Raw genomic sequence first — 47500 nt, forward strand, 5'->3', positions numbered from 1 at the left:
GCCGTAACTATAACGGTCCTAAGGTAGCGAAATTCCTTGTCGGGTAAGTTCCGACCCGCACGAAAGGTGTAACGATTTGGGCACTGTCTCAACCAGAGACTCGGTGAAATTATAGTACCTGTGAAGATGCAGGTTACCCGCGACAGGACGGAAAGACCCCGTGGAGCTTTACTGTAGCCTGATATTGAATTTTGGTACAGTTTGTACAGGATAGGCGGGAGCCATTGAAACCGGAGCGCTAGCTTCGGTGGAGGCGCTGGTGGGATACCGCCCTGACTGTATTGAAATTCTAACCTACGGGTCTTATCGACCCGGGAGACAGTGTCAGGTGGGCAGTTTGACTGGGGCGGTCGCCTCCTAAAGTGTAACGGAGGCGCCCAAAGGTTCCCTCAGAATGGTTGGAAATCATTCGTAGAGTGCAAAGGCATAAGGGAGCTTGACTGCGAGACCTACAAGTCGAGCAGGGACGAAAGTCGGGCTTAGTGATCCGGTGGTTCCGCATGGAAGGGCCATCGCTCAACGGATAAAAGCTACCCCGGGGATAACAGGCTTATCTCCCCCAAGAGTCCACATCGACGGGGAGGTTTGGCACCTCGATGTCGGCTCATCGCATCCTGGGGCTGTAGTCGGTCCCAAGGGTTGGGCTGTTCGCCCATTAAAGCGGTACGCGAGCTGGGTTCAGAACGTCGTGAGACAGTTCGGTCCCTATCCGTCGTGGGCGTAGGAAATTTGAGAGGAGCTGTCCTTAGTACGAGAGGACCGGGATGGACGCACCGCTGGTGTACCAGTTGTTCTGCCAAGGGCATAGCTGGGTAGCTATGTGCGGAAGGGATAAGTGCTGAAAGCATCTAAGCATGAAGCCCCCCTCAAGATGAGATTTCCCATAGCGTAAGCTAGTAAGATCCCTGAAAGATGATCAGGTTGATAGGTTCGAGGTGGAAGCATGGTGACATGTGGAGCTGACGAATACTAATAGATCGAGGACTTAACCATATAATATGTAGCAAATGTTATCTAGTTTTGAAGGAATATGCCTTCATAGTTTGGTGATGATGGCAGAGAGGTCACACCCGTTCCCATACCGAACACGGAAGTTAAGCTCTCTAGCGCCGATGGTAGTTGGGACCTTGTCCCTGTGAGAGTAGGACGTCGCCAAGCAACTAAAAACACAAGTCATTTGACTTGTGTTTTTTTGTATTGTTAAAAAGAATGGGAAAGAAGTAATGGAAATACAAACACGTTGCCCAAGAGTTAATCATATTATATAAAAGATGGGTGTATATTTTTCTGTAAATTGTTAAGGATTAGAAGTATAAAATAGGTTCACTTAAATAGGGAGGGAAGATTATGACATTACAAAGTGAAGTTTGTATTGTTTGTGAGACAAAAAGAAAAGAAGGTATATATGTTTATAATAATTTAATATGCCATGAATGTGAAAAGGATATGGTGAATACAGAGACAGATGATCCGAAATATATATATTATTTAAAGCAGCTTCGAAAATTAGAAGTATCATATTTTTAAATAGGCATATGCCTATTATTTTTTTTGTTCTGTATAATAGATAGAGAATGAATAATAAGGAAGAGATGTAGATGAATCAAAATCGTATGCCTTTATATGAGGCGTTAATAGAGTTTAAAGAAAGAGGGCCGTTATCCTTTCATGTTCCTGGTCATAAGAATGGTTTAAACTTCCCTCAGGAGGCAATAAGAGAGTTTAAAGGTATTCTATCTATTGATGTAACTGAATTAGCAGGACTAGATGATTTGCATAGTCCGTTTGAATGTATAGATGAGGCACAACAATTATTGGCTGAAGTTTATAATACAAAGAGAAGTTATTTTTTAATTAATGGTTCAACAGTCGGGAACTTAGCAATGATTTTGTCTTGTTGCGGGGAACATGATATTGTTCTTGTACAAAGAAATTGTCATAAATCAATTATTAATGGTTTAAAACTTGCGGGAGCAAATCCCATTTTTTTAGATCCATGGATTGATGAAGCTTACAACGTACCAGTGGGAGTTCGTAATGAAATTATTAAGAACGCAATTAGAAAGTATCCAAATGCGAAAGCACTTATTTTAACGCATCCTAATTATTATGGTATGGGGATGGATTTAGAGGCAAGCATCGCTTTTGCACATGCACATAAAATCCCTGTTTTGGTAGATGAGGCACATGGGGCACATCTATGTTTGGGAGAACCATTTCCGAAGTCAGCATTAACATATGGTGCAGATATTGTAGTTCATTCTGCACATAAAACATTACCCGCAATGACAATGGGTTCCTATTTACATATAAATAGTCATTTAGTAGACGAAGATAAGGTTACTACTTATTTAAGTATGCTACAATCTAGTAGTCCATCGTATCCAATTATGGCTTCCTTGGATATAGCACGCTTTACAATGGCGCGTATAAAAGAAGAAGGTCACAGTGAAATTGTTGAGTTTTTACGAAGATTTAAGGAACAATTACGTTCTATTCCCCAAATCGCCATTTTAGAATATCCGTTGCAAGATGAGTTAAAGGTCACCGTACAAACTCGTTGTCAGTTATCAGGGTACGAATTACAGTCTGTATTTGAAAAGGTCGGTATATATACAGAGATGGCTGATCCGTACAATGTCCTATTTATTTTACCCTTACAAGTAAATGAGGGATATATGAAGGTTATAGAGATGATCCGAGTAGCATTGCAACATTATGAGGTGAAAGACAAGAGGGAATCTATTCGTTATACTTATAATGGTGAATTCTCTCTTTTACCGTATACGTATAAACAACTAGACGGATATGAAACAAAGATAGTATCTATAGAAGATGCTGTTGGAATGATAGCGGCGGAAATGGTGATTCCGTATCCACCTGGAATTCCATTAATTATGTATGGAGAGAGAATTACTTCAGAGCATAAAGAGCAAATTATGTATTTAGAAAGAGCAGGAGCTCGTTTTCAAGGTAATACGAAATATATGAAAGTGTATGATATAGAAAGTAGGTTTTAGGATGAAGGGATTATTTGTAACAATTGAGGGCCCAGAAGGTTCAGGTAAAACAACGTTAATTAAAAGCTTATTGCCATATTTTGAACAAAAAGCACAAAAGGTAATGGCGACAAGGGAACCAGGCGGTATTGCAATTTCTGAGGACATTAGGACGATTTTACATAAACAAGAATATACGATGATGGAAGCACGTACAGAAGCGCTTCTTTATGCTGCTGCGCGCAGACAACATTTAGTAGAAAAAGTTATGCCAGCACTTAATGAGAACTACCTCGTGTTATGTGATCGTTTTATAGATAGCTCTTTAGCATACCAAGGCTATGCAAGAGGATTGGGTATGGATAAGGTATTTGAAATAAATCGTTTCGCAACAGAGGACTGTATGCCTAGTTTAACAATTTATCTAGACATTGAGCCTGAGGTTGGTTTGGCTCGGATTGAAAAAGATGCAGGACGTGAAGTAAATCGACTAGATATGGAAGATATCTCTTTCCATAAACGTGTGCGCGAAGGGTATTTACAAGTTGTAGAACGTTTCTCGGATCGTATTGTATTGGTAAATGCTGATCAACCGATGGAAAAACTTATAGAAGAAGTTGTTCAGATTATAGAAGATAAATTGTTATAATAGAAGGAAAGAATGAAATAAGTGAGGTATGCATTATGACGAAGACGTGGGAGCAGCTTTCTGCTATACAACCCATCGGTGTAAAAATGTTGATGAATAGCATTGCAAAAGAGCGTATATCCCACGCTTACTTGTTAGAGGGAGGGAAAGGGACAGGAAAGTTTGCGACAGCAATTCAAATGGCAAAGAGTTTCCTCTGTTCTGAGCGGAATGGAGTAGAGCCCTGCCATGTATGTACAAACTGTAAGCGAATTGATTCAGGTAACCACCCTAACTTACATATTGTAAAACCAGACGGATTATCTATTAAGAAGCAGCAAATTCATGATTTACAAGAAGAGTTTTCCAAAACAGGATTAGAGGCAAATAAAAAAATATATATTATTGAGCACGCAGATCGTATGACAGCAAATGCGGCAAATACACTTTTGAAATTTTTAGAAGAACCAAGTAGTGATACAACTGCTATTTTACTTACTGAACAAAGTCATCAAATTTTAAATACGATTTTATCTCGCTGCCAAGTTGTTACGTTTAGACCGTTACCTACGGAATCTTTAATTAGAAGATTACAGGATGAAGGGATTACAGCATCTTTATCGACACTTGCTGCTCAACTTACAAATAGTTTTGATGAAGCTTTAGCTTTATGTAGTGATGAATGGTTTGCACAAGCACGAGCTTTAGTGATAAAATTATGTGAAGCGCTCGAAAAAGATAAAACCTCTATTTTTTTTGTACAAGAAAAATGGGGAAAACACTTTGGAGAGAAAGAACAATTACAGCAAGGTTTAGATATGTTACTCCTTATTTATAAGGATTTATTATATGTTCAACTTGGAGAAGAAGATCGTCTTGTTTTTCATGAGCAGAAAGAGATGTTTGAATCGTTTTCCTATGCTCAGAAGCGCATTGTATCAGCTCTCTTTAATATATTAGAGGCAAAAAATAGAATCAACGCTAATGTAAATGCGCAGCTTGTGTTCGAACAGTTAGTGTTGCGGTTGCAGGAGGGATGACCGTTTTGTATGATGTAGTAGGTGTTCGCTTTAAGAAGGCCGGAAAGGTATATTACTTTGATCCAAACCAGTTCGATATCTCTGAAAATGAGTTTGTCATTGTAGAAACGGTAAGAGGTATTGAATACGGAAAAGTAGTTATTACCAAAAAACAAGTTGATGAAAACGACGTTGTATTACCGCTAAAAAAGGTTATTCGTATTGCAAATGAAAATGATCGTACCATTGTTGAAGAGAACAAACATGCTGCCAAAGAAGCATATCAAGTTTGTCAACAAAAGGTAGTAGAGCATAATCTTGATATGAAACTTGTAGATGTAGAGTATACATTCGATCGTAATAAGATTATTTTCTATTTTACTGCGGATGGTCGGATCGATTTCCGCGAACTAGTGAAGGACTTAGCCGCAATTTTTAGAACAAGAATTGAACTAAGACAAATTGGTGTTCGTGATGAAGCGAAGATGCTAGGTGGTATTGGTCCATGTGGTCGTATGCTTTGTTGTTCTACTTTTTTAGGGGATTTTGAACCTGTATCCATTAAAATGGCAAAGGATCAAAATTTATCATTAAATCCTGCAAAAATCTCTGGTTTATGTGGTCGCTTAATGTGTTGCTTAAAATATGAGAATGATGAATATGAGGCAGCAAAGGAACAACTTCCTGATTTAGATCAACGTATACAAACCCCGCATGGTACTGGCCGTGTTATCGGATTAAATATTTTAGAAAGATTAATTCAAGTGGAACTAGTAGACAAGGAACGGATAGTAGAATATACGTTAGATGAGTTAGTGAATAAAGGGGTCGTTTCGAGTCAAACCACAGATTAATGAGGTGGGTGCTTGTGGAGAAAAAAGATATTTTTGAATCGGTTTCTAGTATGGAAGAGCAAATTGGACATTTATATAAACAGTTGGGAGAGTTAAAACAGCATCTTGCAGAGTTGTTGGAAGAAAACCAACATATAAAAATGGAAAATAACAATTTGCGACACCGTTTTGAAGAAGTGCAGAATAAAGAAAAACAAAAAACTCAAAAACGTAAAGAAGTGAAGCCGAAAACAGATATTGGTGAAGGCTATGACAATTTAGCGAGACTATATCAAGAAGGTTTTCATATTTGCAATCTACATTATGGAAGTGTACGTAAAGAGGGAGATTGTTTGTTCTGTCTTTCATTCTTAAATAAAAAGTGAAATTACCTTTCCAATTATAATTGGAAAGGTAATTTTTTATACATGAAATAGGGTAGGTTAAGGGTAAGAAAAGGAGCAGTATATGAATTTATATGAAGATGAACGTTTAGATTACTTATTAGCACAAGACATGAAGATTATACAAAGCCCATCAGTATTTAATTTTTCTTTAGATGCCGTTTTACTTGCAGATTTTGCATGGGTACCAATTCAAAAGGGGAATTTACTTGATTTGTGTACAGGTAACGCGGTTGTTCCCCTTCTATTAAGTACAAGAACAAAAGGAAATATTACTGGTGTGGAAATTCAAGAACGCTTATATGATATGGGAGTAAGAAGTGTTCAATACAATGGGTTGGAAGAAAGAATTCACCTCATACATGGAGATTTGAAAGATATGCCAGAGAAACTTGGGCGTCATCAATATGATGTTGTTACATGTAATCCACCATATTTTCAAACACCTCAAACTTCAGAGAAAAATATGAATGAACATTTAGCGATAGCTCGTCATGAAATTATGTGTACATTAGAAGATGTTGTATCTGCAAGTAGTCAGTTAGTAAAACAAGGTGGGAAAGTAGCGTTTGTACATCGTCCAGGGCGATTACTAGACATTGTCACATTAATGCGTAAATATAAAATTGAACCAAAGCGTGTGCAATTTGTTTATCCTAAGGTTGGAAAAGAAGCAAATACATTGTTAATTGAAGGAATTAAGGATGGAAATGCAGATTTGAAAATTTTACCGCCTCTCGTTGTATATGAGAACAATAACGAATATACAAAGGAGCTACGTTCAATTTTATATGGAGAAGAATAAGCACTTTTTTTATGTGGTAGAGTGCTCTGATGGAAGTTATTATGCTGGATATACAAACCATATAGAAAAGAGAATTCAGACTCATAATAGCGGCAAAGGGGCTAAGTATACACGCGTCAGGCTTCCTGTCGTTTTAAAATATGTAGAGACCCACGATGATAAGCGTACAGCTATGCAAGCGGAGTATTACTTTAAGCAATTAACGAGAAAACAAAAAGAGGCATATATGCAAAAAGGAGAACGCTATGTGGCAACAAAAAAGCTTTCAACAAAATGAAAAGGGAGTTTTATATTTAGTACCAACTCCTATTGGAAATCTAGAAGATATGACATTTCGTGCAATCCGAATTTTAAAAGAAGTTGATTTAATTGCTGCTGAAGATACGAGACAAACGAAAAAACTTTGTAATTATTTTGAAATTGAAACACCTGTCACGAGTTATCATGAGCACAATAAAGAAGTAAGTGGGAAGAAACTATTAGAGAAATTAGAGGATGGAAAGAATGTAGCACTTGTTAGTGACGCTGGTATGCCGTGTATTTCTGATCCAGGTTACGATATTGTCGTTGAGGCAGTAGCTGAGCAATATCATGTAATTCCGCTTCCTGGAGCAAATGCAGCCCTTACAGCATTAATTGCATCCGGTCTTGAAACAAAGCAGTTTTATTTCTATGGTTTCTTGCAGAGAAACAAAAAGGAACGGAAGATGGAGTTAGAAAAGCTTCGTTATGTACAAACTACAATGATGTTTTATGAAGCACCTCATCGTTTAGATGATACTTTAATTTCGATGCAGGAAGTGTTGGGAAATAGAGAGATTGTATTATGTCGAGAGTTAACGAAAAAATTTGAGGAATTTATTCGAGGAACAATCGAAGAAGCAATTGAGTGGACGAAGCAAAATGAAGTACGTGGTGAGTTTTGTATTTTAGTAGCTGGTTCAACAGAAGAACCTGCTCCAGAAGAACAATGGTGGGAATCTCTTTCGGTATATGATCATATTGAATATTATATAAATGAAAAAAGTATGAATTCAAAAGAAGCGATTAAAACAGTCGCTAAAGATCGAGATTTGTCGAAAAGAGATGTATATCAAATCTATCATGTCGATAAAAAATAAGCTTCTCATAATTGAGAAGCTTATTTTGCTGTTTCGATATAATCTTGAAGTTCGTTTAAGATTTGCTCAGCGCCTTCTTTGCTTAAGATGATTTTACCTTCAGCTAAAGAAAGGTTACCGTCAGATACTTCACCAGTTACTTGGCAAGTCATGTTTGGTTTATATTTCTTTAAGATGATTTTTTCGTCATCAACATAGATTTCAAGAGCATCCTTTTCTGCAATACCTAAAGTACGGCGTAATTCGATTGGAATTACTACACGACCTAATTCATCAACTTTACGAACAATACCAGTAGATTTCATAATTTTTTTCCTCCTAAATAAATAGTTTATAAGTTTCGAGTCTATTTTTAGATTCGTCATTTTTCGACAAAATACCCTATGGACATATGATACCAATCATTTACATTTCCGTCAATTCTTAAATTCTATATTTTTTAAAAAGATTTATAGATTTCTTATTTCTTATATATAATAGATTGAGAGGAAATTCCACAATTATTTACATTATTTTCTGAAAAAATAATAAATTCAAAGTGGATATTGTATATTTTTTTGAAATATGAGCAATAGATGATAAAGATATCGAGCATTAAGACCTAAATTGAAAATTAGGTTGGCGTAAAGAAGATAAGTTAGATTTGGGCTGCTCGTAAAAGCCCAATTAACGTGGGCTAATAATTAGTGGGGAGGAACAAAAACCCTACTGATTAAAGTTTCACTTTATATATGAGTTTTTGATATACTGTTTATAAATACATATGAGGTTATTCGGGAGGTCCAAAACAATGACAGAGGAAAATAAGTCCTTTTATATTACTACCCCAATTTATTATCCAAGTGGAAAATTACACATTGGACATGCTTATACGACAGTAGCAGGAGATGCGATGGCACGATATAAGCGTATGCAAGGTTATAATGTGCATTATTTAACAGGAACTGATGAGCATGGACAGAAGATCCAAAAGAAAGCAGAAGAGTTAAATATTACGCCACAGGCATATGTTGATAACATTGTTGCAGGAATTAAAGAGCTTTGGGAGAAGATGGATATTTCTTATGATGATTTTATTCGTACAACTGAAGATCGTCATAAAGATGTTGTCGAAAAAATCTTTAAACAATTAGTAGATCAAGGTGACATTTATCTTGATGAATATGAAGGTTGGTATTCTGTACAAGATGAGACGTTCTATACAGAGCATCAATTAGTAGATCCAATTATGGAAGGCGACAAAGTAGTTGGAGGAAAAAGCCCAGATAGTGGTCATGATGTAGAACTTGTTCGTGAAGAATCTTATTTCTTTAGAATGGGTAAATATGTCGACAGACTATTAAAGTTCTATGAAGATAATCCACATTTCATTCAGCCGGAGTCTCGTAAAAATGAAATGATTAATAATTTTATTAAACCAGGATTAGAAGATTTAGCAGTTTCTCGTACTTCATTTGACTGGGGAGTTCGTGTTCCTGGTAACCCAAAACACGTTATTTACGTATGGGTTGACGCATTATCTAACTATATTACGGCGTTAGGTTATGGAACAGCAAATGAAGAGAAATATAAAAAATTCTGGCCTGCAGATGTGCATTTAGTTGGGAAAGAAATTGTTCGTTTCCATACAATTTATTGGCCGATAATTTTAATGGCATTAGATTTACCTCTTCCGAAGAAAGTCTTTGCTCATGGCTGGATTTTAATGAAGGATGGAAAGATGAGTAAGTCAAAAGGAAACGTAGTAGATCCAGTTACATTAATCGATCGTTACGGATTAGATGCATTACGTTATTACTTACTTCGTGAAGTTCCATTTGGATCTGATGGCGTATTTACACCAGAAGGATTTGTGGAGCGTATTAATTTCGACTTAGCAAATGACTTAGGTAATTTATTAAATCGTACAGTAGCTATGATTGATAAGTACTTTAACGGAGAAATCCCTGCATTTAAAGCAAATGTGACGGAATTTGATGAAACGTTAGTAGCGTTTGCACAAGATACTTTGAAAAAAGTAGAAGAAGCAATGGAGAATATGGAGTTCTCTGTAGCGTTAGGATCTATTTGGCAACTAGTTAGTCGTACGAATAAATATATTGATGAAACACAACCATGGGTATTAGCAAAAGATGAGAATGATCGTGAAAAGTTAGCCTCTGTAATGGCTCATTTAGCAGAAGTACTTCGTCAAACAGGTATTATGCTTATGCCATTCTTAACAGTAGCACCAAGCAAGATGTTTGCTCAGCTTGGCCTTACTGATGAAGCTCATAAATCTTGGGAAAGTCTATCTACAATTGGCTGCATTCCAGCTGGAACAAAAGTAGAAAAAGGAAACCCAATTTTCCCTCGTTTAGAAATGGAAGTGGAAGTAGAGTACATTAAAGAACAAATGAAAAGCTCTGCTCCTAAAGTAGAAGAGAAAAAAGAAGAAGAACCGAAGGCAGAAGAAATTACAATTGATGATTTCTTTAAAGTAGAATTACGCGTAGCTGAAGTACTATCTGCTGAACCTGTGAAAAAAGCAGACAAGCTGTTAAAAATTCAACTAGACTTAGGTACAGAAAAGCGTCAAGTTGTTTCTGGAATTGCAAAATTCTATTCGCCGGAAGACTTAAAAGGTAAAAAGGTTATTTGTGTAACAAACTTAAAACCTGTAAAATTACGCGGTGAATTATCGCAAGGTATGATTTTAGCGGGTGAAGAGAATGGCGTATTGTCATTAGCATCAATTGACCAAAATCTACCAAATGGTACAAAAATCAAGTAATTAAGACAAGAAAAGAGATGTTTCACGTGTAACATGTGTGAAGCGTCTTTTTTCTTTTTACACTCTCTATTTTTGCATTAAGATTGTAGTATTGTTATCGTTAAGTTATTAAAGAACTTATTTTTGTAGAATAAACTGGATTTCAATATAAAAGGAGTTATGTATTATGTTGTTTGATACACATTCACATTTGAATGCAGAGCAATTCGAAGGAGATTTGCAAGAGGTTATTGCCCGAATGAAAGAAGCGGGAGTTACTTATACAGTTGTTGTTGGTTTTGATGAAGTAACGATAAAAAAGGCAATGGAATTAGCTGAAGCCTATGATTTTATTTACGCTGCGGTTGGGTGGCACCCAGTTGATGCAATCGACATGACAGAAGAACATTTAGCTTGGTTAGAAGAACTTGCTTCTCATCCTAAAGTCGTTGCACTTGGAGAAATGGGCTTAGATTATCACTGGGATAAGTCTCCAAAAGAAATACAGAAAGAAGTATTCCGTAAACAAATTGCATTAGCGAAAAAAGTAAAATTGCCGATTATTATACATAACCGCGATGCAACTCAAGATATTGTTGATATTCTAGAAGAAGAGAATGCAGCTGAAGTAGGAGGCATTATGCATTGCTTTAGCGGCAGCGTAGAGGTAGCAGAGCGATGTGTTGATATGAACTTTTTAATTTCGTTAGGTGGACCAGTTACATTTAAAAACGCTAAGAAGCCGAAAGAGGTTGCTACGGAGATTCCATTAGAGAAATTGTTAATAGAGACGGATTGTCCGTATTTAACACCGCATCCATTTCGAGGGAAACGAAATGAACCGAGTTATGTAAAACTCGTAGCAGAAGAAATTGCGAATTTAAAAGGAATTTCTTATGAGGAAGTAGCAGAAATGACAACTAAAAATGCAAAAGCTTTATTTGGTGTTGAATAAAAAAGAATGGGGAAACCTGTTCTTTTTTATTTTGAGAAAAACTAGTAGAAGTGATGAAGAAAATAAATGTGAATGATGAAGTGTTACAATAAGGACAGAGAACAAAGATTTTTCTATTCTATTTTTTAAAATATAAGAATGGGGAAAATAATAATGGAAAAGTCGTCATTTTTTTGTTTTACTAAGTAGAGACGAAATGAGTGTGGAGGCAAGCATGAAAATAAAAGAGATTATCGTTGTAGAAGGTAAAGATGATACAGTTGCGATTAAGCGTGCTGTTGATGCGGATACAATTGAAACGAACGGTTCAGCAATCGGTGATCATGTTATTGAGCAAGTTAAATTAGCGCAGCAAAAAAGGGGCGTTATTATTTTCACAGATCCGGATTATCCTGGAGAGCGTATTCGAAAAATTATTTCTGACAAGGTTCCTGGCTGTAAGCATGCCTTTTTACCGAAGGAAGAAGCGCTTGCTAAAAGGAAAAAGGGTGTTGGGATCGAACACGCTTCTAATGAGTCGATTCGCCGCGCTCTAGAGAATATACATGAAGAAATGGAAGCTTACACAAGTGAAATTAGTTGGAGTGATTTAGTCGATGCAGGCTTAGTGGGCGGAGAAATGGCAAAGAGCCGCAGAGAAAGAATGGGTAAGCTATTAAAGATTGGTTATACAAATGCAAAACAGTTACATAAACGATTACAGATGTTTCAAGTTTCAAAGGAATCATTTGCAGAAGCTTATAAGCAAGTAATACAGGAGGAAAAAAAATGAAGGATATCGCAACGCCAAATCGTACAAAAGACATTGTTGAAAAGTATGGATTTTCATTCAAAAAAAGTTTAGGACAAAACTTTTTAATTGATACAAATGTATTAAATCGTATTGTCGATCATGCAGAAATTGGTTCAGAAAGTGGTGCAATTGAAATTGGACCAGGTATTGGTGCATTAACAGAGCAATTAGCAAAGCGTGCTAAAAAAGTAGTGGCTTTTGAAATTGATCAAAGACTATTACCAATTTTAGATGAGACGTTAGCGCCATATGGCAACGTTACAGTTATTAATAAAGACGTACTAAAAGCAGATGTACATGAAGTATTTAATGAGCAATTTGAAGAAGGGCAAGATGTAATGGTAGTAGCTAACTTACCATACTATATTACAACGCCAATTTTATTTAAATTGCTTGAAGAAAAGTTACCAGTTCGTGGATTTGTTGTTATGATGCAAAAAGAAGTTGGAGATCGTTTAGCTGCTAAACCCGGAACGAAAGAGTATGGTTCTTTATCGATTGCCATTCAGTATTATACAGAGGTTGAAACAGTTATGACTGTACCGCGTACAGTGTTTGTACCACAGCCAAACGTTGATTCTGCAATTATCCGCCTTCTAAAGCGTCCTAAACCGGTTGTAGAGGTGACAGATGAAACGTTCTTCTTTGAAGTAGTACGAGCAAGTTTCGCACAGCGCCGTAAAACTTTAATGAATAATTTATCAAATAATTTAAATGGTTTCCCGAAAGATAAGGAGTTATTGGATCGAATTTTAACAGAAGTAGGAATTGATCCAAAGCGAAGAGGCGAAACGCTATCTATTGAAGAGTTTGCAACATTAAGTAATGCATTAGTTCTTCATAAATTATCATAAGAATATGAAAGGGACAGTTCAACTTGAACTGTCCCTTTTGTCACCTTTCTCTCTCTAAATTCATACTTTAAAAACAGGTAAGATGGCCTAATGAGTTTGGAGGTAGGAGAATGGTTTTACATGTTGGAGAATTAGTGGAACGATATTCTCATAAGAGGGATATTCTTTTTCGTATTATAGAAATAAAAGGTGAGATAGCTATATTGTTTGGAGAGGAAATTAGACTGGTGGCGGATGCGCCACTTGAAGATTTAATTAGTATAGATCAAAGAGAACATAAAAAAAGGGTGAAGCGTGAGAAAGAAACAATGGAGCGCACGTATCGTTTGTTTCAACAAGATTATGTACTGATGAAACAAAGGCATGAACATACTTCAACTGGTGGATACACAAGTGAGGTGAATTATTTTCAAATGCCGGGACGTGTATTGCATATAGATGGAGACCCTTTATATTTGCGCAAGTGCTTAGACTTATATAACAAAATTGGCGTTCCTGTTCAAGGTATTCATTGTAAAGAAACGGAGATGCATGAAAAAGTAGTAGACTTAATAGATCACTTTCGCCCAGACATTCTCGTTATTACAGGGCATGATGCATATACAAAATCAAAAGGAGTGAAGGGAGATTTAGCGGCATATAGGCATTCAAGGCATTTTGTACAGGCTGTTCGTGAAGTGCGAAAAAAATATCCATCACTGGATCAACTTGTTATTTTTGCTGGGGCATGTCAATCACATTTTGAGGCACTAATTCGTGCAGGGGCCAATTTCGCTAGTTCACCATCTAGAATTAATATTCATGCACTAGATCCTGTATATGTAGTTGGTAAAATTAGTTTTACTTCATTTATGGAGAGAGTCAATGTATGGGATGTCGTACGTAATACAATTACTGGTGAAAAGGGACTAGGTGGAATTGAAACGAGAGGGATTTTACGAACGGGATTACCTTTTCAACATTACGAAGAGTAAGCAGGATACATATGTATCTTGCTTTTTTGTATGGAAGGATTTAAATGAATTTGGATAAAAAGAGGTAAGAACGTACAGACTACGTAATGATACTTTTACAATATAGTATTTCTTCTATCTATTCAAACGCAGGATGATATTAGCTGTGAATCGCGGTTAATAATTAGGATAGATATATCGTGCTTTAAGTGTTCAATCTAAATTACAGCGAGGTGTAGCGAAGTATATGTCAAAACGTTTAGATGAAATTAAAAGCGAATTAGATCACCATCTTGGACAACGACTTATGTTAAAAGCAAATAGTGGAAGAAGAAAAACTGTGGAGCAATCAGGTGTACTAGCAGAAACATACCGTTCCGTTTTTGTTGTACAATTGGATCAACAAGAAGATGCGTTGCAACGTGTATCTTATAGTTATGCAGATGTTTTAACAGAGACAGTAGAGTTAACATTTTATGGAGACCCTCATAATGAGGTCATTTTATAATCCGTATATCATTACATATATTCCCATAAATGAAAAGCTATATTATTTTGCATACTAACTATACCGTAGCAAAATAAGGAGGGACTCTGCATTGAGTAGACGAAGAGGTGTCATGTCAAACCAATTTAAAGAAGAGCTAGCAAAAGAGCTTGGCTTTTATGATGTTGTTCAGAAAGAAGGATGGGGCGGAATTCGTGCGAAAGATGCTGGTAACATGGTGAAACGTGCTATAGAAATTGCAGAACAGCAATTAATGAAACGAAACCAGTAGTTGTAAGATACTTTCTATGCTACGGTAGCCGAGGAGACATTCCTCGGCTTTTTGTACTCTAAAAGGTGCCATCATTTTACATAAGTAGTTTCATTCTGAATGCTTTTCGTTATAATTAGGGAAGTGTCATCGTCTTACTATAAATTTATGGTAAAATAAACGATAAAAGATTGAGTACATAGAGTGGGTGAATAGATTGAAGCTACTAGTGAAAGCACCAGCAAAGATTAATCTGTCGTTAGATGTACTGGGAAAAAGACAAGACGGATATCATGAAGTGAAAATGATTATGACAACCATTGATTTAGCAGATCGTCTAGAACTAACGGAATTAGCAGAAGACCGTATTGAAATTTTATCCCATAATCGGTATGTCCCAGACGACCAACGAAATTTAGCTTATCAGGCAGCGAAATTATTAAAAGAGAAGTTTAATGTAAAAAAAGGTGTATCTATTACTATTGAAAAAACGATTCCAGTAGCAGCTGGATTAGCAGGTGGAAGTAGTGATGCAGCAGCGACATTACGTGGTCTTAATAAATTATGGAATTTAGGGCTTACAATTGATGAGTTAGCAGAGCTTGGCGCAGAAATTGGATCAGATGTATCGTTCTGTGTATACGGAGGCACAGCAATTGCCACTGGAAGAGGAGAGAAAATTGAGCATATAAAGACTCCGCCTTCTTGTTGGGTTATTTTAGCGAAACCACATATAGGTGTATCTACTGCTGATGTGTATGGAAATTTAAAGTTAAATCGAGTTACACATCCAAATGTAGATAAAATGGTTGATGTCATAAATTCTGGTGATTATAAAGGAATTTGTGATACTGTTGGTAACGTTTTAGAAGATGTAACATTTGGAATGCATCCTGAAGTTGCCCGTATTAAATCACAGATGAAGCGATTTGGAGCGGATGCTGTATTAATGAGTGGAAGTGGTCCAACTGTATTCGGACTTGTACACCATGATTCACGAATGCATCGTATTTATAACGGATTAAAAGGATTTTGTGAACAAGTCTATGCGGTACGTTTATTAGGAGAGCGAGAAACGCTTGAATAAAGGCGTATAATACGTTATGATTTGTTTAGAATATTCGTGATTTGAGGTGAGAGTATGAAAATTAGAAGAAGTACAAGGTTAGTCGATATGACTTATTACTTGCTACAAAACCCTCGTCAGCTAGTATCTCTCACTTTTTTTGCTGAAAGGTATCAATCGGCTAAGTCTTCCATTAGTGAAGATTTAGTTATTATTAAGCAAACGTTTGAACAACAAGGGGTCGGCACATTGCAAACGATACCAGGAGCAGCAGGAGGAGTGAAATATATACCGTATATAAGTGAAGAAGAGGCAGATCTAATTATTGATGAGCTTTGTGGCTTATTTGAAAACCCAGATCGTATTTTGCCTGGCGGTTACTTATACATGACAGATTTATTGAGTAATCCTCGCCATATTAATGGCGCAGGTCGTTTGTTTGCTTCTGTTTTTGCTAGGCAATCAATTGATGCAGTTATGACGGTGGCAACGAAAGGGATTCCACTTGCTTATGCAGTGGCAAATTACTTAGATGTACCAGTTGTAATTGCAAGGAAAGATAATAAGGTAACAGAAGGTCCGACTGTTAGTATTAACTATGTGTCGGGTTCTTCTAAACGAATTCAAACAATGACGTTAGCGAAACGCAGTCTTCCAGAAGGGTCGAATGTTTTAATTATTGATGACTTCATGAAAGCTGGCGGAACAATTCAAGGTATGATGAGTATGTTAGAAGAGTTCAAGGCTAATGTTGTTGGTATTGGTGTATTAGTAGAATCCACAGATATTGAAGAACGACTAATTAATAATTTTGTATCATTAATTCGTCTATCGGAAGTTGATGTGAAAGAAAAAACGATTCAAGTGGAAAAAGGGAATTATTCTCTTGCGCCATTTGATGAAGGGCTTGTAGAGGCGGAATAAAAGATAGAGCAGATAGCTCTATCTTTTTTTATTTTATTTATAGATTATAAAATAGGTGGACAAACTGCCTTTCGTACACTATTTTTAAAGAGTAAAATAAATAATAAAAGGGTGAAAAATATGAAAGTTGTTCAAACAAGCAAGGCACCACAAGCAATTGGACCTTATTCACAGGGGATTATTGTAAATAACATGTTCTATAGCTCAGGACAAATTCCATTGACGGCAAATGGGGAGCTTGTAACAGGAGATGTAACAGTACAAACAGAACAAGTATTTCAAAATTTACAAGCGGTATTAGAGGAAGCAGGTGCTTCATTTGATACAGTCGTAAAAACAACAGTATTTTTAAAGGACATGGATGATTTTAATGCTGTGAATGAAGTGTATAGCTCTTATTTCTCTACTCATAAACCAGCTCGATCTTGTGTGCAAGTAGCAAAATTACCGAAAGATGTTTCCGTTGAAATTGAGGTAATTGCCCTAGTTAAGTAACCTTTTGTAAGCGATAACCTCCGCTAATCTCTATATTCAACTACATTAAAAATTTTTATCTTAAAAATTTTTAAAAAATTAAAGGGAAAATAGAAAATTTGTGGAATTTATACAAATATATCGCTTATTTAGAAAAGGGTGGTGAACACAAGATGGAAGTGACTGACGTAAGATTACGCCGCGTAAACACAGAAGGCCGCATGAGAGCAATTGCCTCTATTACTCTAGACCATGAATTTGTTGTTCATGATATTCGTGTAATTGATGGTAATAATGGATTATTTGTAGCAATGCCAAGTAAACGTACTCCAGATGGAGAGTTCCGTGACATTGCACATCCAATTAATTCTGGTACACGCTCTAAAATTCAAGATGCGGTTTTAACAGAGTATCATCGTTTAGGCGAGTTAGAAGAGGTTGAGTTTGAAGAAGCAGGTGCTTCGTAAAATTCGAATGAAAAGGGCTTTTGACAAAAAGCCTTATAATTTTGTAGCAAACTCCTGTAAGCATTTACAGGGGTTTGTTTTTTTTGCTTTATATTTGGAAACTGCATAATTTATTAACATAAAAAGAAGAAACTACTAATTTTTTCAAAATCATTTTAAATAGTATAGCTTATTTCTTAAAAAAGATACTAAAGAGTAAAACATCTTATAAGAATTATGGTAAAATTTAATAGTTAAAATGTGTTTCTTGAAATATATGATGATTTAGGATAATATCTTTAATGGATAAATAGGTTGCGATGGAGGGTCTATATGTCAAACAGATTTGCAGTGATTCTAGCTGCAGGTAAAGGCACACGTATGAAGTCTAAGCTATACAAAGTGCTGCATCCTGTATGTGGAAAACCTATGGTACAACACGTAGTCGATCAAGTATCTCAATTAGGATTGCAGAAACTTGTAACGGTTGTTGGACATGGTGCTGAAATGGTACAAGAACAGCTAGGGAACGTAAGTGAGTTTGCATTACAAGCAGAACAACTTGGTACAGCACATGCTGTAGATCAAGCTGCAAGTGTACTTGCAAATGAAGAAGGAACAACTTTAGTTATTTGTGGTGATACGCCTCTAATAACTGCTGAAACAATGGAAGCATTACTTCAGCAACATAAAGAAGCAGGAGCAATGGCGACGGTGCTAACAGCATACATAGAAGAGCCTGCTGGATATGGCCGTATTGTTCGTAATGAGAATGGTCATGTTGAAAAGATTGTTGAGCATAAAGATGCAAATGAGAAAGAATTAGCTATTAAAGAAATCAATACAGGTACGTATTGTTTTGATAATAAGGCTTTATTTGCTTCACTTTCTAAAGTTTCAAATGATAACGTGCAAGGTGAATATTACCTTCCAGATGTTATTGAGATTTTAAAAAATGAAGGTCATATCGTATCAGCTTATCAAACAGAGCAGTTCGACGAAACGTTAGGTGTTAACGACAGAGTCGCTCTATCGCAAGCGGAAATTATTATGAAAAACCGTATCAACCGAAAGAACATGGTAAACGGTGTTACAATTATTGATCCAAGTAACACTTATATTTCTGCTGATGCAGTTATCGGTAGTGATACAGTTCTTCATCCAGGAACAATTATTGAGGGGAACACTGTAATTGGCTCTGATTGTGAAATTGGACCGCATACAGTAATTCGCGATAGTGAAATTGGAGATCGTACGACAATTCGACAATCTACTGTACATGATAGTAAGCTTGGTACAGAAGTATCGGTTGGTCCATTTGCACATATTCGCCCAGATTCAGTTATTGGAGACGAAGTACGCGTTGGAAACTTCGTGGAAATCAAAAAAACTGTCTTTGGTAATAGAAGTAAAGCTTCACACTTGAGTTATATCGGGGATGCACAAGTTGGAGAAGACGTGAATCTTGGTTGTGGTTCAATTACGGTGAACTATGACGGTAAGAATAAATTCAAAACTGTGATTGGTAATGGGGTATTTATTGGATGTAATTCAAACCTTGTTGCTCCAGTAACAGTTGAAGATGGTGCTTATGTGGCAGCAGGCTCTACAATTACAGAGAATGTTCCATCAAAAGCATTATCGGTAGCACGTGCACGTCAAGTTAACAAAGAAGACTATGTTGATCAATTGCTGAATAAGAAAAAATCATAATGTGGAGGGTTAATCTAGATGTCGACTCAATATCTAAATTCTAATTTGAAAGTATTCTCTTTAAACTCTAATAAGGAACTTGCTGAGCAGATTGCAAAGCATATTGGAGTAGGGCTAGGAAAATGTTCTGTTGATCGTTTTAGTGATGGAGAAGTTCAAATTAACATTGAAGAAAGTATCCGTGGTTGCGATGTATTCATTATTCAATCTACAAGCTTCCCAGTAAACGAACATATCATGGAATTACTTATTATGATTGATGCATTAAAACGTGCATCTGCGAAAACAATTAATATTGTTATTCCTTACTATGGTTATGCGCGTCAAGACCGTAAAGCGCGTTCTCGTGAACCAATTACATCGAAACTTGTAGCAAACTTGCTTGAAACAGCAGGTGCAACTCGTGTAATCACTCTAGATTTACATGCTCCACAAATTCAAGGGTTCTTTGATATCCCAATCGACCACTTAATGGGTGTACCGATTCTTTCAGATTACTTTGAAACAAAAGGTCTTAAAGATATCGTAATCGTGTCTCCTGACCATGGTGGTGTAACTCGTGCAAGAAAAATGGCAGATCGTCTAAAAGCGCCAATCGCTATTATTGATAAGCGTCGTCCTCGCCCGAATGTATCAGAGGTAATGAACATTATCGGTAATATTGAAGGTAAAACAGCGATTTTAATTGATGACATCATTGATACAGCTGGTACAATTACATTAGCAGCAAACGCTCTTGTTGAGAACGGTGCTTCTGAAGTATATGCTTGCTGTACACACCCAGTATTATCTGGTCCAGCAATTGAGCGTATTCAAAATTCAAATATTAAAGAGTTAGTTGTAACGAACTCTATCGTATTACCAGAAGAGAAGAAAATCGACAAAGTACATGAACTTTCAGTTGCTCCATTAATCGGAGAAGCAATCATTCGTGTATACGAAGAAGAATCTGTGAGTGTATTATTCAATTAATTGGATAGAATGAGACGTAACCAAAATTGGTTACGTCTTTTCGTATCGAAAAAAGAAAGTAGTGGTACAAGAATGAAATTGATAGTAGGACTTGGGAACCCAGGTAGAGAATATGAATTAACAAGGCATAATATTGGATTTATGGCCATTGATGAACTTGCGAAGCGTTGGAACATTTCTTTGAATGAACAAAAATTTAAAGGTGTATTTGGTGCAGGGTTTGTTAATGGAGAAAAGGTAATCTTATTAAAGCCGCTAACATACATGAACTTATCTGGGGAAAGTATTCGTCCACTCATGGATTATTATAAAATTGATGTTGAGGACTTCGTTGTTATGTACGACGATTTGGACATTCCTGTAGGTAAATTGCGTCTTCGCATGAAAGGTAGTGCTGGTGGACATAATGGTGTAAAGTCAACGATTTCGCACCTAGGAACACAAGAATTTCAACGTATCCGTATGGGAATCGATCGCCCGAAAAATGGAATGAAGGTAGTCGATTATGTATTAGGACGCTTTACATCTGAAGAGATTCCGGATGTTAACCATTCTATTGAAAAAGCAGCGGATGCATGTGAAGAGTGGTTAAATAAGCCTTTTCTCCAAATCATGAATACTTTCAATAGTTAAAAATGAGATTGGGAATATTTCTCTTTTGTTTTACCCATACTAGTAGTAATTGAATTTTTAGGAGGCTAGTATGGAAGGATATTATTATTGCAGACACTGCGGAGGTAATGTAGGCTCCATTAACGCAGAAAAAGTATATAGCGACGTTTTATTTCAACTAACAGAGCAAGAAGTAGTAGAAATGATTCATTTTCATGAGAATGGAAATATATATATAAAAACGATTTGTGAATCGTGTCAAGAAACGCTCGCATCTTATCCTGAGTATTATGAGTATGAAAAATTTCTGCAATAAAATGTTGTCGCTTTGGCATGTCCAAAGCATTTTTCTGTTTTCCTTTTCCAAAATATTTGCATAAAATAGAATGACTTGCTCTTTATGTTGAGAGGGGTTTTAAAAATGATAGGTTTATTAGAGCAATTTTATAAAAATGAAGAGATACAATCGGTTATTAATGGATTAGAAGATGGGTTAAAAGAACAACTTATATCAGGGATGGCAACGTCTTCTCGTTCATTATTAATGGCGGCTTTATATAAAAAAACAAAAAAATCACAATTAATCGTGACGCATAACTTATACCAAGCACAAAAAGTACATGAAGATTTAGTGGCGTTACTTGGTGAAAAAGATGTGTGGTTATATCCAGTGAATGAACTGATAGCATCGGAAATTGGAGTTGCAAGTCCAGAATTGAAGGCGCAACGTATAGAAGTGTTAAATCGCTTGGCTGCGGGAGAGAATGGAATCATTGTAGCGCCAGTGGCAGGATTGCGTAGATTTTTACCAATAAAAGAATTGTGGAAGCAAAAGCAAGTTGAAATCAATCTAGGGCAAGAGATTGATTTAGATGCGCTCTTGCATACTTTACATCATATTGGCTATGAACGTAAGTCGATGGTAGAAGCTCCAGGGGAGTTCAGTTTGCGTGGGGGAATATTAGATATTTATCCTTTAACTGAAGAACTACCATTTCGTATTGAATTCTTTGATACAGAAGTCGATTCTATTCGATTATTTGATGTGGATGAACAGCGTTCTCAAGGTAAAAAAGAAAGCGTTAGGTTTGGTCCGGCAACAGAGTTTTTATTTTCGCAGGAAGAATTAAAATCAGGAATTCAGCATCTTGAAGAAGGGTTGACTAAGACGATGCAAAAACTTTCTGATGATAAACTAAAGACTACAGTGCTTGAGACGGTAAGTCATGAAATTGAGATGTTGAAAAACGGGCAAAGTATAGAACAGATGTTTAAATACTTATCTATTTTCTATAAAGAACCTGCTAGTCTGATAGATTATTTACCAGAAGACGGTGTTGTAATTTTAGACGAGATTTCCCGTATTCAAGAAACAGCATCGCATCTTGAAACAGAAGAGGCGGAATGGTATATATCACTTCTTGGTGAAGGAACGATTATTCAAGATTTATCTTTCTCTCACCCATTCGAGGGGTTTCTTCATCATAAAAAAAGAAGTTTTGTATATTTAACGTTATTCTTGCGTCATATCGCACACACACATCCGCAAAATATTGTTAATGTAACATGTAAAACAATGCAAGATTTCCATGGACAGATGAATTTGTTAAAAACAGAAATTGATAGATGGAATGAAGGGCATTTTACGACTGTTGTACTTGGAACAGATGATGAACGTGTGAAAAAATTACAACATATTTTAAGTGATTATGATATTGAGGCAGATATTGTAGAAGGTACAGATATTTTATTGCCTGGAAGGTTACAAATTGCTGTAGGTGATTTACATGCAGGTTTTGAAATGCCGATGCAAAAGCTTGTTGTCATTACTGAAAAGGAGCTTTTTCATAAGAAAGTTAAAAAATCACAACGTAAACAAAAGTTATCGAATGCTGAACGTATTAAAAGTTATTCGGAATTAAAAGTTGGAGATTATGTAGTTCATGTAAATCATGGTATAGGTAAATTTTTAGGTATTGAGACATTAGAGATTAATGGTGTTCATAAAGATTATTTAAATATTAAATATCAAGGTAATGATAAGCTATACGTTCCAATTGAACAAATTGATCAAGTTCAAAAATATGTAGGATCTGAAGGTAAGGATCCGAAAGTTTATAAATTAGGTGGTAATGATTGGAAGAAGGTTAAAACGAAAGTTGAAAAATCTGTACAAGACATTGCGGATGACCTAATTAAACTATATGCTGAGCGCGAAGCTTCAAAAGGCTATGCATATACGCCAGATACGGCAGAACAACAAGAGTTCGAATCATCTTTCCCGTATCAAGAGACAGAGGATCAGTTACGTTCTATTGACGAGATTAAAAAAGATATGGAACGCGGACGCCCAATGGATAGGCTCCTTTGTGGTGACGTAGGATATGGAAAGACTGAAGTGGCTATTCGTGCGGCATTTAAAGCAATTATGGATGAAAAACAAGTTGCAATTTTAGTACCGACAACGATTCTTGCGCAGCAACACTATGAAACAATTCGAGAGCGTTTTCAAGATTATCCGATCAATATAGGCTTATTAAGTAGATTCCGTACGAGAAAACAACAAAATGAAACAATTAAGGGCTTAAAGGATGGAACAGTAGATATTGTAATCGGAACACATCGTATTTTATCTAAAGATGTTACGTATAAAGATTTAGGGCTTCTTATTATTGATGAAGAACAAAGATTTGGTGTAACACATAAAGAAAAAATTAAACAATTGAAGGCGAATGTTGACGTATTAACATTAACGGCAACTCCGATTCCGCGGACGCTTCATATGTCTATGCTTGGTGTGCGCGACTTATCTGTTATTGAGACACCACCAGAAAATCGTTTCCCAGTCCAAACGTATGTAGTAGAGTATAATCCAGCATTAATACGAGAGGCGATAGAGCGAGAGCTTGCAAGAGGTGGTCAAGTTTACTTCCTATATAACCGTGTAGAGGATATTGAAAGAAAAGCGGATGAAATTTCGATGTTAGTTCCAGATGCCCGCGTAACGTACGCACATGGGAAAATGAACGAAAGCGAATTAGAGTCTGTTATGCTATCATTTTTAGAAGGACAGCATGATGTTCTTGTAAGTACAACAATTATTGAGACGGGTGTAGATATTCCGAATGTAAATACGTTAATTGTATTTGATGCAGATCGTATGGGATTATCACAGTTGTATCAGCTTCGTGGGCGTGTTGGACGTTCTAATCGTGTTGCATATGCATACTTTGCATATAAACGTGACAAAGTGCTGTCAGAGGTTGCAGAGAAGCGTCTACAAGCAATTAAAGAGTTCACGGAACTTGGATCTGGTTTCAAAATTGCGATGAGAGATTTATCTATTCGTGGAGCAGGTAATTTGTTAGGGGCAGAACAGCATGGATTTATTGATTCTGTCGGATTTGATTTATATTCTCAAATGTTAAAAGATGCAATTGAACAGCGTAGAGGAACAGATGGGGCTGAAAATATAGTTAATGTTGAAATTGACTTAGAGGTAGATGCATATCTACCAGATGCTTATATTTCAGATAGTAAGCAAAAAATTATGATGTATAAACAATTTAGAGGTGTTTCTGCAATTGAGGATATTGAAGAATTGCAGGAAGAAATGATCGATAGATTTGGCGATTATCCACAAGAAGTTGGTTATTTATTACAAATTGCAAATATTAAAGTGTTGGCAATGAAAGAACAAATTGAATTAATTAAGCAGAATAAATTTGAAGTAACATTCCTGTTTTCTGAACAAGCAAGCCAAAATATTGATGGTGGAAAATTATTCATGCTCGGAAATAGTTTTGGACGTATGATCGGTTTAGGAATGGAAGGATCACAATTGAAAATTGTTATGAAAACAAATGGCTTAGAGACATCGAAGTGGTTAACAATTGCTGAAAATTTATTAAAAGGCTTACCAGATGTAAAAAAAGAAGTAATAAATGCCTAAAATAAGATAAAAAAATACAATTCGACGTGCATAGAAGAACTAATGTGTAAAATACTATGTCTAACAGTTGGTGATTTTTACATGAACAGGTAAATTCACCACTTTGATCATCAGTAGAAAGTGAGGCAGCATTAGAATGAAAGCAACTGGAATCGTACGTCGAATTGATGATTTAGGCAGGGTAGTAATCCCGAAGGAAATTCGTAGAACCTTACGTATTCGAGAAGGAGACCCACTAGAAATATTTGTTGATCGCGATGGAGAGGTAATTTTAAAGAAGTATTCTCCAATTAGTGAGCTAGGTGATTTTGCAAAAGAATATGCTGATGCTTTATATGACAGCTTAGGACATAATGTGCTTGTGTGTGATCGAGATTCTATCATCGCAGTATCAGGCGTATCGAAAAAAGAATACTTAAATAAAAGTGTTGGCGATCTAATTGAAAAAACGATGGAAGAACGAAAGTCTGTTATTATGACGGATGAAAGTGATATTTCCATTATTGATGGTGTAACAGAAAAGGTTCATTCTTATACAGTTGGACCGATTGTTGCAAACGGAGATCCGATTGGAGCCGTCATTATTTTCTCAAAAGAAGCCATTATAAGCGAGATCGAGCATAAAGCGGTTAATACTGCTGCCAGTTTCTTAGCGAAACAAATGGAACAGTAAGGGTATATTGATTTTAGAAGTAGCAATCTTTCCTAATTATGATCTTTCTTTTCGAGAAATCAATTATTTGGAGATATATGTATATTGAATGAAGGTAGCACTTTGCTACCTTTTTTCGTTGAATATTTTTAACATGTAGGAACTCATTATTACCCGTGTTGGTAAGGGAGTTTGTTCTTTTCTTTATGATATAATACGAGAGGTGAGAATAGAAAAAGGAGTTTTCTTGTATGGAAGCGAAGAAGTATCAAGCCTTTTGGCGTGGGGCTATTATATTAACGATTGCAAGTTTTGTTACAAAAGTATTAAGCGCTTTTTACCGTATTCCATATCAAAATATAGCGGGGGATATTGGGTTTTATATTTACCAACAAATTTACCCGTTTTATGGATTTTGTTTAATTTTAGCTACTTATGGATTTCCTGTTATCATTTCGAAAATGGTTGCAGAACGACTAGAGCGGGGAAAACAAAAAGAAGCAGAAGAAATTATTTGTGTATCTTTTTGGTTCTTATTAGGAATTGGTTTTATAGGCTTCTTTACATTGTTTTTTGGGGCCGAAACAATTGCGGCAGCTATGGGCGATATACACTTAGATAAGTTACTACGTGTTATTTCATTTTCATTCTTATTGATGCCATTTTTGTCTGTAGCAAGAGGGTATTTTCAAGGATTTAATAATATGATGCCAACGGCTGTTTCGCAAGTAATAGAACAAACAATTCGAGTTTCTATTATTGTGTTTTTATCGCTATTCCTAATTGCTCACGGATTTGATTTATATACAGTTGGTGCAGGGGCTATGTTAGGCTCAATTGCGGGTGGACTTATTGGGATTATTGTACTTATATTGTATATGCGTCAAGATTTTCGTTCTATATTCTTCAAAAGTGCAGCGAGAATTAAGGGTAAAAGGAAGATAGTTAAAATCCTTTTTTGGCAGGGGTTAGCGATTTGTGTTAGTAATTTAGTGCTTATTTTTATACAGATGGCTGATTCAGTGTCCTTTTACAGCTTACTTATTGGTGCGGGAGAACAGGCTGAAAATGCAAAGGTATTAAAGGGTGTTTATGATAGAAGTATTCCGCTAATGCAATTAGGTACTGTTGTGACGACTTCTTTCTCGTTGTCACTTATTCCGATTATTACAGCGGCGAAGGAAAGAGGAGATCTTTCCTTTATTCAAGAAAAGGTAAAGTTAGCAATGAAAATAACATTTGTTATTGGACTTGCAGCAGCTATTGGACTAACTTGTATTATTCAACCTACCAATATTATGTTGTTTGAAAACAGTGATGGATCAGATGTTTTATCTATTTTATCGTTATCTATTTTATTTAGTTCATTGTCAATTACGACAGCTTCTATTTTACAAGGATTAGGGCAAACGTTTAAGCCAGCATTATTTGTTGTATTTGGAGGTTGCTTAAAGTTAGCGTTAAATTATATATTCATGCCTTATTTTGGTGTGAAAGGTGCAGCTTTTGCGACTTTATGTGCGTTAATTATAATCTCTGGATTAAATAGTTTGTTGCTTACGAGAGCTGTATCAGGGTCACTTATCAATAAGCGAAATATGTTAGGGATAGTAATTAGTGGTATTTGTATGGGATTTGTATTAATGGTGTTCACACGTGTGTTACAGATGTCTGGATTAGTAATTAATACGGAACATAGAGGAAGCGCGACGCTTGAAGCGTTGTTAGGTGTAGCCATCGGCGGATTGACATATATGTTTTTTATTTTGAAATTACGTGTATTTACAAAAAAAGAATTAGGAACCGTTATGAAACAAGAGAAAAAAGAAGGTTCATTGAAGAAGAGTGGATAGAGGTGACTGTTTGTGAGTGGAATCATTACTATTTTAGGTTTAGGAGCTGGTGAATTAGATCAGCTAACGATGGGTGTATATCGAAAAATAAAAGAAGCAGACCATCTGTTTGTTAGAACGAAAGAACATCCAGTTATAGAAGAATTGGAGAAAGAAGGCGTACAATATACGTCTTTTGATGCTGTATATGAAGCACATGATACGTTTGAAATTGTATATGAAACAATTGCGAATAAATTGCTAGAACAAGCTGAAGGTACAGAAATTATCTATGCTGTTCCCGGGCATCCACTTGTAGCAGAAAGAACAGTTCAGCTGCTGTTAGAAAAAGGAGAAGTTTCAAATGTTGAAGTGCGAATTGAGGGTGGACAAAGTTTCCTTGATCCTATGTTTGCAAGTCTAAAGATTGATCCGATTGAAGGATTCCAATTACTTGATGCTACATCATTTGAAAGAGGGCAATTAGAACTGCGTCAACATTTAATCTTTTGCCAAGTATATGATGCATTCGTTGCATCTGATGTGAAATTAACATTAATGGAGATGTTACCAGATGATTATGAAGTGTATATCGTAACAGCTGCAGGAACTTCATTTGAACAAGTAAAGAAGGTACCGTTGTACATGTTAGATCATGAAACGGAATTGAATAATTTAACGAGTGTGTACGTGCCGCCAGTTCAGGAGCGTGCGTCCTTGTATCAACAGTTTGATGTTCTTAGAGAAATTATTGCGGAACTTCGTGGTCCAAATGGTTGTCCGTGGGATAAAAAGCAAACACATCAATCATTAAAGAAATATTTAATTGAGGAAGCTTATGAAGTGTTGGAAGCAATCGATGAAGAGGATGATGATCACTTAGTAGAAGAATTAGGTGATATATTATTACAAGTTATGCTTCATGCTCAAATCGGAGAAGATGAAGGTTGGTTCTCTATAGATGATATCATTCGAACTCTATCTGAGAAAATGGTTCGTCGCCATCCGCATGTGTTTGGAAATACGGATGTAAACAGCGCTGATGAAGTGATTGCAAATTGGGAAGAAATTAAAAAACAAGAAAAAGGATTCGTGAAAGAATCTGTTTTAAATGGCGTTCCCAAAAGTTTGCCACAGTTACTACGCGCCTATGAAATTCAGAAGAAAGCTGGTAAGGTTGGATTTGATTGGGTTGATGTGCAACCGATGATAGAGAAAGCTTTGGAAGAATGGCAAGAGTTCCAACAAGAGGTTACAAATATGGATGAGGAAAAGATGCTGGGTGAGTTTGGTGATTTACTATTTGCATTTGTTAATATAGCTCGTCATTACAAAATAGATCCAGAAGAGGCGTTACGTTCAACTAATGAGAAATTTACTGGTCGTTTTTTATACATGGAGGCAAAAGTAGCTGAAATGAATAAAGAGATGAAAGATTTATCATTAGAACAGTTAGATGTTTTATGGGAAGAAGCGAAACAAACAGAGCGTTAATAGGGGGATTTGATATGCGTCTAGATAAGTTTTTAAAAGTATCACGTTTAATTAAAAGAAGAACATTAGCGAAAGAAGTAGCTGATCAAGGAAGAATATCTATTAATGGTCAAGTGGCAAAAGCGAGTTCTGATGTGAAAGTAGCTGATGAATTAACAATTCGTTTTGGTCAAAAAATAGTGACTGTGAAAATAAATGAATTAAAAGAAACAACTAAAAAAGAAGATGCAGCAAATATGTATAGCTTAGTTCGTGAAGAAAAAGTAAAAGCGGAAGAAGGCTTGTTCTAAAATCATTTATCCCCTCATACATTACTATTAGCTAGTAAAAACCTATGGGGGGATTTACGTGAATAATGGTTACTCACCTACGTCTTCTAATCAACAAAATGTTTCTGTAGAGCATGACATTATTATGCGTGGCAGGCGTATAATTGATATTACCGGTGTGAAGCAGGTAGAGAGTTTTGATAGCGAAGAGTTTTTACTAGAGACCGTAATGGGTTTTTTAACGATTCGTGGTCAAAATTTACAAATGAAAAATTTAGATGTGGAAAAAGGTATTGTGTCGATTAAAGGGAAAGTTAATGAGATGCTGTATATTGATGAAAATCAAGGGGAAAAAACTAAAGGTTTCTTTAGTAAGTTGTTTAAATGAGCTTAACAATTCAGTTGTATACAATGCTTTCAATGATTGGAATGGGTGCTTGGATTGGAGCGTCTTTAGATACATATCAACGTTTTTTAAAGCGCCAAGAACGTAAACGTTGGCTTGTATTTATACATGATATATTATTTTGGATTGTCCAAGCATTATTCGTCTTTTATGTATTGCTTCTCGTAAATGAAGCTGAGCTACGTATATATGTGTTTTTGGCATTATTATGTGGTTTTGCGGCATATCAAAGCTTATTGAAGGCACTATACATGAAGCTGTTAAATTTTCTCATCTATATTTTTATGCAAACAACATATTTTTTTGTTCGAATTATACAGCTACTCATGATAAAACCTGTTATTATTATAGCGCAGCTATTTATTGCATTTATATTATTCTTATTTCGTATACTGCTTTCAATTGGACATGTGTTATGGAAAATGGTGATTTGGATATTACTTTTCATATGGAAAGTTTTTTTCTGGCCTGTTCGATTTATTGCTTCGCTCATATGGAAACTTCTCCCTAATCGTGTTAAACTTTTTATAGTGAAACATATAGGGTTCCTGCAATATATAGCAAAATTGAAGGGACATATCTTCCAACTATGGGAGCATATAAAAAAGAAGTTAGGGGGACCTCGGAAATGAGGGAACTGAGACAAAGAACAATCGAAAAACAGAGTCCAAATCCTGTTAAAGAGCATATAATACAAACGGATGAGAACAGGAAGCGACTTTATCGCCGTTTAGCGGTTTTTCTTGTCTTTACTTTTACAATTATTGCGAGTATTAGTGTAACGTTTTATCAACAAAACAGTTCCATTAAAGCAAAAGAAGCAAAAGTTAAGGACATGAAAAAAGAACTGGATTCATTAACGAATAAAGAAAAAAGTCTAAAAGACGAAGTTCAAAAGTTAAATGATGAAGAGTACGTATTAAAGATTGCTAGAAGGGATTATTTCTTCTCTGGTAAAGGGGAGATAATTTTTCCTGTTTCTAAGTAGAGTATGTCTTATTGACACTATATTTTAGGATTATATATAATAAAGTAAAATTTGACTTTTTAACCACTAAGGAGGAGCATTTTTTTTATGTCAATCGAGGTAGGCAGCAAGTTACAGGGTAAAGTAACAGGTATTACAAATTTTGGGGCTTTTGTGGAGCTGCCAGAGGGCTTAACGGGTCTTGTTCATATTAGTGAAGTTGCTGATAACTATGTAAAAGATATTAACGATCACTTAAAAGTGGGCGACCAAGTAGAAGTAAAAGTTATTAATGTTGAAAAAGATGGAAAGATTGGTTTATCTATCAAAAAAGCGAAAGAACGTGAAAAAACAGAAGGAGATCGTCCACGTGGTGAATACCAACGCGGTGGTGATCAACAACGTTCTGGACGTCCACAACGTAATAATCGCTCTTTCAACAGAGATAATCGCGGTGGCGGTAACGACCGAGCTCCGAAAGAAACATTTGAGCAAAAGATGGCACGCTTCTTAAAAGATAGCGAAGATCGTTTAACTTCTTTAAAGCGTAACACAGAGTCTAAACGTGGTGGCCGTGGCGCGCGTCGCGGATAATAAGGACGTTTAGTTTTTAACATATAGAGAGGTACCCAGAGTGATGGCTCAGGGTGCTTTTTTATATGTAAAAAATATTTTCAAAAAAGTTTTTGAGATGTGTTGACTTTAATCAGTATCTGATGTAAGATACTAATTGTCCGTTAAATAAGACGACATGGCGGTGTAGCTCAGCTGGCTAGAGCGTACGGTTCATACCCGTGAGGTCGGGGGTTCGATCCCCTCCGCCGCTATATTTAATTTAACGGCCCGTTGGTCAAGTGGTTAAGACACCGCCCTTTCACGGCGGTAACACGGGTTCGAATCCCGTACGGGTCATCTAAAAAGATCATGCAAATTTGCATGATCTTTTTTTGTTAAATAAATTAAGATATACAACACTTCTACAAAATCACCCTATATTTTCTGAATATTTAATTAAAATACCGAAAATAACTTACATACCCTGTATATCTGTAGAGTTATTTCGAATAAAAAGTCGAACGATTATAAAAGTGAAAACTGTTGTTTTGACAAAAAAACCAACAATCATCTTTTATAATGACAGTAATTAAACTATGCAGGTGGTGTTAAAAATATGCCTAAAGCAGGAAGGAATACTATGAATACAAGTGCATTGGCAATGAATGAGAGTCAGCTTGGTGGAATAAAGTGGACGAGTAAGTTGCGAATGAAATTTGAGCAAGTTTTCTTTAGATGGGGATTTATTATTGTTGTTATTGGTTTTCTTTTGGGACGAGCATATATATTAACAAATATTTTACCGTTTGCACTGCCATTTTTTGCTGCTGTTTATGTTATGAAGCGGGATAAGATGCCGCTAGCATTTTTAGCTCTAATGGGAGGAGCTCTTTCAGTATCGATAGATAATTTGTTTTTTACCTTTGCATCTATCTTTACCTTCTTCATTTATAATATCTTCTTTAGTCGATTTACACGTAAAACTGTTGGACTTGTTCCATTTCAAGTATTTATCTCCGCATTAACCGCACACTTAGTTGTTGTATATTTTGCGCAACAAACTGTCACCATGTACGATTTACTCGTTAGTACCATTGAGGCTGGACTTAGTTTTGTATTAACTATGATATTTTTACAAAGTGTCCCGCTTTTAGTGGAAAGGAAAGGAAAACAACAGGCATTAGAGACGGAAGAAATTGTTTGTTTGATTATATTACTAGCATCTGTTTTAACGGGTACAACAGATTGGTTTGTATATGATGCTTCTATTCAACATATTTTTACAAGGTATTTAGTGCTAGTATTTGCATTTATTGCGGGTGCTGCCACAGGGTCTACAGTGGGGGTTGTAACAGGACTAATATTAAGTTTAGCAAATGTGTCTAGCTTGTCTCAGCTTAGCCTTCTTGCTTTTTCTGGATTGCTTGGTGGATTGTTAAAAGAAGGAAAGCGTTTAGGTGTTAGTTTAGGTTTATTAATTGGGACAAGCTTAATTACATTATATGTAGACAAACAGACAAATATTGTAACAACTTTAATTGAGTCAGGTGTAGCGATTGTTATCTTCTTATTAACACCGAAGCTTGTTTTGGATCGTATTGCTAAATTTATGCCAGGTACACAAGAGCATTCGCAAGATCAACAACAATATTTAAGAAGGATGCGTGATGTTACAGCAAATAAAATCAACCAATTTGCAAATGTATTTGCTGCTTTATCTAATAGCTTTTCTGTATATGGGTATGTAGAGGAAGAAGATAAAGAGACAGAAGCAGATTTGTTTTTGAGTACAATTACTGCGAAAACATGTCAAACATGCTTTAAAAAGGATCAATGCTGGGTAGTGAATTTTGATAAAACGTACGATTATATGAAACAAATAATGAATGAAACGGAAGAAGGAACCCTGCAACATAATCGTAAATTAGTTCGTGAGTGGGACAAGCATTGTGTGAGAGGGAAAAAAGTGACGGATTTAGTAGCCGGTGAATTAGATCACTTCTATGAGGGACAAAAATTACGAAAACAAATGAAGGAAAATCGTAGAATAGTAGCGGAGCAACTATTAGGTGTATCAAAGGTTATGGAGGATTTTGCTAAGGAGATACAACGAGAGCGTGAAAATCATCAAGTGCAGGAAGAACAGATTATGCAAGCGTTCCGAGATTTTGGTGTTGAAGTAGAGCATGTTGATATTTATTGTTTAGATAGAGGAAGTATTGATATTGAAATGTTAATTCCAGTTGCATCTAATGAACATGGTGAGTGTGAAAAGTTAGTTGCACCGATGCTTTCAGATATCCTTAAAGAAAATATTGTCGTTAAACATGAAGAAAAGTCGTCTTATCCAAATGGCCATAGTTTAATATCATTTGGTTCGGCGAAGACGTATTCTCTTGATACAGGATTGGCTACAGCTGCAAAAGGCGGTGGATTTGTTTCGGGTGACTCTTATGCGATGATGGATTTAAGTGTTGGTAAATATGCACTTGCGATTAGTGATGGTATGGGTAATGGGCAAAGAGCTCATATGGAAAGTAAGGAAACGGTGAAATTATTACAAAAAATACTCCAATCAGGCATTGATGAAGAAATAGCAATTAAGTCTATCAATTCAATTCTTTCTTTGAGAACGACAGAAGAAATGTTTACGACATTAGATTTAGCTATGGTAGATTTGCGGGATGCGAGTGCAAGGTTTTTAAAGATTGGATCGACGCCGAGTTTTGTTAAACGCGCAAATAATATTTTGAAAATTGAAGCAAGTAATTTGCCGATGGGAATCATCGAAGATGTTGAAGTTGATGTGGTGGGTGAACAATTAAAAACGGGCGATATTCTTATTATGATGAGCGATGGGATTTTTGAAGGAGCACAGCATGTGGAGAATCATGAATTGTGGATGAAACGAAAAATTAAAGAATTGCAAACCGAAGACCCGCAAGAAATTGCTGATATCATTATGGAAGAAGTGATTCGCTCTTGTGATGGTTATATAAATGATGATATGACTATTGTAGTGGCAAAAGTGAAGAAAAATATGCCGAAGTGGGCTACGATTCCGATTGTAGGAATGCAGGCGCAGTAAAATGTAAGTGGAATGTTTATCTATAATTTGATTTTAAAAACCTAGGTGAATACCTAGGTTTTTTTGTGGGAAAAGGTAATGTTATTAATTTTGTGAATATACACGGAGGATGTAAGATAAAAATGTAATTTTTGTATATCTTTTTTTTGCACAATGTTTGTAAAAGTTGTACCATTGTAGACAAGGTGACTAAGGTTGCTGTTCTTGTTTAATGAAAGGTGATTGCGAAGTTGAAAGATACATTTGTTGAAAAAGTAGATGACTTTGTAAAGCAGCATGATGTATTAAAGAATGATTCAACAATTGTTGTGGGAGTTTCTGGTGGTCCTGACTCGTTAGCGCTTTTATATTATTTATTAGAAAAAAGAGCGGAAAAACAGTTGGAAATTGTAGTTGCTCATGTGGATCATATGTTTAGAGGTGATGAATCTTATGAGGATTTACAGTTTGTGCAGGGCCTTTGTGAAGAACTGGGAATTATTTGTGAAACGATAAGGATTAATGTATCACAATATCAACAGCAATACGGAATGAATGCACAGGTTGCTGCGAGAGAATGCAGATATGCATTTTTGGAAAGAATAATGAAGAAATATGATGCGAGATATGTTGCTCTTGGACATCATGGAGATGATCAAGTCGAGACAATTTTAATGCGTCTTGTAAGAGGGAGTACTCCGAAAGGATATGCAGGAATTGCAGTGAAGCGTCCTTTTCATAATGGATATTTAATTAGGCCGTTACTTGGCGTAACGAAGGAAGAAATTGTTGATTACTGTAATAAGCTAAATTTAATGCCACGTATAGATCCGAGTAATAAAAAGGAAGTATATACAAGGAATCGATTACGTAAATATGTCCTTCCTCATTTGAAAGAAGAAAATCCACAAATGCATGAGAAATTCCAAAAATTTAGCGTGCAGATGCAAGAGGATGAGGCTTATTTGCAGGAATTAGCTTTTGAGAAAATGAATAAAGTAATTACAAAAAAAAGTGATAAACAAATTAGCTTATCAATTCCTGCCTTTGAATCCATGTCTATGCCTTTACAAAGAAGAGGGATTCAACTAATATTAAACTATCTTTATGAATATAAGATTCCATCTTCTCTTTCTTCTATACATATTGACAAGTTGATTGAGTTTTTTAAGCGGACACAACCTTCAGGTTCACTTGATTTTCCGGGTGATTTGAAAATTGTTCGTTCATACGAGGAGTGTAGCTTTAGATTTAAACAAGAAATTGTCTCTCCTTTTTCACAAGATTTATTAGTACCCGGGACCATTACGCTATTGAACGGGGATGAATTTGTAACAGAGGTGAGCGAAGATATACCAAGTAACATGAATGAAACAGTATTTGTTGCTAAGTATAATGATATATCATATCCACTTCGTATTCGTTCTAGAGAAAATGGAGATCGCATGTCAATACAAGGTATGAATGGTACGAAAAAGATAAAAGCTATTTTTATCGAAGCGAAAGTACCGAAAGAAAAAAGAGAAGAATGGCCGGTCGTTTGTGATGCAAGTGGGACTATTATTTGGGTACCCTTGTTGAAACGATCTGCATTTGCAATTTCGAAAGAGATGGCAAAGAAGGATAAATATATGATTATTCACTACAAAAGCAAGGAGTCTTCCGGGAGGATAATGAAATGATGAATCAAGATATCGAAAAAGTATTAATTTCTGAAGAGCAAATACAAGAAAAGGTGCGCGAACTAGGTGCAATTATTGCAGAGGATTATAAAAACACAGTACCTCTTGCAATTGGTGTATTAAAAGGCGCAATGCCATTCATGGCAGATTTATTAAAGAGAACAGATACATATCTTGAAATGGATTTTATGGCTGTATCTAGTTACGGTCACTCTACAGTTTCAACAGGCGAAGTGAAAATTTTAAAAGATCTTGATACTTCTGTAGAAGGTCGCGATATTTTAATCGTCGAAGATATTATTGATAGTGGTCTTACACTAAGCTACTTAGTAGACTTATTCAAATATCGTAAAGCGAAGTCTGTAAAAATTGTTACATTATTAGATAAGCCAACAGGCCGTAAGGTTGATCTGAAAGCGGATTATGTTGGATTTACTGTTCCACATGAATTTGTAGTAGGATATGGATTAGATTATAAAGAGCAGTACCGTAATCTTCCTTATGTAGGCGTATTAAAACCAAGCGTTTACTCAAATTAATTAAATATAGGCTTCACAATTGTATAGGAAAGTTTTTCTATGTTACGATTTACTATAGTGTTTATGCCGTGAGAGGAGGTTAGGAATGAATCGTATCTTCCGTAATACCATCTTTTATTTACTGATATTCTTAGTAGTAATTGGAATCGTGAGCTATTTTAATGGTTCGACACAAAAAACGACATCAGTTAGCTACGACAAATTCATTACTAAACTAGAAAGCGGTGAAGTGCGTAATGTGCAACTTCAACCGAAAAATGGTGTATTTGAGGTAAAAGGACAATTTAATAACTCTAGCCAAGGAGAACAATTTGTTACTTATGCACCAAATACTGAGGAATTACAAAAGAAAATTAATGATAAAGCGAAAGGTGCCGAAGTTAAGTATCAACCAGCAGAAGAAACAAGTGCTTGGGTAACATTCTTTACTTCAATCATTCCATTTGTCATCATCTTCATTTTATTCTTCTTCTTATTAAACCAAGCTCAAGGCGGCGGTAGCCGTGTTATGAACTTCGGGAAAAGTAAGGCGAAGTTATATAATGATGAAAAGAAAAAAGTTCGTTTCAGAGATGTTGCTGGTGCGGATGAAGAGAAACAAGAACTTGTTGAGGTAGTTGAATTCTTGAAAGACCCTCGTAAGTTCTCTGAAGTTGGTGCTCGTATTCCAAAGGGTGTCCTATTAGTTGGACCTCCAGGTACAGGTAAAACTTTATTAGCACGTGCTGTTGCAGGTGAGGCTGGCGTTCCATTCTTCTCTATCAGTGGTTCTGACTTCGTAGAGATGTTTGTCGGTGTCGGTGCATCACGTGTACGTGATTTATTTGAAAATGCAAAGAAAAATGCTCCTTGTATCATTTTCATTGATGAAATTGATGCAGTAGGTCGTCAACGTGGCGCAGGTCTTGGTGGTGGTCATGATGAGCGTGAGCAAACATTGAACCAATTACTTGTTGAAATGGATGGATTCGGTGCAAACGAAGGTATTATTATCATTGCTGCGACAAACCGTCCAGACATTCTTGACCCAGCGTTATTACGTCCAGGTCGTTTTGACCGTCAAATTACAGTAGATCGTCCAGATGTAAATGGCCGTGAAGCTGTACTGAAAGTACATGCGCGTAATAAACCACTTGATGAGCATATTAATTTAAGAGCGATTGCGACTCGTACACCAGGATTCTCTGGTGCGGATCTTGAAAACTTATTAAACGAAGCTGCTTTAGTAGCTGCACGTCAAGATAAGAAGAAAATTGATATGAGTGATATCGATGAAGCGACGGATCGTGTTATTGCAGGTCCAGCTAAGAAAAGTCGTGTTATCTCTGAAAAAGAACGTAATATCGTTGCTTTCCATGAAGCAGGTCATACTGTAATTGGTGTTGTTCTCGATGAAGCAGATGTCGTTCATAAAGTAACAATTGTCCCTCGTGGTCAGGCTGGTGGATATGCGGTAATGCTTCCGAAAGAAGATCGTTACTTCATGACGAAACCAGAGTTACTTGATAAAATCACTGGTTTACTTGGTGGCCGAGTAGCTGAGGAGATTGTATTTGGTGAAGTGAGTACAGGTGCTCATAATGACTTCCAACGTGCGACTGGTATTGCAAGACGTATGGTTACGGAATTTGGTATGAGTGACAAACTTGGACCGATGCAATTTGGTAGCTCGCAAGGTGGTCAAGTGTTCTTAGGAAGAGACTTCCACTCAGAACAAAACTATAGTGATGCGATTGCACATGAAATCGATATGGAAATGCAATCAATTATGAAAGAATGTTATGCTCGTGCAAAACAAATTCTTACTGAAAACCGTGATAAACTAGATATTATCGCACAAACGTTACTTGAAGTAGAAACATTAGATGCAGAGCAAATCAATCATTTATGTGATTACGGCAGATTGCCAGAACGTCCAACATCTTCAGATGATGTGAAAGTAAACATCAACATGAAGAAAGACGATGAAGATAAAGAAGATAAGTAAGAAGTGAAGGAGTGACTATCGTCACTCCTTTTTTGTTTGTTAAAATCTTTGTTAATTACTATTGAGAACTTAGTGGATAAAGTAATTTAAGTAAAACTAGTATTAAAAATTGAAATAGAGAGCAATCTTTTTGTAAAATGATGAGGGTAGGAAAGCTGATTATATAAGTATGTGTGATATGATGTTTTTATAAGTTTTATACATACTGCACAAATATAGATTAAATAAGATAAGTGGTGAGAATATGATTTTTGTATTGGATGTAGGGAACACAAATGCTGTACTAGGTGTGTTTGAAGAGGGGGAACTTCGTCAGCATTGGCGCATGGAAACAGATCGTCATAAGACAGAAGATGAATATGGAATGCTTGTAAAGCAATTGCTTGAGCATGAGGGTCTTTCGTTTGAAGATGTGAAAGGTATTATTGTGTCTTCAGTCGTACCACCAATTATGTTTGCTTTAGAGCGCATGTGTGAAAAATATTTTAAAATTAAACCGCTTGTAGTAGGGCCTGGGATAAAAACAGGACTAAATATTAAATATGAAAATCCGCGTGAAGTAGGCGCAGACCGAATTGTAAATGCAGTAGCAGGAATCCACTTATATGGAAGTCCGCTCATTATTGTTGATTTTGGTACGGCTACTACATATTGTTATATTAATGAAGAAAAACATTATATGGGTGGAGTTATTACGCCAGGAATTATGATTTCAGCAGAGGCTTTATATAGCAGAGCAGCAAAACTTCCTCGTATCGAAATTACAAAACCAAGCAGTGTTGTTGGGAAAAATACAGTAAGTGCGATGCAATCTGGTATTCTTTATGGTTATGTTGGACAAGTGGAAGGTATTGTTAAGCGTATGAAAGAAGAAGCTAGACAAGAACCTAAAGTTATTGCAACAGGTGGATTGGCAAAATTAATTTCCGAAGAATCGAATGTAATTGATATTGTAGATCCGTTTTTAACGTTAAAAGGTTTGTATATGTTATATGAACGTAATGCAAATTTACAGCATGAGAAAGGTGAATAAATACGTATGAAAGATTATTTAGTAAAAGCGTTAGCATTTGATGGAGAAGTGCGTGCGTATAGTGTGCGTACAACAAATACAGTAAGTGAGGCGCAAAGACGTCATGATACATGGAGAACAGCTTCAGCGGCACTAGGGCGTTCTTTGACTGCGGGTACAATGATGGGCGCAATGTTAAAGGGCGAGCAAAAGTTAACGATTAAGGTAGAAGGTAACGGTCCAATTGGCCCTATCTTAGTAGATGCTCATGCAAATGGAGATGTACGTGGTTATGTAACGAATCCGCATGTTGATTTTGAAGGAACAGAACAAGGGAAGTTACGTGTATATCAAGCGGTAGGTACAGAGGGGTTTGTAACTGTAATTAAAGATATTGGAATGCGTGAGCCGTTTATTGGTCAATCTCCAATCGTTTCAGGAGAATTAGGAGAAGACTTTACGTATTATTTTGCAGTTTCTGAACAAACGCCTTCTTCTGTAGGTGTTGGTGTTCTTGTAAATGGAGATGATAGCATATTAGCGGCAGGTGGATTCATCCTTCAAATTATGCCGGGTGCGCAAGATGAAACGATTTCATTTATTGAAGACCGTTTACAAAAGATTCCACCTGTATCAACGTTGATTGAACAAGGTCTTTCTCCGGAAGAGCTACTATATGCAGTTCTTGGAGAAGATAAAGTAAAAGTATTAGAAACAATGGATGTTCAATTTAATTGCACATGCTCACGCGAGCGTATTGAGAGTGTATTAATTAGTTTAGGTAAAACAGAGTTAGAGCAAGTTCGTGAAGAAGAGGAAGAGACAGAAGTTCACTGTCATTTCTGTAATGAACGATACAAGTTCTCTAAAGAAGATATTACAAATTTAATCGAGAATTTGTAATAAGGGAATTAAGAGGAGCAACCCTCCAAATGAATTGACAAACAGGGAATTTTCTGACAAAATCTAAATATAGATAAAACCAATAAAAATACTCGGTGTTAGGAGTGACAGGAATGCGAGTGGCACAATCAGTTTCAGAATTAATCGGGAAAACGCCGATCGTTAAGTTGAACCGCATCGTAGAATCAGACAGCGCAGATATATACTTAAAATTAGAATTTATGAATCCGGGGAGTAGTGTTAAAGATCGTATCGCATTAGCTATGATTGAAGATGCTGAAAAAAAGGGATTATTAAAAGAGGGCGATACAATCATTGAGCCGACAAGTGGTAACACAGGAATTGGTTTAGCGATGGTAGCGGCTGCTAAAGGATATAATGCAATCTTAGTAATGCCAGAAACAATGAGTATTGAGCGTCGTAATTTATTACGTGCTTACGGTGCGGAATTAGTATTGACTCCAGGGCCTGAAGGAATGGGTGGAGCAATTCGTAAAGCGACTGAATTAGCAAAAGAACATGGCTACTTTATACCACAACAGTTCAAAAACCAATCGAATCCAGAAATTCACCGTTTAACAACAGGTCCAGAAATTATTGAACAAATGGGCGACCAATTAGATGCGTTTATTGCAGGTATTGGTACAGGTGGAACGATTACTGGTGCTGGTGAAGTACTGAAGGAAGCGTATAAAGATATTAAAATTTATGCAGTAGAACCTGCAGATTCACCAGTATTATCTGGTGGGAAGCCAGGTCCACATAAAATCCAAGGAATTGGGGCGGGATTTGTTCCGGAGACGTTGGATGTAGAAGTATATGATGAAATTATTCAAGTGAAAACAGAGCAAGCATTTGAATATGCGAGAAGAGTGGCTAAAGAGGAAGGTATTTTAGTTGGTATCTCTTCAGGCGCAGTTATTTATGCAGCAACAGAAGTTGCGAAAAAGTTAGGTAAAGGGAAAAAGGTACTTGTTATTATCCCAAGTAACGGTGAACGTTATTTAAGTACACCACTTTATCAATTTGAATCCTAATTAAACGCGATTGAAAAAGCATCCTTGAAAAAGGGTGCTTTTTCTTTTGGGATTGGAAATAGGAAAAGAGTGAATGACTAGAAAACTTCATGTAAAATAAGAGGTAGTATAATTAAATTATTTTCACTAGCCTTCGAGTATAATCAATCTCTATATAAATAACTTATGTAGTTTGAGCTGGTTTATCTAAGAGGGTGGGATAAAAGAAGACGGGGTGTTGATATGCAACGAAGAAAATCTTTAGCGCTTTCTATTCCATATCAGTTAGATTTCTTTAAGCAATATAAATTTCTTTCTCAGGGTAAATCGCAACATATTTTGTTAGAAAGCGGCCGTGGTGGTCGTTATAACATTGTAGGGCTGAACCCAGTAGCGGTAATTCGAGGGAAGGATGAAACGTTACATATAAGTGAAAGTGGTAAGGAAACAATAAAACGAGGGAATCCGTTAGATTTAATGCAAGAATATATGGAACAATGGAAGACGGACTATAACCCAGAGTATCCGCCTTTTCAAGGTGGTGCAATTGGCTATTTCAGTTATGACTGTATCCGTTATATTGAAAAGCTGCCTTCTCTTGCGGAAGATGATATTAATATACCTGACATCTTCTTTTTATTATTTGATGACGTATTTGTCTATGATCAAAAAGAACAAGTGTTATGGGTTATTACGCATTATGTAGATAAATATGAAGAGGCGAATGAACGGCTAAATGAGTGGAAGAGTCTTTGGATGACAGAAGCGCCTGAAGTGACCGTGCCTTTTGAAAGTCCTGAAAAGAAAAGTGAAGCAGTTGCTTTTACTGAAGCCAGCTTTATGAAGGCAGTTGAATGTATTCAAGAATATATTGGGGCGGGTGATGTGTTCCAAGTAAACTTGTCGACGAGACAAGAAAGAACGTTACAGACACACCCACTAGAAATTTATACAAGTCTTCGTGAGATTAATCCATCTCCATATATGGGTTACCTGGAGCTTGGGGATTTTCAAATTGTTAGTGGATCGCCAGAGTTGTTAATTAAGAAACAAGGAACTGAAGTAAGTACAAGACCGATTGCTGGAACGAGATCTAGAGGCGCGGATGAGCAAGAGGATGAAGAATTAGCAAGAGAATTAATTGAGAACGAAAAAGAAAGAGCAGAGCATGTAATGCTTGTGGATTTAGAAAGAAATGATTTAGGACGTGTTTGTAAATATGGAACTGTAGAAGTAGATGAATTTATGGTAATTGAGAAATACTCACATGTTATGCATATTGTTTCTAATGTGCGTGGTGAGGTGGAAGAAGATAAGGATGCTTTTGATTTAGTGAAGGCTGTATTCCCTGGGGGAACAATTACTGGTGCCCCAAAAATACGTACGATGGAAATTATTGAGGAATTAGAACCTGTTCGAAGAGGGATTTATACAGGTTCAATCGGTTGGATTGGTTATTCTGGAGATACAGAATTGAATATTGTAATTAGAACACTTCTTGCTAAAGATGGAAAAGCTCATGTACAAGCAGGGGCGGGAATTGTAATTGATTCAAATCCGGAAAATGAATATAAAGAGTCGTTAAAAAAGGCGATTGCTTTATGGCGTGCAAAAGAACGTAGCGAAGAAACGGTTAGGTGAGAGAAATGATATTAATGATTGATAATTATGATTCTTTTACATTTAATTTAGTGCAGTTTCTTGGAGAACTTGGACAAGAGCTCGTTGTTAAACGTAACGATGAAGTGACCATTTCAGATATTGAGAATATGAAACCAGATTTTCTAATGATTTCTCCAGGCCCATGTAGTCCTAATGAAGCTGGGATTAGTATGGAAGCTATTAAATACTTTGCTGGAAAGACTCCGATTTTTGGTGTTTGTCTAGGGCATCAATCTATTGCACAAGTGTTTGGGGGAGAGGTTGTCCGTGCAGAGCGATTAATGCATGGAAAAACCTCGCTTATGCATCATGATGGAAAGACGATTTTTTCGGATATTCCTAATCCGTTTACTGCGACGCGCTATCATTCCCTTATTGTTAAGAAAGAGACGTTACCCGATTGCTTAGAGGTAACATCTTGGACAGAGGAAGGGGAAATTATGGCACTTCGTCATAAGACATTGCCGATAGAGGGTGTGCAATTCCATCCAGAATCTATTATGACTTCTCATGGGAAAGAGCTGTTGCAGAATTTCATTCGTAAATACAGTCCAAGTGCGACATTATGTTAATTTACGTAAATGGTCAGTATGTAGAAGCAAGTGAAGCGAGAATTTCTCCTTATGATCATGGTTATTTATATGGTCTTGGAGTTTTTGAAACGTTTCGTATTTATAATGGTCATCCTTTCTTATTGGATGATCATTATAACCGTTTAATAGAGGCGCTGGATACATTGCAAATTAAATGGACAATGACAAAAAATGATGTGATGCTTATTTTGAAAGATTTACTCGCTAAGAATGAATTGAAGCATGCATATGTACGTTTTAATGTATCAGCGGGTATAGATGAAATAGGATTACAAACGGAAATGTATGAAGAGCCTTCTGTTATTGTTTTTATAAAACCTTTAACAGCTCCAGGGGATGTAGTGGAAAAAGAAGGTGTTATTCTAAAACAAGTGCGAAATACACCGGAAGGGACATTTCGCCTGAAGTCTCATCACTATTTAAATAATATTTTAGGGAAGCGTGAAATTGGAAATGTTGTGAGTAAGGAAGGTATTTTCTTCACTGAAGCAGGTTATGTTGCAGAGGGTATTGTTTCGAATCTATTTTTTGTGAAAGGTGATGTTTTATATACACCTTCGTTAGAGACAGGGATTTTAAATGGTATCACTCGTGCGTTTATTATAAAGAGTGCTGAAGAATTAAATATAGAAGTAAAGGAAGGTTTCTTTACAAAAGATGAGCTACTTTCAGCGGATGAAGTCTTCGTAACAAACTCCATTCAAGAAATTGTTCCGCTTTATCGTATAGAAGCGCAGGATTTCCCGGGTAAAGTAGGAGTGGTTACAAAAAGTTTAATGTACCTTTATGGAATGCAAAGAGAGAAATTATGGAGCAGAAATGAATTACGAAGAGGAGATGTGTAGTTTGAAGTGGGATTATGATTTGCGCTGCGGCGAATATACATTGAATTTAAATGAAAAAACATTAATTATGGGGATTTTAAATGTAACACCAGATTCGTTTTCTGATGGTGGGAGTTACAACGAGGTAGATGCTGCGGTACGTCACGCAAAAGAAATGCAAGGTCAAGGTGCTCATATTATTGATATTGGTGGCGAATCTACTCGCCCAGGTTTTGCTAAAGTATCAGTAGAAGAAGAAATAAAGCGAGTTGTCCCGATGATTCAAGCAGTTTCAAAAGAAGTAAAATTGCCTATATCTATCGATACATATAAAGCTGAAGTTGCAAAGCAAGCAATTGAGGCTGGTGCTCATATTATTAATGATATTTGGGGAGCGAAGGCGGAGCCAAAAATTGCTGAAGTCGCAGCTCATTATGATGTACCCATCATTTTAATGCATAACCGCGATAATATGAATTATCGTAATTTAATGGCGGATATGATTGCTGATTTGTATGACAGTATTAAAATTGCTAAAAATGCTGGTGTGCCAGATGAGAATATTATTTTAGATCCAGGTATCGGTTTTGCTAAAACACCTGAGCAGAACTTAGAGGCGATGCGTAATTTAGAACAGTTAAATGTGCTAGGTTATCCGGTTCTCTTAGGTACTTCGAGAAAGTCCTTTATTGGGCACGTATTAGATTTGCCAGTGGAGGAACGTCTTGAGGGAACAGGAGCTACCGTTTGTCTTGGTATTGAAAAGGGCTGTGAGTTTGTTCGTGTCCATGATGTGAAAGAAATGGCGCGTATGGCTAAAATGATGGATGCGATGATTGGTAAGGGGGTAAGGTAATTGGATAAAATTTATATCCATGATATGGAGTTTTATGGTTATCATGGTGTGTTCCCAGAGGAGAATAAATTAGGTCAGAGATTTAAAGTTGACTTAACGGTGGAGTTGGATTTAAAGCGTGCAGGGGAAAGTGATGACTTAGAGCATTCGGTCAATTATGGAGAGCTTTTCGAATTATGTAGAAAAGTTGTTGAGGATAGAAAGTATAAGCTTGTGGAGAGTATCGCTGAAAATATTGCTGCAGATATATTAAAACAATATGAAAGTATTTCACGCTGTACAATTAAGGTAATTAAGCCGGATCCACCGATACCGGGTCATTATCGTGCTGTAGCAGTAGAAATTACGAGAGAACGTCCATGAACAATATAGCTTACATTGCATTAGGGTCAAATATTGGAGAGCGTTATACGTATCTAACTGAAGCGATTCAGTTTTTAAATAAAAATCCTTATATTCAGGTTGATGATATTTCATCTGTATATGAAACTGAGCCAGTTGGCTATACTGACCAAAGTTGTTTTTTAAATTTAGTTATAAAAATTTCTACCAATTTATCACCACAAGAGTTATTGAAAGTAACACAAAAAGTAGAAAATGACCTAGGAAGAAAAAGGGAAATTAGGTGGGGGCCGAGGACTATCGACCTTGACATTTTACTTTATAATCAAGAGAATATTGAAGCAGAGAATCTTATTGTTCCGCATCCGCGGATGTTTGAAAGAGCTTTTGTTATCGTTCCGTTGTTAGAGATTAATCAAAACATAAAACAAAACATTTCACGTTCACAAGTAGAAGAAATGAAAAGGCGAGAGGGAGTAACGGTATGGAAGCAGAAAAATGGGGAAGACGCATTCGTGCTTTTCGAAAGCTAAAAGGCTATACACAAGAAGGTTTTGCTAAAGAACTAGGGGTATCTGTATCTGTTTTAGGTGAGGTTGAGAGAGGGAATAGATCGCCTTCTCAAGATTTTGTAGTAGAAGTTGCTAAGGCATTAAATGTTTCGATAGAGGAATTAATGCCAAAGTGATTGTACAGGAAGGAGTAGGTTGATTGTTAAAGATTGCAAATATCGAGATGAAAAATCCGGTTGTACTAGCACCGATGGCGGGAGTGTGTAACTCTGCATTCCGTTTAACAGTAAAAGAATTTGGTGCCGGCTTAGTTTGTGCTGAAATGGTAAGTGATAAGGCAATATTACTTAATAATAAAAGAACATTAGATATGTTATATATCGACGAGAGAGAAAAGCCATTAAGTTTACAAATTTTTGGTGGAGAGAAAGAAACTCTTGTAGATGCTGCGAAATATGTAGATAAATATACGACAGCAGACATAATTGATATTAATATGGGTTGTCCAGTGCCGAAAATCGTTAAATGTGATGCGGGGGCAAGGTGGCTTTTAGATCCGAATAAAATATATGAAATGGTAGCAGCGGTTGTAGATGCTGTTGAAAAGCCGGTTACAGTTAAAATGCGTATCGGTTGGGATGAAGAACATATTTTCGCAATAGAAAATGCTAGGGCTGTTGAGCGTGCTGGTGGCCAAGCTGTGGCGGTTCACGGACGTACACGAGTGCAAATGTATGAAGGAAAAGCGGATTGGGATATTATTAAACAAGTAAAACAATCTGTAAATATCCCGGTTATCGGAAATGGTGATGTCGCAACGCCGCAAGATGCAAAGCGTATGCTTGATGAAATTGGTGTAGATGGTGTTATGATTGGTCGTGCGGCTCTTGGAGATCCGTGGATGATTTATCGTACGGTAAAGTATTTGGAGACGGGTGAATTAATGCCGGAACCAACAGTGCGCGAGAAAATTGATGTATGTATGTTACATCTAGATCGTCTTATTGACTTAAAGAACGAAAGTGTCGCTGTAAGAGAGATGAGAAAACATGCAGCTTGGTATTTAAAAGGTGTTCGTGGTAATGCGAGTGTACGTAATGGTATTAATGCTTGTAACACACGGGAAGACCTTGCGAATGTGTTAGGTACATTTGTAGAAGAAGTGGAAGCGAAACAACAAACAATTTACGTTGGTTAATAATGGACATAGGAGATTGACATTCTTCTATACACTTCCTATAATTACGTGAAAGAAAGAAGAGCTGCCAGTTAGTTGCTGGCAGTTTTTCTAGTTGAG

Annotated in this window: 49 protein-coding genes, 2 tRNA genes and 2 rRNA genes (1 of these 53 only partly in view); 52 read left to right on the plus strand and 1 reads right to left on the minus strand. The window is 36.4% G+C overall.

Annotation, left to right across the window (positions count from 1 at the left end; genetic code table 11):
• From DN399_RS00170 to rsmI, 11 genes are all read left to right on the plus strand, one after another.
• Positions 1-993: ribosomal RNA gene (locus DN399_RS00170) — 23S ribosomal RNA — on the plus strand (it extends 1929 nt beyond the left edge of the window).
• Between the two features lie 49 nt (positions 994-1042).
• Positions 1043-1158 (plus strand): 5S ribosomal RNA (gene rrf, locus DN399_RS00175).
• A 189-nt stretch (positions 1159-1347) separates the two neighbouring features.
• Positions 1348-1527: a sigma factor G inhibitor Gin gene (locus DN399_RS00180; RefSeq protein ID WP_000175076.1), complete on the plus strand. Its 180-nt coding sequence runs from the start codon at positions 1348-1350 to the stop codon at positions 1525-1527.
• 71 nt (positions 1528-1598) lie between these two features.
• A complete protein-coding gene (locus DN399_RS00185; RefSeq protein ID WP_006920522.1) occupies positions 1599-3020 on the plus strand; it encodes an aminotransferase class I/II-fold pyridoxal phosphate-dependent enzyme in 1422 nt (473 codons plus the stop codon).
• Position 3021: 1 nt separating this feature from the next.
• Complete coding sequence (gene tmk, locus DN399_RS00190) at positions 3022-3648, plus strand: dTMP kinase (RefSeq protein ID WP_000677218.1); 627 nt, start codon at positions 3022-3024, stop codon at positions 3646-3648.
• 35 nt (positions 3649-3683) lie between these two features.
• Entirely contained in the window at positions 3684-4667 is a 984-nt protein-coding gene (gene holB, locus DN399_RS00195) for a DNA polymerase III subunit delta' (protein WP_000169561.1), read from the plus strand.
• Between the two features lie 5 nt (positions 4668-4672).
• Complete coding sequence (locus tag DN399_RS00200; RefSeq protein ID WP_000272429.1) at positions 4673-5500, plus strand: PSP1 domain-containing protein; 828 nt, start codon at positions 4673-4675, stop codon at positions 5498-5500.
• 14 nt (positions 5501-5514) lie between these two features.
• Complete coding sequence (gene yabA / locus DN399_RS00205) at positions 5515-5865, plus strand: DNA replication initiation control protein YabA (RefSeq protein ID WP_000412063.1); 351 nt, start codon at positions 5515-5517, stop codon at positions 5863-5865.
• Positions 5866-5947: 82 nt separating this feature from the next.
• Positions 5948-6688: a tRNA1(Val) (adenine(37)-N6)-methyltransferase gene (locus DN399_RS00210; protein WP_001055366.1), complete on the plus strand. Its 741-nt coding sequence runs from the start codon at positions 5948-5950 to the stop codon at positions 6686-6688.
• On the plus strand, positions 6675-6965 hold the full coding sequence (locus DN399_RS00215) for a GIY-YIG nuclease family protein (RefSeq protein WP_000414350.1): 291 nt from the start codon (positions 6675-6677) through the stop codon (positions 6963-6965). Before DN399_RS00210 ends, DN399_RS00215 begins: the two co-directional genes overlap by 14 nt.
• Positions 6934-7809: a 16S rRNA (cytidine(1402)-2'-O)-methyltransferase gene (gene rsmI / locus DN399_RS00220; RefSeq protein WP_000267821.1), complete on the plus strand. Its 876-nt coding sequence runs from the start codon at positions 6934-6936 to the stop codon at positions 7807-7809. The genes DN399_RS00215 and rsmI overlap by 32 nt, the downstream gene beginning before the upstream one ends.
• Positions 7810-7829: 20 nt before the next feature.
• Here rsmI and DN399_RS00225 read toward each other — a convergent pair whose 3' ends face one another.
• Complete coding sequence (locus tag DN399_RS00225; protein WP_000843036.1) at positions 7830-8114, minus strand: transition state genes transcriptional regulator AbrB; 285 nt, start codon at positions 8112-8114, stop codon at positions 7830-7832.
• Positions 8115-8599: 485 nt separating this feature from the next.
• On the opposite strand from DN399_RS00225, the gene metG reads away from it, so the two are divergent.
• The 41 genes from metG (at position 8600) to dusB (ending at position 47401) form a co-directional block, all read left to right on the plus strand.
• Positions 8600-10582 carry a methionine--tRNA ligase gene (metG, locus tag DN399_RS00230; RefSeq protein WP_000134132.1) on the plus strand — a complete coding sequence of 661 codons (1983 nt, stop codon included), beginning with the start codon at positions 8600-8602 and terminating at the stop codon, positions 10580-10582.
• A 166-nt stretch (positions 10583-10748) separates the two neighbouring features.
• Positions 10749-11516, plus strand: coding sequence for a TatD family hydrolase (locus DN399_RS00235; RefSeq protein WP_006915843.1), 768 nt, complete (start codon positions 10749-10751; stop codon positions 11514-11516).
• Positions 11517-11730: 214 nt separating this feature from the next.
• Complete coding sequence (gene rnmV / locus DN399_RS00240; protein WP_000692835.1) at positions 11731-12288, plus strand: ribonuclease M5; 558 nt, start codon at positions 11731-11733, stop codon at positions 12286-12288.
• Positions 12285-13163 (plus strand): 16S rRNA (adenine(1518)-N(6)/adenine(1519)-N(6))-dimethyltransferase RsmA, encoded by an 879-nt coding sequence (rsmA, locus tag DN399_RS00245; RefSeq protein WP_000651548.1) that lies wholly within the window; start codon positions 12285-12287, stop codon positions 13161-13163. The genes rnmV and rsmA overlap by 4 nt, the downstream gene beginning before the upstream one ends.
• A 110-nt stretch (positions 13164-13273) precedes the next feature.
• Positions 13274-14137, plus strand: coding sequence for a sporulation peptidase YabG (gene yabG / locus DN399_RS00250; protein ID WP_000242868.1), 864 nt, complete (start codon positions 13274-13276; stop codon positions 14135-14137).
• A gap of 226 nt (positions 14138-14363) precedes the next feature.
• Positions 14364-14624, plus strand: a complete 261-nt coding sequence (veg, locus tag DN399_RS00255) for a biofilm formation stimulator Veg (protein ID WP_000044347.1) — start codon at positions 14364-14366, stop codon at positions 14622-14624.
• 91 nt (positions 14625-14715) lie between these two features.
• A complete protein-coding gene (gene sspF / locus DN399_RS00260; RefSeq protein ID WP_002094215.1) occupies positions 14716-14895 on the plus strand; it encodes an acid-soluble spore protein SspF in 180 nt (59 codons plus the stop codon).
• Positions 14896-15091: 196 nt separating this feature from the next.
• Complete coding sequence (ispE, locus tag DN399_RS00265; RefSeq protein WP_000772104.1) at positions 15092-15961, plus strand: 4-(cytidine 5'-diphospho)-2-C-methyl-D-erythritol kinase; 870 nt, start codon at positions 15092-15094, stop codon at positions 15959-15961.
• Between the two features lie 54 nt (positions 15962-16015).
• Positions 16016-16864 (plus strand): pur operon repressor, encoded by an 849-nt coding sequence (gene purR, locus DN399_RS00270; RefSeq protein ID WP_000702467.1) that lies wholly within the window; start codon positions 16016-16018, stop codon positions 16862-16864.
• 120 nt (positions 16865-16984) lie between these two features.
• Complete coding sequence (locus tag DN399_RS00275) at positions 16985-17359, plus strand: RidA family protein (RefSeq protein ID WP_000869815.1); 375 nt, start codon at positions 16985-16987, stop codon at positions 17357-17359.
• Positions 17360-17511: 152 nt separating this feature from the next.
• A complete protein-coding gene (spoVG, locus tag DN399_RS00280) occupies positions 17512-17805 on the plus strand; it encodes a septation regulator SpoVG (protein WP_000454041.1) in 294 nt (97 codons plus the stop codon).
• Positions 17806-18117: 312 nt separating this feature from the next.
• On the plus strand, positions 18118-19497 hold the full coding sequence (gene glmU / locus DN399_RS00285) for a bifunctional UDP-N-acetylglucosamine diphosphorylase/glucosamine-1-phosphate N-acetyltransferase GlmU (protein ID WP_000071041.1): 1380 nt from the start codon (positions 18118-18120) through the stop codon (positions 19495-19497).
• 18 nt (positions 19498-19515) lie between these two features.
• Positions 19516-20469: a ribose-phosphate diphosphokinase gene (locus tag DN399_RS00290; RefSeq protein ID WP_000107420.1), complete on the plus strand. Its 954-nt coding sequence runs from the start codon at positions 19516-19518 to the stop codon at positions 20467-20469.
• A gap of 72 nt (positions 20470-20541) precedes the next feature.
• The gene (pth, locus tag DN399_RS00295) at positions 20542-21102 is read left to right on the plus strand and encodes an aminoacyl-tRNA hydrolase (protein WP_000767702.1); all 561 of its coding nucleotides are present in this window, start codon (positions 20542-20544) and stop codon (positions 21100-21102) included.
• A 70-nt stretch (positions 21103-21172) separates the two neighbouring features.
• Entirely contained in the window at positions 21173-21397 is a 225-nt protein-coding gene (locus tag DN399_RS00300) for an anti-sigma-F factor Fin family protein (RefSeq protein ID WP_000399438.1), read from the plus strand.
• Between the two features lie 105 nt (positions 21398-21502).
• Positions 21503-25033, plus strand: coding sequence for a transcription-repair coupling factor (gene mfd, locus DN399_RS00305; RefSeq protein WP_000579686.1), 3531 nt, complete (start codon positions 21503-21505; stop codon positions 25031-25033).
• Positions 25034-25169: 136 nt separating this feature from the next.
• A complete protein-coding gene (spoVT, locus tag DN399_RS00310; RefSeq protein WP_000648302.1) occupies positions 25170-25706 on the plus strand; it encodes a stage V sporulation protein T in 537 nt (178 codons plus the stop codon).
• 230 nt (positions 25707-25936) lie between these two features.
• Positions 25937-27538 carry a putative polysaccharide biosynthesis protein gene (locus DN399_RS00315; RefSeq protein ID WP_000387579.1) on the plus strand — a complete coding sequence of 534 codons (1602 nt, stop codon included), beginning with the start codon at positions 25937-25939 and terminating at the stop codon, positions 27536-27538.
• Between the two features lie 12 nt (positions 27539-27550).
• Positions 27551-29011 (plus strand): bifunctional methyltransferase/pyrophosphohydrolase YabN, encoded by a 1461-nt coding sequence (yabN, locus tag DN399_RS00320; RefSeq protein WP_000014239.1) that lies wholly within the window; start codon positions 27551-27553, stop codon positions 29009-29011.
• 14 nt (positions 29012-29025) lie between these two features.
• Positions 29026-29301, plus strand: a complete 276-nt coding sequence (locus DN399_RS00325) for an RNA-binding S4 domain-containing protein (RefSeq protein ID WP_001234876.1) — start codon at positions 29026-29028, stop codon at positions 29299-29301.
• Positions 29302-29359: 58 nt separating this feature from the next.
• On the plus strand, positions 29360-29668 hold the full coding sequence (yabP, locus tag DN399_RS00330; protein WP_001059104.1) for a sporulation protein YabP: 309 nt from the start codon (positions 29360-29362) through the stop codon (positions 29666-29668).
• Positions 29665-30318: a spore cortex biosynthesis protein YabQ gene (yabQ, locus tag DN399_RS00335; RefSeq protein WP_000059772.1), complete on the plus strand. Its 654-nt coding sequence runs from the start codon at positions 29665-29667 to the stop codon at positions 30316-30318. The genes yabP and yabQ overlap by 4 nt, the downstream gene beginning before the upstream one ends.
• Positions 30315-30674, plus strand: coding sequence for a cell division protein DivIC (divIC, locus tag DN399_RS00340; RefSeq protein WP_001208739.1), 360 nt, complete (start codon positions 30315-30317; stop codon positions 30672-30674). The genes yabQ and divIC overlap by 4 nt, the downstream gene beginning before the upstream one ends.
• A gap of 87 nt (positions 30675-30761) precedes the next feature.
• Positions 30762-31247: a S1 domain-containing RNA-binding protein gene (locus tag DN399_RS00345; RefSeq protein WP_000021451.1), complete on the plus strand. Its 486-nt coding sequence runs from the start codon at positions 30762-30764 to the stop codon at positions 31245-31247.
• A gap of 159 nt (positions 31248-31406) precedes the next feature.
• A tRNA-Met gene (locus tag DN399_RS00350) sits at positions 31407-31480 on the plus strand.
• A gap of 13 nt (positions 31481-31493) precedes the next feature.
• Positions 31494-31565 (plus strand) — tRNA-Glu (locus tag DN399_RS00355).
• Positions 31566-31824: 259 nt separating this feature from the next.
• Positions 31825-34296 carry a stage II sporulation protein E gene (gene spoIIE / locus DN399_RS00360; RefSeq protein ID WP_001123552.1) on the plus strand — a complete coding sequence of 824 codons (2472 nt, stop codon included), beginning with the start codon at positions 31825-31827 and terminating at the stop codon, positions 34294-34296.
• A gap of 230 nt (positions 34297-34526) precedes the next feature.
• Positions 34527-35957 (plus strand): tRNA lysidine(34) synthetase TilS, encoded by a 1431-nt coding sequence (gene tilS / locus DN399_RS00365; protein WP_000655463.1) that lies wholly within the window; start codon positions 34527-34529, stop codon positions 35955-35957.
• Entirely contained in the window at positions 35954-36496 is a 543-nt protein-coding gene (gene hpt, locus DN399_RS00370; protein WP_000981842.1) for a hypoxanthine phosphoribosyltransferase, read from the plus strand. Before tilS ends, hpt begins: the two co-directional genes overlap by 4 nt.
• Before the next feature lie 85 nt (positions 36497-36581).
• Positions 36582-38483: an ATP-dependent zinc metalloprotease FtsH gene (gene ftsH, locus DN399_RS00375; protein WP_001079667.1), complete on the plus strand. Its 1902-nt coding sequence runs from the start codon at positions 36582-36584 to the stop codon at positions 38481-38483.
• Between the two features lie 244 nt (positions 38484-38727).
• Positions 38728-39516 (plus strand): type III pantothenate kinase, encoded by a 789-nt coding sequence (locus DN399_RS00380; RefSeq protein ID WP_000578368.1) that lies wholly within the window; start codon positions 38728-38730, stop codon positions 39514-39516.
• Positions 39517-39522: 6 nt separating this feature from the next.
• Positions 39523-40398 carry a redox-regulated molecular chaperone HslO gene (gene hslO, locus DN399_RS00385; protein ID WP_000656372.1) on the plus strand — a complete coding sequence of 292 codons (876 nt, stop codon included), beginning with the start codon at positions 39523-39525 and terminating at the stop codon, positions 40396-40398.
• Between the two features lie 113 nt (positions 40399-40511).
• On the plus strand, positions 40512-41435 hold the full coding sequence (gene cysK / locus DN399_RS00390) for a cysteine synthase A (RefSeq protein ID WP_001261712.1): 924 nt from the start codon (positions 40512-40514) through the stop codon (positions 41433-41435).
• Positions 41436-41657: 222 nt separating this feature from the next.
• The gene (gene pabB / locus DN399_RS00395; protein ID WP_001189722.1) at positions 41658-43055 is read left to right on the plus strand and encodes an aminodeoxychorismate synthase component I; all 1398 of its coding nucleotides are present in this window, start codon (positions 41658-41660) and stop codon (positions 43053-43055) included.
• A gap of 5 nt (positions 43056-43060) precedes the next feature.
• Positions 43061-43648 carry an aminodeoxychorismate/anthranilate synthase component II gene (gene pabA, locus DN399_RS00400; RefSeq protein WP_000602290.1) on the plus strand — a complete coding sequence of 196 codons (588 nt, stop codon included), beginning with the start codon at positions 43061-43063 and terminating at the stop codon, positions 43646-43648.
• Positions 43642-44514, plus strand: a complete 873-nt coding sequence (gene pabC, locus DN399_RS00405) for an aminodeoxychorismate lyase (RefSeq protein ID WP_016123616.1) — start codon at positions 43642-43644, stop codon at positions 44512-44514. Before pabA ends, pabC begins: the two co-directional genes overlap by 7 nt.
• Positions 44489-45349, plus strand: coding sequence for a dihydropteroate synthase (folP, locus tag DN399_RS00410; protein ID WP_002164656.1), 861 nt, complete (start codon positions 44489-44491; stop codon positions 45347-45349). The genes pabC and folP overlap by 26 nt, the downstream gene beginning before the upstream one ends.
• A complete protein-coding gene (gene folB, locus DN399_RS00415) occupies positions 45350-45712 on the plus strand; it encodes a dihydroneopterin aldolase (RefSeq protein ID WP_000358062.1) in 363 nt (120 codons plus the stop codon).
• A complete protein-coding gene (folK, locus tag DN399_RS00420; protein ID WP_149149277.1) occupies positions 45709-46224 on the plus strand; it encodes a 2-amino-4-hydroxy-6-hydroxymethyldihydropteridine diphosphokinase in 516 nt (171 codons plus the stop codon). The genes folB and folK overlap by 4 nt, the downstream gene beginning before the upstream one ends.
• On the plus strand, positions 46176-46379 hold the full coding sequence (locus DN399_RS00425) for a helix-turn-helix domain-containing protein (RefSeq protein WP_000387031.1): 204 nt from the start codon (positions 46176-46178) through the stop codon (positions 46377-46379). The genes folK and DN399_RS00425 overlap by 49 nt, the downstream gene beginning before the upstream one ends.
• Before the next feature lie 23 nt (positions 46380-46402).
• A complete protein-coding gene (dusB, locus tag DN399_RS00430; RefSeq protein WP_000912251.1) occupies positions 46403-47401 on the plus strand; it encodes a tRNA dihydrouridine synthase DusB in 999 nt (332 codons plus the stop codon).
• Positions 47402-47500: the final 99 nt, after the last annotated feature.

Origin of the sequence: Bacillus sp. AR4-2 (assembly GCF_008274865.1) — a bacterium.
Classification (GTDB): Bacteria; Bacillota; Bacilli; order Bacillales; family Bacillaceae_G; genus Bacillus_A; species Bacillus_A cereus.

Coding starts and splice junctions, on each gene's coding strand:
- spoVT (WP_000648302.1), top strand. CDS start 25,170: ATGAAAGCAACTGGAATCGTACGTCGAATTGATGATTTAGGCAGGGTA.
- veg (WP_000044347.1), top strand. CDS start 14,364: ATGTCAAAACGTTTAGATGAAATTAAAAGCGAATTAGATCACCATCTT.
- DN399_RS00345 (WP_000021451.1), top strand. CDS start 30,762: ATGTCAATCGAGGTAGGCAGCAAGTTACAGGGTAAAGTAACAGGTATT.
- divIC (WP_001208739.1), top strand. CDS start 30,315: ATGAGGGAACTGAGACAAAGAACAATCGAAAAACAGAGTCCAAATCCT.
- purR (WP_000702467.1), top strand. CDS start 16,016: ATGAAAATTAGAAGAAGTACAAGGTTAGTCGATATGACTTATTACTTG.
- folP (WP_002164656.1), top strand. CDS start 44,489: ATGAATTACGAAGAGGAGATGTGTAGTTTGAAGTGGGATTATGATTTG.
- pabC (WP_016123616.1), top strand. CDS start 43,642: ATGTTAATTTACGTAAATGGTCAGTATGTAGAAGCAAGTGAAGCGAGA.
- hslO (WP_000656372.1), top strand. CDS start 39,523: ATGAAAGATTATTTAGTAAAAGCGTTAGCATTTGATGGAGAAGTGCGT.
- pabB (WP_001189722.1), top strand. CDS start 41,658: ATGCAACGAAGAAAATCTTTAGCGCTTTCTATTCCATATCAGTTAGAT.
- rsmI (WP_000267821.1), top strand. CDS start 6,934: ATGTGGCAACAAAAAAGCTTTCAACAAAATGAAAAGGGAGTTTTATAT.
- mfd (WP_000579686.1), top strand. CDS start 21,503: ATGATAGGTTTATTAGAGCAATTTTATAAAAATGAAGAGATACAATCG.
- pth (WP_000767702.1), top strand. CDS start 20,542: ATGAAATTGATAGTAGGACTTGGGAACCCAGGTAGAGAATATGAATTA.
- DN399_RS00380 (WP_000578368.1), top strand. CDS start 38,728: ATGATTTTTGTATTGGATGTAGGGAACACAAATGCTGTACTAGGTGTG.
- rnmV (WP_000692835.1), top strand. CDS start 11,731: ATGAAAATAAAAGAGATTATCGTTGTAGAAGGTAAAGATGATACAGTT.
- metG (WP_000134132.1), top strand. CDS start 8,600: ATGACAGAGGAAAATAAGTCCTTTTATATTACTACCCCAATTTATTAT.
- DN399_RS00235 (WP_006915843.1), top strand. CDS start 10,749: ATGTTGTTTGATACACATTCACATTTGAATGCAGAGCAATTCGAAGGA.
- glmU (WP_000071041.1), top strand. CDS start 18,118: ATGTCAAACAGATTTGCAGTGATTCTAGCTGCAGGTAAAGGCACACGT.
- DN399_RS00215 (WP_000414350.1), top strand. CDS start 6,675: ATGGAGAAGAATAAGCACTTTTTTTATGTGGTAGAGTGCTCTGATGGA.
- DN399_RS00185 (WP_006920522.1), top strand. CDS start 1,599: ATGAATCAAAATCGTATGCCTTTATATGAGGCGTTAATAGAGTTTAAA.
- DN399_RS00325 (WP_001234876.1), top strand. CDS start 29,026: ATGCGTCTAGATAAGTTTTTAAAAGTATCACGTTTAATTAAAAGAAGA.
- rsmA (WP_000651548.1), top strand. CDS start 12,285: ATGAAGGATATCGCAACGCCAAATCGTACAAAAGACATTGTTGAAAAG.
- hpt (WP_000981842.1), top strand. CDS start 35,954: ATGATGAATCAAGATATCGAAAAAGTATTAATTTCTGAAGAGCAAATA.
- yabQ (WP_000059772.1), top strand. CDS start 29,665: ATGAGCTTAACAATTCAGTTGTATACAATGCTTTCAATGATTGGAATG.
- spoIIE (WP_001123552.1), top strand. CDS start 31,825: ATGCCTAAAGCAGGAAGGAATACTATGAATACAAGTGCATTGGCAATG.
- ftsH (WP_001079667.1), top strand. CDS start 36,582: ATGAATCGTATCTTCCGTAATACCATCTTTTATTTACTGATATTCTTA.
- DN399_RS00180 (WP_000175076.1), top strand. CDS start 1,348: ATGACATTACAAAGTGAAGTTTGTATTGTTTGTGAGACAAAAAGAAAA.
- DN399_RS00225 (WP_000843036.1), bottom strand. CDS start 8,114: ATGAAATCTACTGGTATTGTTCGTAAAGTTGATGAATTAGGTCGTGTA.
- tmk (WP_000677218.1), top strand. CDS start 3,022: ATGAAGGGATTATTTGTAACAATTGAGGGCCCAGAAGGTTCAGGTAAA.
- DN399_RS00210 (WP_001055366.1), top strand. CDS start 5,948: ATGAATTTATATGAAGATGAACGTTTAGATTACTTATTAGCACAAGAC.
- yabG (WP_000242868.1), top strand. CDS start 13,274: ATGGTTTTACATGTTGGAGAATTAGTGGAACGATATTCTCATAAGAGG.
- cysK (WP_001261712.1), top strand. CDS start 40,512: ATGCGAGTGGCACAATCAGTTTCAGAATTAATCGGGAAAACGCCGATC.
- spoVG (WP_000454041.1), top strand. CDS start 17,512: ATGGAAGTGACTGACGTAAGATTACGCCGCGTAAACACAGAAGGCCGC.
- DN399_RS00315 (WP_000387579.1), top strand. CDS start 25,937: ATGGAAGCGAAGAAGTATCAAGCCTTTTGGCGTGGGGCTATTATATTA.
- DN399_RS00300 (WP_000399438.1), top strand. CDS start 21,173: ATGGAAGGATATTATTATTGCAGACACTGCGGAGGTAATGTAGGCTCC.
- folK (WP_149149277.1), top strand. CDS start 45,709: ATGAACAATATAGCTTACATTGCATTAGGGTCAAATATTGGAGAGCGT.
- DN399_RS00425 (WP_000387031.1), top strand. CDS start 46,176: ATGGAAGCAGAAAAATGGGGAAGACGCATTCGTGCTTTTCGAAAGCTA.
- holB (WP_000169561.1), top strand. CDS start 3,684: ATGACGAAGACGTGGGAGCAGCTTTCTGCTATACAACCCATCGGTGTA.
- pabA (WP_000602290.1), top strand. CDS start 43,061: ATGATATTAATGATTGATAATTATGATTCTTTTACATTTAATTTAGTG.
- DN399_RS00275 (WP_000869815.1), top strand. CDS start 16,985: ATGAAAGTTGTTCAAACAAGCAAGGCACCACAAGCAATTGGACCTTAT.
- DN399_RS00290 (WP_000107420.1), top strand. CDS start 19,516: ATGTCGACTCAATATCTAAATTCTAATTTGAAAGTATTCTCTTTAAAC.